Below are 57,188 nucleotides of genomic sequence, written 5' to 3'. Positions count from 1 at the left end.
GAGTTGATCGACGAGTTCGACGGCAAGAAGGTCATCGAGCGTGGCTCCGGTGACGTCAAGTATCACCAGGGCTTCAGCTCCAACGTCATGACCCCGGGTGGCGAGGTGCACCTGGCGCTATCGTTCAACCCCTCCCACCTGGAGATCGTCTCCCCGGTGGTCGAGGGCTCGGTGCGTGCCCGCCAGGACCGTCGCGACGATGACGATGGCAGCAAGGTGCTGCCGATCAACGTGCACGGCGATGCCGCCTTCGCCGGCCAGGGCGTGGTCATGGAGACCTTCCAGATGTCCCAGACCCGTGCCTACAAGACCGGCGGCACGGTGCACATCGTCATCAACAACCAGGTCGGGTTCACCACCTCCAATCCGCTGGACTCCCGCTCCACCGAGTACTGCACCGACATCGCCAAGATGGTCCAGGCGCCGATCTTCCACGTCAACGGCGACGACGCCGATGCGGTGCTGCACGCCACCCAGGTGGCGTTGGACTACCGCCAGCAGTTCCACAAGGACGTGGTCATCGACCTGGTCTGCTACCGCCGGCGCGGCCACAACGAGGCCGACGAGCCCTCCGGCACCCAGCCGATGATGTACAGCAAGATCAAGCAGCACCCGTCGTCCCGGACCCTCTACGCCCAGCGTCTGGTCAAGCAGGGGGTGGTCAGCGAGGAGGCGGTCAAGGCGATGGTCGAGACCTACCGCGACGACCTGGTGGCCGGCAATCACGTGGCCAACGCCCTGGTGCAGGAGCCCAACACCGCGCTGTTCGTCGACTGGAAGCCCTACCTGGGTCATGAGTGGACCGGCGACGCCGACACCACCGTCGACATGAAGCGTCTGCAGCAGTTGGCGGCGAGGATGTGCGAGATTCCCGATGGCGTCTCCGTGCAGCGCCAGGTGGCCAAGATCTACGAGGATCGCCGCAAGATGCAGGCCGGTGGCCTGGTGCTGAACTGGGGCTTCGCCGAGACCCTGGCCTATGCCACCCTGCTCGACCAGGGGCACCCGGTGCGCATCACCGGCCAGGACGTCGGCCGCGGGACCTTCTCCCACCGCCACGCCGTGGTGCACAACCAGAAGGATGGCAGCGCCTACGTGCCGCTGCAGCACATGGCCGACGGCCAGCCGCGCTTCACCATCCACGACTCCTTCCTCTCGGAAGAGGCCGTGCTGGCGTTCGAGTACGGCTACGCCACCACCATGCCCAATGCGCTGATCGTCTGGGAGGCGCAGTTCGGTGACTTCTTCAACGGTGCCCAGGTGGTGGTGGATCAGTTCATCTCCTCCGGCGAGACCAAGTGGGGCCGGCTGTGTGGCCTGACTATGCTGCTGCCGCATGGCTACGAGGGCCAGGGACCCGAGCACTCCTCGGCCCGCCTCGAGCGCTTCCTGCAGATGTGCGCCGAGCACAACATGCAGGTCTGTGTGCCGACCACCCCGGCGCAGATCTTCCACCTGCTGCGTCGCCAGGTGATCCGCCCGCTGCGCAAGCCCCTGGTGGTGATGTCGCCCAAGAGTCTGCTGCGTCACAAGGAGGCGACCTCGGCCCTCGAGGAGCTGGCCCACGGTCGGTTCCAGATGGTGCTGCCCGACCAGGGGCGGCTCGAGGCCGGCCAGGTCGAGCGCATCGTGCTGTGTGCCGGCAAGGTCTACTACGACCTGGCCAACTGGCGCGAGGAGAACGCCCGCGACGATGTCGCCATCCTGCGCCTCGAGCAGCTCTATCCCTTCCCCAAGGAGGAGCTCTTCGAGGCGATCAAGGCCTACACCAACGTCACCGACGTCGTGTGGTGCCAGGAGGAGCCGCTCAACCAGGGGGCCTGGTACTCGAGCCAGCACCACATGCGTGCGGTGGCCGACATGCTCCGTGATGGCCTGGGGCGGGAACTGAAGTTCGCCGGACGACCGGCATCGGCGGCACCCGCGGCGGGCTACATGTCCGTGCACACCGAACAGCAGCGCCAGCTGGTGGAAGACGCCTTCAACGCCTGAAGCGACCACCGGGACGAGAGAGAACATACAAGGGATACGACATGGCTACCGAGATCAAGGCACCCACCTTTCCGGAATCCGTTGCCGAAGGCAGCGTGGCCGCCTGGCACAAGAAGCCAGGCGACAGCGTCGAGCGTGACGAATTGATCGTCGAGATCGAGACCGACAAGGTGGTGCTCGAGGTGCTGGCCCCGGAGGCCGGTACCCTCTCCGAGGTGCTGGCCGAGGAAGGCGATACCGTGGCCTCCGAGCAGGTGCTGGGGCGCATCGGCGAAGGGGCGGTCGAGGGCGCCGGCAACAAGGGCGAGAAGAAGCCCGCTGCCAAGGCCGACCAGAAGGCGCAGCAGAAGGACGACGCCAGGGCCGAGGCGCCGGCCGGAGGCGGCAAGTCCCACGAGGTGAAGGCTCCGACCTTCCCCGAATCGATCCAGGAGGGTACCGTTGCCACCTGGCACAAGCAGGTCGGCGAGGCGGTCAAGCGCGACGAGGTGCTGGCCGACATCGAGACCGACAAGGTCGTCCTCGAGGTGGTGGCGCCGGCCGACGGCGCGCTCTCCGAGATCAAGGCGGAGGAGGGCAGCCAGGTCGAATCCGAGGCGGTGCTGGCGCTGTTTGCCGAGGGTGCCGGCAGCGCCGCCACGGCGGCCGACGAGGTGCCTGCCGCTTCCGCCGACGACGGTGCCGGCGACGAGAAGGTGGGGGACAAGATCCTCGCCCCGGCCGCCCGCAAGATGGTGGCCGAGCACGGGCTCGACGTGTGCCGGATCGAGGGCACCGGCAAGGGCGGCCGCATCCTCAAGGAGGACGTCCAGAAGGCGATCAAGGACGGCACCGCCAGGAAGGCTGCCGAGCCGGCCAGCGCACCGAAGCAGGCGGCTGCCGCCGCCCCGGCGGTCGAAGGCGAGCGTCCCGAGAAGCGCGTGCCGATGAGCCGCCTGCGCCAGACCATCGCCAAGCGCCTGGTCCAGGCCCAGCAGACCGCCGCCATGCTCACCACCTACAACGAGGTGGACATGGGTGCGGTGATGGACCTGCGGGCCCAGTACAAGGACACCTTCCTCAAGGCCCACGACACCAAGCTCGGCTTCATGGGCTTCTTCGTCAAGGCGGCCAGCGAGGCGCTCAAGCGTTTCCCCGACGTCAACGCTTCCATCGACGGCACCGACATCGTCTACCACGGCTATCAGGACATCGGCGTGGCCGTCTCCACCGACCGTGGCCTGGTGGTCCCGGTGTTGCGTGACACCGACAGCATGAAGATCGCCGATGTCGAGAAGGGCATCGTCGACTTCGGCAAGCGCGCCCGAGACGGCAAGCTCGGCATCGACGAGATGCAGGGCGGCACCTTCACCATCACCAACGGCGGTATCTTCGGCTCGCTGCTCTCTACGCCGATCCTCAACCCACCGCAGACGGCGATCCTGGGCATGCACAAGATCCAGGAGCGTCCCATGGCGATCAACGGCAAGGTCGAGGTCCGCCCGATGATGTATCTGGCGTTGTCCTACGATCACCGCATGATCGACGGCAAGGACGCGGTGCGGTTCCTGGTGACCCTCAAGGAACTGCTCGAGGATCCGGCACGCCTGCTGCTGGACATCTAGGCAGCGCCCGACTCAACGGACTCAAACGCGAACCGATCAACAGGAAAACTACATGGCCGATAAATTTGATGTGATCGTCATCGGTGCGGGCCCCGGGGGCTACGTGGCCGCCATCCGCGCCGCCCAGCTGGGGCTGAAGACCGCCTGTGTCGAGAAGTGGCTGAACAAGGAAGGCAAGGTCGTCCACGGCGGTACCTGCCTGAATGTGGGCTGCATCCCGTCCAAGGCGCTGCTCGAGGCCTCCCACAAGTTCGTCGAGGCCAAGCATGACTTCGATGACATCGGGATCCAGGCCGGTGACGTCAGCATGGACGTCAAGAAGATGATGGCCCGCAAGGAAAAGATCGTGAAGAACCTGACCGGCGGCATCTCCGGTCTGTTCAAGGCCAATGGTGTCACCGCCATCGATGGCACCGGCAAGGTGACCTCCTCGAAGCAGGTCGAGGTCACCGGCCTGGATGGCAAGGCCACCACCTATGAGGCCGACAACATCGTCATCGCCGCCGGTTCGGTGCCGGTGGAGATCCCGCCGACCCCGCTGGTCGAGGGTATGGTCGTCGACTCCACCGGTGCGCTGGAGTTCGACGAGGTGCCCGAGCGGCTGGGCGTGATCGGCGCCGGCATCATCGGCCTGGAGCTGGGCAGCGTCTGGAGCCGCCTGGGCGCCGAGGTCACCATGCTGGAAGCCATGGACACCTTCCTGCCGATGGTCGATACCGCCATCGCCAAGGAGACCCAGAAGCTGCTCAAGAAGCAGGGCCTGGACATTCGTCTGGGCACCCGGGTCACCGGCTCCGAGGTCAAGGGCAAGGAAGTCGTCGTCAAGTACACCGACGCCAAGGGCGAGCAGGAAGCGACCTTCGACAAGCTGATCGTCTGCGTCGGCCGCCGCCCCTATACCCAGGGCGTGGTGGGAGACGGCGTGGGCGTCAAGCTCGACGAGCGCGGCTTCATCTTCGTCGACGACCAGTGCCGCACCAGCGTGCCGAACGTCTACGCCATCGGCGACTGCGTGCGCGGTCAGATGCTGGCCCACAAGGCGTCCGAAGAGGGCATCATGGTGGCGGACATCATCGCCGGCCACAAGGCCGAGATGAACTACGACGCCATCCCCAGCGTCATCTACACCTTCCCCGAGGTGGCCTGGGTCGGCATGACCGAGCAGGAAGCCAAGGCGGCCGGCATCGAGGTCAAGACCGGGTCCTTCCCGTTCGCCGCCAGTGGCCGCGCCATGGCCAATAATGCCACCGAGGGCCAGGCCAAGATCATCGCCGACGCCGAGACCGACCGCGTGCTGGGCATGCACATCGTCGGCCAGCACGCCGGCGAGATGATTGCCCAGGGCGTGATCGCCCTGGAATTCGGCTCCAGCGCCGAGGACCTGGCGCTGACCTGCTATGCTCACCCGACCATGTCGGAGGCGGTGCACGAGGCGGCGCTGGCCGTGGAAGGCCATGCCATCCACATGGCCAATCGCAAGAAGCGCAAGTAGGACAAGAAGCGCCGCCTGCGGGCGGCGCATCCCTTCCGACCATGTATCGGAGGGGGTCGGTGGTAGCCTGAACGCCGCGCCACCCGAGTGCCGGCGTGGTTACCGTTCGAGTCACATGCAACCAATGGCATGAATCGATGAACCTTCACGAGTATCAGGGCAAACAGCTGTTTGCCGACTATGGTCTGCCGGTGTCCAAGGGCTTCGCCGTGGACACTCCCGAGGAAGCGGCGGAAGCCTGCAAGAAGATCGGCGGCGAGATGTGGGTGGTCAAGGCCCAGGTCCACGCCGGTGGTCGCGGCAAGGCCGGCGGCGTCAAGCTGATCAAGAGCCCGGAGGAGGCCAAGGCCTTCGCCGAGCAGTGGCTGGGCAAGAACCTGGTGACCTACCAGACCGACGAGAACGGTCAGCCGGTCGCCAAGATCCTGGTCGAGAACTGCACCGACATCGCCAGCGAGCTCTATCTGGGCGCCGTGGTCGACCGCACCACCCGTCGCGTGGTCTTCATGGCCTCCACCGAGGGCGGCGTGGAGATCGAGAAGGTCGCCGAGGAGACTCCCGAGAAGATCCTCAAGGCCGAGATCGACCCGCTGGTCGGCGCCCAGCCGTACCAGGCGCGTGAACTGGCCTTCGCCCTGGGCCTGTCCGGCAACCAGGTGAAGCAGTTCACCAAGATCTTCCTGGGCCTCTCCAAGCTGTTCCATGACAAGGATCTGGCGCTGCTCGAGATCAACCCGCTGGTGATCACCGATGAAGGCAACCTGCACTGCCTCGACGCCAAGATCAATCTGGACAGCAACGCCCTCTATCGTCACCCGGACCTGCAGGCGATGCGCGACCCGTCCCAGGAAGACGAGCGCGAGGCCGAGGCAGCCGCCTGGGAACTGAACTACGTGGCGCTGGAAGGCAACATCGGCTGCATGGTCAACGGTGCCGGCCTGGCCATGGGCACCATGGACATCATCAAGCTCAACGGCGGCCAACCGGCCAACTTCCTTGACGTGGGCGGCGGTGCGACCAAGGAGCGCGTGGCGGAAGCCTTCAAGCTGATCCTCTCCGACGATTCCGTGAAGGCCGTGCTGGTCAATATCTTCGGCGGTATCGTGCGCTGCGACATGATCGCCGAGGGCATCATCGGTGCTGTCGAGCAGGTCGGCGTCAACGTGCCCGTCGTGGTGCGTCTGGAAGGCAACAACGCCGAGCTGGGGGCCGAGAAGCTGGCCTCCAGCGGACTGAACATCATCGCTGCTACCAGCCTGACCGATGCGGCTCAGCAGGTCGTCAAGGCAGCGGAGGGCAAGTAATGAGTATCCTGATCGACAAGAACACCAAGGTCATCTGCCAGGGCTTCACCGGCGGCCAGGGGACCTTCCACTCCGAGCAGGCGCTCGCCTATGGCACCCGCATGGTCGGTGGCGTGACCCCGGGCAAGGGTGGCCAGGAGCACCTGGGCCTGCCGGTGTTCAACACCGTCAAGGAGGCCGTCAAGGAGACCGGTGCCGAGGCCAGCGTCATCTACGTGCCGGCGCCGTTCTGCAAGGACTCCATCCTCGAGGCCGCCAACGCCGGCATCAAGCTGATCGTGTGCATCACCGAGGGCATTCCGACCCTGGACATGCTCGACGTCAAGGTGAAGTGCGACGAGCTGGGCGTGCGCCTGATCGGCCCCAACTGCCCCGGCGTGATCACCCCGGGCGAGTGCAAGATCGGCATCATGCCGGGCCACATCCACCAGCCGGGTCGGGTCGGCATCGTGTCGCGTTCCGGGACCCTGACCTATGAGGCGGTCAAGCAGACCACCGACCACGGCTTCGGCCAGTCCACCTGCGTGGGTATCGGCGGCGACCCGATCCCGGGCTCCAACTTCATCGACATCCTCGAACTGTTCGAGCAGGACCCGCAGACCGAGGCGATCGTGATGATCGGCGAGATCGGCGGCACCGCCGAGGAAGAGGCGGCCGCCTACATCAAGGCCAACGTCTCCAAGCCGGTGGTCTCCTACATCGCCGGCGTCACCGCGCCTCCGGGCAAGCGCATGGGTCACGCCGGGGCGATCATCTCCGGTGGCAAGGGCACCGCGGACGAGAAGTTCGCCGCCCTGGAGGACGCCGGCGTGCGCACCGTGCGTTCCCTGGCCGAGATCGGCGATGCGCTGAAGGAAGTGACCGGCTGGTAAGCCGCTCGTCTTCGCCGGCACGATGCAAGGGCACCTTCGGGTGCCCTTTCTGCTGCCTGGGGGGCCGGTTGTCACCGGGGCCGATGGAAGCCTAGGCCGGTACGTCGTCGATCACGGTGTCGCCGAGGCCCAGCAGCTGCACCCGGAGATCGCTATCGCCGGCGGTGGCCTCCAGCCGGTCGGGCAGCGCCGGGTCGTCACCGTAGGCCTTGTAGGCGAAGCGCCAGGCCTCGCCGGGCTCCAGCGCCTGCGGCGCGTCGCCGGTGACGCGGTAGTCGCCGTCGTCCCCGATGACGACGTCGCCGTTCCACAGGGTGTCGATATCGTCGGCCAGCTCGAAGCGGACCTCGGGATCGAGGATGTCGCTATCCGAGGCGTTCTCGACGAAGATCTCGGCGACATGGCCCGTCGACCAGCGGCTGGTGACATTGCCGGTGACGACAAGGTCCGTGCCGTCGTCGATCAGGCTCGGCAGGATGCCATCGCCATCGAGGATCTCCTCGGGGGCGGGCGTCGCGAGCGGCTCGCCGTCGAAGGCATTGCCCGAGGCGAGGTGCAGCGTGGTGCCGTCGGCGAAGACCGCATACTGCATGTCGACCAACGTGTCGATGCTGCCCTTGCCCTCGATGATGACGTGGTCGTCGGCGAAGGTGATGTCGTAGTGGTCGTAGTCCTGGGTATAGCGGGCGGTGTCGGTCCCGCCGCCACCGTCGAGCCGATTGTCGCCGCCGTACCATTCACCACCGGGGGCGCCCTGGAGGATGTCGTTGCCGGCCCCGCCACTCAGGGTATCGTCTCCCAGGCCACCGTAGAGGAAGACGCCATCGTCCGATCCCTGGATATCGTCGCCGCGACGCGAGCCGACGACATAGTCGAAGACCACCTCATTGGCCTCGGCATCGGTGATCGCGCCGAAGCTTTCGCCACCCTCGTTGATCCACAGCGTCGGTGACAGCTCGTCGGCCTCCGGGTCGCGAATCGATTGCGCGACCCGCACGCTGTTGTCGTGATCCAGGCCGCCGTGGAAGTTGATATCGCGGTCGGTGAAGGCCACCTCGATATCGTTGCCCACCGACGAGCGCCAGGAATCGAACAGCAGGCCATGGCGCATGCCGCTGTCCTCGAGCCCGGCGAAGGTGCCGTCGTAGCTCTCCCGCAGCTCAAAGGCATAGCCGTTACCGCCGCTGCCCTTGTTGAAGGCACCATGCGCCTGCAGGTCGTTGGCCTCGATATCGAGCGATCTGGCGAAATGGAAGGCCTTGGAGGGGCCGTCAAGGACCTGGATATCGGCGAGCCGGGCATCTACCGTGCCGTCGAGCACCACGGCCTGGTATCCCGTCAGCTCGCCACGAGTATTCTCGAAGGCACCGCTGTCGGGCGTGCCCAGCTCGAAGTCGAGACTGAAGCCCGCCAGGGTGACGCCATCGGCCGCAGCGAGACGCTCGACCTGCGTCTTTCCGCCCTCGAAATCGAAGTGCAGGCCGCGGTCGAGGGTGACCGCATCGCCGTCCACGGCCTCCACCCTGGCCATGCTGGTGCGCAGCTCGGCGTACTGCTCCTTGCGCCACGAGGTGTCGCCGATCTCGTCGAAGAGGGCCTCGTCGTTGTCCTGCCAGACCCGGACGGTATCGCCGGGCGCCAGGCCGTGATCTCCGTCGAGGGCCAGCTGGCGAGTACCCTCGGAATGGTCCTGCGACAGCTGCCCGATGTGCTCCCGTTCGCTGCCGTCGACCCGGATCGCGTGGGCATCGTTGCGCGCGAGTGCCGCGTCACTGAAGGTGAGCGTGGTCTGCCCGGAGCCCGCACCGATCAACGAGATGTCGGAGCGCGTGATGGTGATGGCGTCGTCCAGCCGGTAATGCCCGGCTTCGAGCTCCAGGGTGGCGCCGGCAGGCGCATCATCGATCATCGCCTCGAATTCGGCAGCGGTGATGCCCGTGCCAACGCGAATGATGTCGTTCTGCTCGCTCATGCAATCCTCCAGGAAATCAGCGGTCTCGGCAGCGGGACATCGTCATCGGGAGCGATGCCATTTTCGCTGCCAATCGGGGCGCGAGGCAGGATGCTACTGGCTGCAATGTGTGCAGGACAACCGGGCACCGAGGCGTTCGTGGCGATCGCCACGGGACGTGTTACCGGACGCCATGTGCCGGGCGAACGGTTCGGCAAATCACACTGCCTTGATTGCTCGATTCTTTATCGGCCAGGCATTGGTTCGCTTCCTGTTTTATCCGGGGAAGTACTAAACAAGGGTGTTACAAAAGTATGATAAAAGTAATCATCAAGTATCATCCCGGCTGGTACCCTGGCGCCCTTGCCGACCCCGATCCGATGGTGTGCCATGGCGTCAGACAACGAACCATCCGAGCTGCCGAATGCCCTGGAGGCGTGCCACTCCTCGCTGGTCGCCGTGGCCGGATTCAGTCTCTTCGTCAACCTGCTGATGCTGAGCCCGGCCCTCTACATGCTGCAGGTCTATGACCGGGTCATTCCCACGCGAAGCGGCGACACCCTGCTCATGCTGACGCTGGTCGTACTGCTGCTGTTCGCGGTACTGGGCGGGCTGGAAATGGTGCGTTCCCGCATCATGGTACGCATCGGCAACCGTCTCGATGCAAGGCTCGCACGGCCCCTCTATCGCGCCATCTTTCACCGCAGCCTTCGCACCTCCGGGCGACAGACGGCGCAACCCCTCGACGATCTTGCCACCCTGCGTCAGTTCCTCTCCGGCAGCGGGCCTTTCGCGTTCTTCGACGCCGCCTGGGTGCCGGTCTACCTCGCCGTGCTGTTCCTGTTCCACGTCTGGTTCGGTGTCTTCGCCAGCCTGGCCGGTGTCATGCTGGTGGCCCTGGCGGTCGCCAACGAGAGGGCCACCCGCCGACTGATGGCCGAGTCCGGCGGCGAGCAGGTCCGGGCACGCGAACTCGCGGATGGCAACCTGCGCAACGCCGAGGTGCTGCATGCCATGGGCATGTTGCCGGGTATCATGCAGCGCTGGGCGGACAGGCACCATGCCAGTCTGCTCAAGCAGTCGCGGGCGAGCGACCGTGCCGGGGTACTGTCCAACCTGGCCAGGACCCTGCGGCTGCTCAGCCAGTCGCTGATCCTGGGGCTGGGGGCGCTGCTGGTGCTGGAGGGCCGCATGACGCCGGGCATGATGATCGCCGGCTCGATTCTCCTGGGGCGGGCCCTGGCCCCGATCGACCAGATGATCGGCAGCTGGAAGGGCTTCGTCGGGGCGCGTGACGCCTACCGGCGCCTCGACCGCCTGTTCGCCGAGGTCCCGGCCGAGCCGCGACGGATGGCGCTGCCCGCCCCCTCGGGGACCATCGACATCGAGGAGGTGTCGGCCGGACCGCCGGGGGCGTCGTTTCCGGTGCTGCGGGGCATCAGCGTCAGGATCGAGCGCGGCGAGCAAGTGGGCATCGTCGGGCCCAGTGCGTCGGGCAAGTCGACTCTGGCCAGGGTCGTGCTGGGGATCTGGCCGGCCCAGGTGGGCACGGTGCGACTCGACGGCGCGGACGTGGCCCGCTGGAGTCGCGATGAGCTGGGGCCCCAGCTCGGGTATCTGCCACAGGATATCGAGCTGTTCGATGGCAGCATCGCCGACAATATCGCCCGTTTCGGCAGCGTCGACGCCGACCGAGTGGTCGAGGCGGCACACCGGGCCGGCGTGCATGACATGATCCTGCGGCTGCCCGAGGGCTACGATACCCGGCTCGGCCCCCGCGGGCAGGGGCTCTCCGGGGGGCAGCGACAGCGTATCGGCCTGGCGCGGGCCCTCTACGGCGATCCGGTGGTCGTGGTGCTCGACGAGCCGAACTCGAACCTCGACGACAGCGGGGAACGGGCCCTGGGCGAGACGCTGGCCCGCCTCAGGCAGGACGGGGTGACGCTGCTGGTGATCAGCCACCGCACCGGGGTGCTGCGTCGGGTCGACAAGCTGCTGGTGCTCAAGGAGGGGCGGGTCAGCCTGTTCGGGCCGCGCGACCGGGTGCTGGCCAGGCTGACCCAGCCGGGAGCTTCCCCCCAGCCGGGGCTCAGGACGGCCGCGTCGCTCGGGCCGGATGCCAGGCCGGCTCGGGACCGGGCCGAGGTGGAGTCCTGATGGTCGGTCGGCCACGACAGGCCAGTGGCGAGGCCGGGGGGCACCTGCCGGTGAGTGACCGGGCGTGCCGTCGGCTCGGGATCGCCCTGGTGCTGCTCTGTTTCGGTGGCTTCGGCGGCTGGTCGCTGGCGGCCGGCCTGGCGGTGGTGGTGGTGGCGCCGGGCAAGGTATCGGTGGCCTCGTTCAAGAAGACGATTCAGCACTACGAGGGCGGCATCGTCAGCGCCATCCATGTCGAGGATGGTGACCAGGTCGAGGCCGGCGATGTGCTGCTGGTGCTCGACGACACCCGGGCGCGCGCTCAACTGGAGATCACCCGGTCACGGTACCTGAGCGAGCGTGCCGGCGAGGTCCGATTGCTGGCCGAGCTGGCCGGCCGGGAGCGGCTGGTATTTCCCGACGAGCTGCACGACAGCGATTCCGGACGCGTCGCCGATTTCCTTGCCGTGCAGCGGGGGCTGTTCGTCGCACGGCGCCAGGCCTTGCAGGGCACGCTCGATGCCTTCGATCAGCAGGCGCGACAGCTGGGCGAACAGCGCGATGGGCTGGAAGCCCTGGTGGAGATCAACCGCCAACGGCTCGCGTCGTTGCGCGAGGAGGCCGAGGATCACCGCTCGCTGGTCGAGAAGGGCATGGGCGATGGACAGCGCCTGCGGGAACTGGAGCGGGAGATCCTGGAGTCTCGCGGCGAGATCGCCGGCCAATCGGCCCGGATCGCGGAGGTCGAGTCGCGGATCGGTGAGAATGCATTGCAGAAGCAGACACGGCTGCAGGAGTTCCACCAGGACGTCGGCGAGCAGTTGCGCCAGGCCCAGGCCGGCATCGCCGATGCCGAGCAACGCATCACGGCCCTGGACGATGAGGTCCGGCGCACCCGCGTGACGGCGCCGGTAGCGGGCACCGTGGTCGGGCTGCAGACCCGGACCCGTGGTGCGGTGATCGGTCCGGGGGAGCCGGTCATGGAGCTCGTTCCCGGCGACGGGGGCTTCGTGGTCGAAGCGCGTATCGCCGACCATGACATCAACAACGTCTACCCGGGCCTGCCGGCGGAGGTCCGTTTCACGGCCTTCGACCGGCAACGCACCGATACCGTCGAGGGCGAAGTGATACACGTCTCGGCCGACAGCTTCGAGGACGAGGCGAACGGCACGAGCTATTACCAGGCCCGCATCCGCGTCGACGAGGCGAACGGGGCGGCGGTGCCGGAGGGCCAGCGGCTGCTCGCCGGCATGCCGGCCGAGGTCATGATTCGCACCGGGGAGCGCACCTTCGCCAGCTATCTCGTCAAGCCGTTCACCGACATGCTGGCGCGCGCGATGCGGGGGAGTGAGGGCGGGCGTTGACGGTGCGAACCTTCGGTGCCGGCCCGCGCTCATCCCCGGCTGATGCAGCTGCGATCGCGACCGCCACGCTTGGCCTGCAGCAGGGCCTGATCGGCACGCTGGAGGGTCTGCTGGAGAGGATCCTCGCCGGCGCGGTGCTCGCTGAGCCCCGCGCTGGCGGTGACCGACAGGGTCATGTCGCCGACCACGATGGGAACCCTGGACAGGCGGCGGCGAAGTCGATCGACGATGGCGCGGCCTTCCGCGAGCCGGGTATTGGCCAGCAACAGCAGGAATTCCTCGCCGCCCCAGCGGGCGCAGAGGTCGTAGTCGCGCAGCTCCTGCTGGATGACATGGGCGATGGCCACCAGTACCTGGTCGCCGATCTCGTGGCCATGTCGGTCGTTGATTCGCTTGAAGTGATCGATATCGAGCATCGCCAGGGTATACCCCTGGTCATGCCGATCGGCATCCGTCGCCACCCGTTCCAGCCGTTCGCCGATCATGCGCCGGTTGGGCAGGCCGGTCAGGGGATCGTGGGTCGAGTCCTGCTTGAGGGAGAGGTTCTGCTCGCGCATCAGCTGCTGATAGCCGTCCGAGATGCGTGCCAGTTTCTCCTGATGCCTGCGGATCCTGTCATAGCGCTGCCGGGCGGATAACTGGTCCTCCTTGGCATAGCGCTGGTAACTGTCGGAGATGCTGATCATGCGCTCGAGGCGGGCCTTTTCCTCGGTGTGATGGTGATAGAGGCGGCTCAGGGCGTCATGCAAGGGATGGCCGGCATGGACCGGGTCGGCGAGCAGCGACTCGATCCACGACAGCAGCTCCGAGTCGTCGTGAGTCATGACTCTGCCCGCGTCGGCGTGATCGCGAAGGGGAAGGTGCAGTCTTCGCGAAACTCGTCGGCCAGCTCGGCGATTCGCTCGTTGCGTGAATCGTAGTGCCAGGTCACCCGGATATCGCGACCGTCGAGATGGGCCTCCTCGAGGCGATCGAAGATGTCCATCATCGCCTTGACCGAGCTGGTATTCAGATAGACCAGTGCCAGCTCCAGTGCGAGCGGACGCGACTCGCGCTCGAGAAAGCGTTCGACCCAGCCGATGACCTGGTCGAAGAGCTCATAGGAATTTTCGGGATAGGAGTCGCCCTGCATGGAGAGGAGTCCGACCTGCCAATCGCTGCGAATGGCAGGGGTGGACTGGCTGCCGGGGATGTTCAAGTCGTTGGTCATGGTACTTACTCGGCAGGGTCAGATAATGGCTGTCAGGCTAAGGAATCCGCGCCCATCGGGCAACGCCTTGAGCGAGGCCCGCATGGGTTGGCTGGACTTGCGGGCGATATCGAGCAGTCCCAGACCGGCGCCGGAGTGGGCACCCTCACCGCGGGGCTGGCGCAGTTGCCGCTTGTAGGCCTGCTTCAGCTCCTGCTTGTCGAGGGCGGCCAGCGCCTCGACGGTGGCGACCAGCCTCTCGCCGTCTTCCCGCTCGACGAGATTGCCGGCCGATACCGTGTAGTGCCCGTGTTCGTCCCTGGCTACCGCGACGGTGGCCGATGCGCTCTCCTCGTCGTACCCCTTGACGCGCGCGTAGTGGCGGATGTTCTGGGTCATCTCGATGTAGGCGGCGAAGACATCCATGGCGGCGGAAGGCGTCGCTTGCTGGGAGTTCAGGTAATTGCGCAGGGCGTTGCCGATCTCCTCGATCAGGCTGCGCGAAATGGGGCCGTTGAAGCACAGCATGATGCGTTGGCTGAGATAGCTTTCCCGCATGCTTAACAGGTCCATGGCACCTCCTCTATTGCGGTTTGCCTGGCGAGGCAGGGGGGGCGGTCGGCGGTGCCCGGTGCCCGCCACGCTCCGGTGAACCACTCTCCTCGGTGAAGCGAAAGCCCAGAACGGTGATGTCGTCGCGCTGCGGCAGGTCGCCCTGGTAGGCGAGCAGCTCGGCCTCCAGGGCGGCCATCAGCTCGCCCAGTGGAAGCGGAGCGTTGGCTTTCAGCTTCTCCTCGAAGCGGCCATTGCCGAAACCGAACCCGGCCTCACCGCCCGCCTGGTCGAGAAAACCGTCGGTACACAGGGCGTAGGTCCATCCCAGGTGTAATGGCGCGACCTGGTTGCGGTAGCTGACATGGCGTGTGTGGCCGAGCGCGCGCTTGTGCCCCGGCAATCGCTCCAGGGTGGTCCCATCGGTGGCATAGAGACCGATCTTGGCCCCGGCGAAGGTCAACTGTCGAGCCTCGAGGTCCACCCACACCAGGCCGATGTCCATGTTGGTGGCGATCGACGCGGGCAACTGGTCGGGGCGCAGCATGTCACGGCACTGGCGGTCGGTCTCGTCGAGAATGGCGGCGGGATCCTCGGCACCGGCCTGCAGGACGGCATGATCGAGGATCGCACGGGCCAGCATGGTCATCAGCGATCCCGGCACGCCGTGGCCGGCGCAGTCGACCACGCCCAGCAGATAGCCGCCGCCGTGGGCGCGGAAGACATAGAAGTCGCCACCCACGGTGTCACGGGGCTTCCACAGCACGCCATAGCGGTGCTCGAGGTGCAGTGCGAGTTGTCTGTCGGGCAGGATGGCGCGCTGGATGATGCTGGCGTACTGCAACGAGTCGTCGATCTGCTTGTGGGCCGCCGCCATCTCGGCATTCGCCTGTTCCAGGGCCTGGGTCCGTTCGCGGACCTTGCTTTCCAGCTCCTGGGTATGGCGCTGGACCTGGCCCGCCATGCGCGAGAAGGCCAGGGACAGCTCGCCGATCTCGTCGTTGCGCGAGGTCGGGAGCCGTGAGTCGTAGCGGCCGTCGGCAATCGCCTGGGCCGAGAGCTTCAGGCGATTCAACGGGGCGAGGATCAGTCTGTCGGTGGCATAGGCGAAGGCCAGCAGAAGGATGCCCAGCACCAGTGTCAGGGCGATGAACAGTGGCCACAGCCAGCGTTGCTCGAGGATCGGGGCGACACCGAGGTCGAGGGCGGTGATCAGGTGCCAGTCGATCTCGGGGATATAGCCGACCGAGAGCAGGCGTTCGCGTCCCTCGAGGGTCGCCCATAGCGTCTGCACACGCTCGGGCGACTGGCGTGAGGCCTGCATGGCGTCGGTCAAGCGTTGCCGTTGTGCATCGCTGCCCAGCAGGGAGAGCACGGTCTGCCGCTCGTCGATGTCGGCGTCGCCGGCACCGGAACTGAAGGCGATGCGTTCCAGCGAGGGGTGGGCCTGAAGGGCACCGTGGCGATCGGTGATCATCGGCGTCAGCCCCGGGGCCTCGTCACGGATGAAGTCATCGAGAAAGGCGCTGAGATCGAGCCCCGTGCCGGCGAGGCCCAGGGGGCTCCTGCCGTTGTTCACGACGACATTGAACCAGACCTTGGTGACGCCGAGCTTGTGGTCGACATTGACGTTGAGGTTGTAAGGTTCCTCGCCGCGGGTGGTTCGGAAATACCAGGCGTCGTCCGGGTCGTCGGCGTCGACACGATAGCGGGGTGTCCGTGGGTCGCTGCGTTCGTCGTCGTTGAAATAGTACGCGCCACTGGCATCGGCGATGATGAAGTAGGAGCGGTCGGCGAAGTCGCGGCGAAAGCCTTCGGCTTCCTCGAAGAAGCGTGCCCGCTTGGCCGGATCCGTTTCATCCTCGAGCCACTGGCGAGTCACGACGGAATCGGCGAGGCGCTGGGACAGGGCGAGCTCCCGCGATACCGGCGCCAGGATCTTCTGCATGTGCAGCAGGGTGTAGTTCTCGGCATAGGCATTGGCGAAGTGGCGGCGAATGTCGTCGACCGCCTGCCAGCCGATCAAAGCGGCGGGGATCAGTGAGAGTAGGCAGGCCAACAGCAAGGTCGCAGCCGACTTGCCTCTCAGCCCCCAGCGTGCGGCCATGGCGAAGCTTCCCGATATTCGGATGACCGGTGGCCTGGGCTGAGTGCCGTCACCACCAGCTGATGAGTTTTCTGGTACCAAGATGCCATAACGGCGGCGGCGTGGCGAGATGGAGGTGGATCGAGACCAAAGAAAGCCCCGGTCGCCTGGGCGGCCGGGGCCGGTTTTCTCGGTGACGCCGGAGCGGCTCAGAGCGCGGGGCGGCCCACCAGCGAGCGGGTTTCCTCGCGGGCCTCGGTCAACGCCACACGGATATGGTCGCCGAGCTTGAAACGCTCCTCACCCTCGATCTGGATGCGCCCCTCCTTGTCGTCGATCACCACCTTGTCGCGGTCGCTGTGCATCAGCGGCGCCGGGACGAAGGCGGTGGCCCCGTTCGCCGTCAGGCGCACGCGCATGCCGCCGCGGTTGATGGCGATGATCTCGGCATCGAAGGTCTCCTGGGCTTCGGCGGCCGGCGCCAGGTAACGCACATAGAGCCAGTCCTTGACGTCGCGCTCGGCCATGCGGTTGAGCCGGCGGCGCTCGGTGAGCTGCTCGGTGAGCTGCTGGCTGGCCTCGGCCGGTGCCTGCTCGCCCTTGAGCACCCGCTTGATCAAACGATGGTTGACCATGTCGCCGTACTTGCGGATCGGCGAGGTCCAGGTGGCGTAGGCGGCCAGGCCCAGGCCGAAGTGGGGGCCGGGCAGGGCGGACATGCTGGTGAAACCCTGGAAACGGCGCAGGCGAGCGTCGAGCCAGGCATCCTCGCGGCCCTCGAGCACGCGCTTGAGTTCCTTGTAGCGGGGCAGCTCGGTGAGCGCCTCGGGCTCCACCTGGATCTGCTGGGCGGCGAGGAACTCGTGGGCCGCCTCGGCCTTCTCCGGCTCGAAGGCGCGGTGGACATTGAAGATGCCGTGTCCCACGTGCTCGGCCAGCAGGTGCGCGCAGCAGGCATTGGCCGCGATCATCGACTCCTCGATCATGCGGTTGGCGATGCGCCGTTCCTCGGTGCGGATGTCCAGCACGTTGCCGGCCTCGTCGAGGTCGAAGACGTAGTCGGGGCGATCCTTGAACACCAGGGCATGCTCGGCGCGCCAGGCGGCGCGGGCCTCGGTCATCGCCGCCAGGGCCGTGAGCTGCTCGCCGATCTCGCCGGCCGGTGCCCATTCGCCCTGGCCCTCGAGCCAGTCCGAGACCCGGTCATAGGCCAGCTTGGCCTGGGAGCGGGCCGTGGCGGCGAAGAAACGGTAGTCGCCGAGGCTGCCGTCGGCACCGATCTCCAGGGTGCAGGCGAGCACCGGGCGCTCCTGGCCCTCCCACAGGGAGCAGAGGTCGTCGGCCAGGTGTTCGGGCAGCATGGTGACGTTCTGGCCCGGGAGGTAGACGGTGAAGGCCCGGGTGCGCGCCTCGAGGTCGGCGGCATGCCCCTCCTCGACATAGGCGGTGGGGTCGGCGATGGCCACCGTCAGGCGCCAGCCGCCGTTCTCGCCGGTCTCGATGCGCAGGGCATCGTCCATGTCGCGGGTCTTCTCGCCGTCGATGGTGAAGAAGGGCGCAGCGGTCAGGTCCTCACGCACGAGGCCCTCGTCGCGGAGCGGCCAGTCGTCACCGGCGTCCGGGCACTCCTGCTCCAGGGCGTGGCGGGCCAGGGTCACACGCCATGGCACGGCGGGATCGTCGGCCTTGGCCACCAACTCGTCGATCTGGGTGAAGAAGGCGCGGTCGTCGGGCTTGAGCGGATGGCGCACGAGCCTGGCCACCACCCAGTCACCGTCACCGATGCTCGTCTCGTCGAGGCTGTTCTTGATACGTGCCTTGAGGGCGTTGTTGATCGAGGGGTGGTCGGGCACCACCGCCAGGCGGCCCTCGCGCTTCTGCACTCGGGCGATGAAGCGCGAAAGGCCCGGCTCGAGCAGGGTGTCTGGCGCCACGGACTTCTTGTCGCCCTCCTCGTGGAGCACGGCCTGCACGCGGTCGCCATGCAGCACCTGCTTCATGGCAGGGGGCGGCACGAAGTAGGAGTCACCGTCGTCGGTCTCGAGGAAGCCGAAACCTCTGTCGGTGGCCTTGATCAGGCCCTCGACGCGGTGCGTGTTGTCACGGATCTGTTGCTTGAGCTGAGCAAGCACCGAGTTGTTCTGCAGCATGGATCACGATCGGGTGGCGGGAGTAAGGGAGCCACTATACGGATTCCCATCCGCGGCGCCAAACGCTGGCTGCCGCCGCCACGGCGAATCAGCCAGTTGCGCAGCCGCGGCCAGGATATCCGGGCACCGAGCGGTGGTGCCCGCCGGAGTGTCATCCCATGGCCATGGCAGTCGGTCGACCGATCGAGCGGGCAGCGATCCGGTGGTGTGCGACCATGGTCGTAGTCATGTGGTATTTAACTGGTATCTATGTGGAGCTATAGTGGTATTACATTGGTAAAGCCAGGAGAGAGCCATGGATGCCCGTTTCCAGCAGTTGCGTCTCGACCCCCGCGGGGCAACGCCACTCTATCAACAGCTGGCTAGCCAGCTGGAGCAGGCCATCGAGACCGGTGCCTGGGAGGCCGGCGAGGCGCTGCCCTCGGAACGCAACCTGGCCGAGTCGCTGGCGGTCTCGCGGATCACCGCGCGCAAGGCGCTGGATCGCCTGGCGGAGCTGGGGTTGATCCGCCGCAGTCACGGCTCCGGCACCTTCATCGCCCCGCGGCTCAACCAGTCCCTGACCCGGCTGGTGAGCTTCACCGAGATGCTCACCCAGCGCGGTTTCACCCCCGGCTCCCACTGGCTCTCGCGCCGTCTCTCGGCGCCCGGCGCCGAGGAGAGCATGCGCCTGGGGCTGGGCGCCGACGCCCGGGTGGCCCGGCTCAAGCGGCTACGCCTGGCCGACGACGTGGTCATGGCGGTGGAGGAGAGCTGTCTGCCGGCGGCGGTGCTGCCGGACCCGATGGCGGTGGAGACCTCCCTCTATGCGGTGCTGGAGGCGGCGGGCAAGCCGGTGGCCCGAGCCCTGCAGCACGTCACCGCCATCAACGCCGATGTCGAATTGGCCTCGCTCGCTGAAGTGCCCGAGGGCCAGGCATTGCTCAAGGTGACGCGGCTCGGTTATCTCGCCGACGGCACCGCGGCGGAACTGACCGTCACTTACTGCCGCACCGACTACTACGACTTCATGGTCGAGCTGACCCGCTAGGAGACCCCATGCAATTCGGCAATATCCTCACCCCCGAGGGCTGGCGTCTGGGCGAGCTCCACTGGGACGCGGGGCGCATCACCCGCATCTGCGGCGAGCCCGTGGACCCCGACACCAACGACCATCCGCGGCTCTTGCCCGGCTTTATCGACCTGCATGTGCATGGTGGCGGTGGCGCCGACACCATGGAGGGGGGCGAGGCGCTGGCCACCCTGGCACGCACCCATGCGCGCTTCGGCACCACCCGCTTGCTGGCCACCACCATGACCGCCCCGGACGCCGAGATTCGCCGGGTGCTGGTCGAGATCGCCGCCTATATGGCCGATCCCGATCCCCGGGCTGCGGGGGTGCTGGGGGTGCACCTGGAGGGGCCCTATATCAACCCCGGCAAGCTCGGCGCCCAGCCGGCCTATGCCCGCAACGGCCTGATCGAGGAGGTGGACGCGCTCGGCGCCCTGGCGCCGATTCGCCTGGTGACCCTGGCCCCGGAGCTCTCCGGCCACCACGCGCTGATTCGCCATCTCAGCGAGCGCGGCGTGCGGGTCCAGCTGGGCCATACCCTGGGCAGCTACGAGGAGGGGGTCGAGGCCCTGGCCCACGGCGCCTGCGGCTTTACTCACCTGTTCAATGCCATGACCGGCCTGCACCACCGCAAGCCGGGCATGGTGGGGGCGGCCCTGGCCCATGCCGACTATGCCGAACTGATCCCCGACCTGCTGCATGTGCATCCCGGCGCCATCCGTACCGCCCTGCGCTGCATCCCCCACCTCTACGCGGTCACCGACTCCACCGCCGCCGCCGGCATGCCCGATGGCGACTACCACCTGGGCGAGCAGACCGTGACCAAGTGCCTGGGCGGCGTGCGCCTGGCCGACGGCACCCTGGCCGGCAGCACCCTGACCATGGATCAGGCGCTGCGCAACTTCGTCGGCCTGGGGCTCTCCCTGGCCGAGGCCTCGGATCGCCTGTCGCGCTTCCCCGCCGACTTCCTCGGCCTCGGCGAGATCGGTCGCCTGGCGGAGGGCGCCCTGGCCGATCTGGTCGTCCTCGATCCCCAACTCCAACTCCAGGCGGTCTTCGTCGAGGGCCGTGATGTCTGTGGCAACGTCCAAGGAGCCCCCGCATGTCCCTGATGCTCGAAGAAGCCCGTAACGCCCCGGAGCGCCTCCGCGGCCAGCTGCAACGCAACCAGGCCCTGCTCGCCGAGCTGGGCGAGCGCCTGCGCACCGCGGAGCCCGCCGCGGCGGTCACCGTGGCGCGGGGCAGTTCCGATCACGCCGCCGGCTACTTCGCCTACCAGTGCATGAAGCGCCGCGGCATCCCGGTGGCCTCGCTGCCGCCCTCCCTGACCACCCTGGCCCAGGCCCCCTGGCGCCTGACCGGCCAGCTGGCCCTGGCGGTCTCCCAGTCGGGGCAGAGCCCCGACCTGGTGGCCACCCAGCAGGCGCTGGCCGCCGCCGGCGCCCGCACCCTGGCCCTGGTCAATACCCCCCAGTCGCCCCTGGGCGCGGCCAGCGATACCGAGATTCCCCTCTATGCGGGGGAAGAGAAGAGCGTGGCCGCCACCAAGAGCTACCTGGCCACCCTCTCCGCCATGGCCCAGCTGATCGGCCACTGGCAGGAGGATCGTGGCCTGCTCGGCGCCCTGGATGGCCTGCCCGAGCGCCTGACCCGCGCCCTGGCGATGGACTGGTCACCCGCCATCGAGGCCCTGGCGGGCGCCGACAAGCTGATGGTGATCGGCCGCGGCGCCGGCCTCGCCGTGGCCCAGGAGGCGGCGCTCAAGTTCAAGGAGACCTGCGCCATCCAGGCCGAGCCCTTCAGCGGCGCCGAGGTGCGTCACGGCCCCATGGCGCTGATCGGCCCCGACTACCCGGTGCTGGTGTTCGCCCCGCCGGGGCCGGAACAGGCCGGGCTGCTGGAGCTGGCCGAATGGCTCGAGGGCGTCGGTGCCCGGGTCCTGCTGGCCGCCGACGAGGGCGTGGCGACGCGCCAATTGACCCTGGTGGATGCCGGCCACGAGGCCCTGCAGCCGCTGTCGGTGATCCAGAGCTTCTACGTCATGGTGGCCGGCCTGGCGGCGGCCCGGGGCAGCGACCCGGACCGGCCCCGACACCTCAACAAGGTCACCTGCACCCTGTAACGCCTAACAACAACTCTGGGAGTCCTCCCATGTCCGATGCCAGTCAATCCCTGACCCTGCTGGCCCCCGTGGCCGGGGTGGTGGTGCCCCTCGCCGCGGTGCCCGACCCGGTCTTCGCCGGCCTGGCCCTGGGCGAGGGCATCGCCCTCGATCCCCTGGGCGAGTGCCTGCATGCCCCCTGCGACGGCGAGGTGGTGCAGTGCGCCCGTACCCACCACGCCCTGACCCTGAGAACCGCCGCCGGGGTGGAGCTGCTGCTCCACCTGGGCCTGGATACCGTGGAGCTCCAGGGGCAGGGCATCGAGCCCCTGGTCGGCGTGGGCGACCGGGTGCGCGCCGGCGATCCGCTGTGCCGCTTCGATGCCGATGCCCTGGCCCGGGGGGCCAGCGCCCTGATCACCCCCTTGGTGATCACCGAGGCCGCCGGCTGGCGGCTGCTGCCGCCGGAGCGCGGCGAGGGCGAGCGGGTCGCCCTGGGCGAGCCGCTGCTGGTGCTGAGCCCCGCCGGGGTCGAGGCGGCCGAGGAATGCGCCACCGGTCCCCTGGCCGAAGGGCGCCTTGACTCAGCCGAGCGGCGCCTGACCCTGGCCCTGGGCGCCGGCCTGCACGCCCGCCCCGCGGCGCGGCTGCGGGCCATCGCCCGGGAGCATGGCGTTGCCCTGAGTGTGCATCTCGATCACGGGACCGGGGCAGGGGAGCGCGACGCGGACAGCGGCGAAAGCCCCAGCGCCAGCGCCGAAAGTCTAAGCGCCCTGATGAACCTGGGCCTCACCGAGGGCGCGGCCCTGCGGCTGAGCGCCCGGGGCGAGGCCGCCGAGGCGGCCCTGGACGCCGCCGAGGCGCTGCTGACCACCCCCGAGGCCGAGGCGCATGCCGCCCCCCAGCCGGCCACGCTGCCTGGCGAGGCGCTGGGGGAGGGCGAGCTGGCCGGCCTGGTGGCCAGCCCCGGCCTGGCCCTGGGGCCGCTGGTCGCCTATCGGCCGCCGCTGCCCGCCGTGCCCCATGACGGCGGGGGCGAGGCCGTGGAGGCGCCGCGCCTGACCCAGGCCCTGGCCCGAGTCGGCGAGGCCCTGAGCGAGGCCGAGGCGCAGGCGAGGCGTCAGGGACAGGACACCGAGGCGGAGATCTTCGCCGCCCATGGCGCCTGGCTGGCGGACCCGGACCTGGTGGCGGTGGCCCATGAGCGTATCCGCGCCGGGCGCGGCGCCGGCCAGGCCTGGCGGGAGGCCCTGGACGCCGAGGCCGAGCGCCTCGCCGCCACCGGCAATGCCCTGCTGGCCGCCCGGGTCGCCGATCTGCGCGACCTGCAGCGTCGGGTGATGGCGGAGCTCAGCGACGCGGTGGAGCCCGCGCTGCCCGACGTCCCCGAGGGTGCCCTGCTGGTGGCCGAGGAGCTGACCCCTTCGGAGTTGGTGGCGGTGGCCGCCCAAGGCCCCGTCGGGCTCTGCCTGGCCGGCGGTGGCACCACCTCCCATGTGGCCATCCTGGCCCGGGCCCGGGGCATCCCCTGCCTGGTGGCCATGGGGCCGGCCCTGCTGGCGGCCCTCGATGAGGCCCCGAGCGAGGCGGCCATCCTGGATGCCGAGCGCGGCCGCCTGGTGCCGGCGCCGAGCGCGGCCCGGGTCGCCGAGGTGGCGGCGCGGATCGCGGCCCGCCGCCGCGAGGCCGAGGCGGCGCGGGCGGCAGCCTTCGAGCCGGCCATCACCCGGGACGGCCGCGCGGTGGAGGTATGCGCCAATATCGGCGGCGCCGAGGAGGCGCGCCAGGCCGCGGCGGCCGGCGCCGATGGCGTGGGTCTGCTGCGCAGCGAATTCCTCTTCCTGGAGCGCGATAGCGCCCCCGACGAGGCCTCCCAGCGCGACGAATACCAGGCCGCCCTGGCGGCCCTGGGCGGCAAGCCGGTGATCATTCGTACCCTGGATATCGGCGCCGACAAGCAGCTCCCCTACCTGCACCTGCCGACGGTGCCCAACCCGGCGCTGGGCATGCGCGGCGCCCGCCTCTGGGCGAGTCATCCCGAGTTGCTGGAGACCCAGCTGCGGGCGCTGCTCGGCGTCACGCCCCTGGAGACGCTGCATATCATGCTGCCCATGGTCAGCGAGGCCGGCGAGCTGCGCCAGGTGCGCCGGCGCCTGGAGGCCATCGCCTCCGAGATGGGACTCGAGGCGCGGCCGCGCCTGGGCGCCATGATCGAGGTGCCCAGCGCCGCCCTGTGCGCCGCTAGCCTCGCCGCCGAGGCGGATTTCCTCTCCATCGGTACCAACGACCTGACCCAGTACACCCTGGCCATGGATCGCGAGGACCCGGCCCTGACCGCCCGGGCCGATGTGCTGCACCCGGCGGTGCTGCGGCTGATCCAGGCCACGGTGGACGGCGCCAAGGGGTGCTGCCCGGTGGGGGTGTGCGGGGCCGCCGCCGGCGACGATCTGGCCGCGCCCCTGCTGGTGGCGCTGGGCGTCGACGAGCTCTCCGTGGAGCCGGCCCGGGTGCCCGCGGTGAAGGCCATCCTGCGGCGCCTGGACGCCGCCGCCCTGGCCGCCGAACTTCCCGAGCTGCTGGCCCTGGACGATGCCGCCGTGGTGCGCGAGCGCCTCGGAGCGTGGCTGGCCCGGGCCGACGAGACCCCCGACACAACAACGACAACGACCCTCGAGAGGTGCTGAGATGTCTTCCATGACCCTGGGATCCCGCCTGATGGGCGGGCTACAGCGGCTCGGTCGCTCCCTGATGCTGCCCATCGCGGTGCTGCCCATCGCCGGCCTGCTGCTGCGCCTGGGCCAGCCCGACCTGCTGGATATCGCCTTCATCGCCGGCGCCGGCGAGGCGATCTTCGCCAACCTGGCGCTGATCTTCGCCATCGGCCTGGCGGTGGGCTTCGCCGATGACAGCAACGGTGCCGCCGGCCTGGCCGGGGTGATCGGCTATCTGGTGCTGGACGCCGTGCTCACCGCCCTCAACCCCGAGATCGATATGGGGGTGCTGGCGGGTATCATCATCGGCAGCGTGGCGGGCCTGCTCTATAACCGCTATCACGCGATCCGGCTTCCCGAGTACCTGGCCTTCTTCGGCGGGCGGCGCTTCGTGCCCATCGCCACGGGCCTGGCCGCCGTGGCCCTGGGGGTCGCCTTCGGGGTGATCTGGCCGCCCATCCAGCACGGCATCGATGCCCTCGGCCAGTGGCTGATCGAGGCCGGCGAGCTGGGACTCTTCGTCTACGGGGTGCTCAATCGCCTGCTGATCGTCACCGGCCTGCACCATGTGCTCAACAGCCTGGTGTGGTTCGTCTTCGGCAGCTTCGAGGCGGCCTCCGGGGTGGTGGCCAGCGGCGACCTCAACCGCTTCTTCGCCGGCGACCCCGCCGCGGGGCGTTTCATGGCGGGCTTCTTCCCGGTGATGATGTTCGGCCTCCCGGCGGCGGCGCTGGCCATGTACCACGCCGCGCCCCAGGGTCGGCGTGCCCAGGTGGGCGGGCTGCTGCTGTCCCTGGCACTGACCGCCTTCCTGACCGGGGTCACCGAGCCCATCGAGTTCACCTTCATGTTCCTGGCGCCGCTGCTCTATGGCCTGCATGCCGTGCTGACCGGTGTCTCCATGGCGTTGCTGCACTGGCTCGACGTCAAGCTCGGCTTTACCTTCTCCGCCGGGGCCTTCGACTTCGCCCTCTCCTACGGGCTCTCCACCAACGGCTGGCTGATGCTGCCGGTGGGCCTGGCCTACTGCGTCCTCTACTACACGGTGTTCCGCTGGGCCATCCTGCGCTTCGACCTGCCCACCCCGGGCCGTGAGCCGGAGACCGCGGGGCCCGTCGTGACCCATGCCGCCACCGGCGAGCGCGGCCCGGCCTTCGTCGCCGCCCTGGGCGGGGCGGGCAACCTGGCCAGCGTCGGCGCCTGCACCACCCGGCTGCGCCTGGTGCTGGAGAACCCCGAGGGTATCGACGAGGCGGCCCTCAAGGCGCTGGGTTCCCGCGGCATTCTGCGCCTGCAGGGCGGCGGCGTGCAGGTGATCCTGGGCCCGATCGCCGATGGCGTGGCCGACGAGATTCGTCAGGCGCTGAGCCAGGGCGATCGGGGGCCCATCGCCGCCTCATTCCACGATCCGGTGGCCGACGAGATTCGTGCCGCCATGGCGGCCCGGGGCTCGGTGCCCGCCGCCGCGCCCTCGGAGACGCCGGCTCTCGAGGCAGGGGAGGCGACCCAGGCCATCGATGCCGAGGCCCGCGGCGCCTGGCACCAGGCCCTGGGCGGTGTGGCCAATGTCCGCGAGGCCGCCGCGGTGGCCGCTACCCGGCTGCGCCTGGAACTCCATGACGTTGGCGCCCTGGACGAGAGGGCCCTGCAGCGGCTCGGCGCCCAGGGGGTGCAGCGTCTGGAGAGCGGGGTGGTGCATGTGTTGCTGGGCCGCCGGGCCGGGGCGGTGGCCCAGGGACTGGCCGGGAGCTGACGCCCTTGACATGGATGAGGGGCGCCGGAGACAGGTTGAAGAGGAGGTCCTACGCCATGGATGGCGTCGGTAGCGCCCAGGGTTTACAGCGCCTCCTCGTAGACCTGTCCCTGGAACAGCCCCGAATCCAGGAGGTCTGGCGCTGGGATGAAAGGGAGTGAATCGGTTAATCTGGGCGTTCAAGAACCGGGAGCCCGCCATGACCCCACGCCTGATCGTCTCCGATCTCGACGGCACCCTGCTCGGTGCCGACCACGATCTCCACTCGCACACCATCGAGACGCTACGGTCGCTGGCGAGCCGGGGACACCACCTGGCCTTCGCCTCCGGCCGTCACCACCGCGACATGCTCGCCTTCCGCGAGCGGCTCGGGGTGCCGGTCCATGTGATCAGCACCAACGGGGCCTACCTGCACGGCCCCGACGATCGGATGCTCGCCGCCCGTCACCTCGAGGCCGAGTTGGCCCGCGAACTCATCGCCCTGGAGCGCCATCACAGCGTGCGCCTCAACCTCTACCGCGACGAGGAGTGGCTGATCGATGCCCCGGACCCGCGCCTGCTGGCGCTGCACGCCCATACCGGCTTCGGCTACCGGGTCGCCGGACCCGACGAGCTCCACGGCCGGGGGGTAGGCAAGGTGCTCTATATCGGTGAACCGCGGCGCCTGGCCGGGCTCGAGGCCGTGGTCCGCGAGCGCCACGGCGAGCGGCTGCACGTCACCTATTCGACCGCCAACTCGCTGGAGATCATGGCCGGCGGGGTCAACAAGGGCACGGCACTCGCGTCGCTGCTCGACTCCCTCGGGCTCGGCCCCGAGGCCTGCCTCGCCTTCGGCGACAACCTCAACGACACCGAGATGCTCCGGCTTGCCGGCGAGGCCCATGTGATGGCCAACGCCCACCCCGACCTGCCCGGCCTTGTGCCTCGGGCCCGCCCCATCGGTCACCACGACGAGGCTGCCGTGGCCGAGCTGCTGCGTGAGCGCTTCGGCCTGTAGCGGAGGCCAGGGGCCTACCACCTTGGTCGCAAGGGCCTTGCCGTCGTCCCCGCCCTTGCCCATCATCGGGTTCCCATAACGACAACACGTCACGGGCGGTGCCGGCATCGCCCTTGCCTCCAGGCCGTAATGACGACGACTCCTGCCACCCTGATCGTGGTCGACGACGACCCCGAGATCCGCGAGCTGCTGGCCGACTATCTGGGCCGTCACGGCTATCGTGCCCTGGTCGCCGAGGATGCCGAGGCGCTGCACCGCCTGCTGGCCCGGGAGACCCCCGACCTGCTGATCGTCGACATCATGCTGCCCGGCGACGACGGCTTCACCATCTGTCGCGAGGTGCGCCGGACGAGCGAGGTGCCGATCATCATGCTCACCGCCAGCGCCGACGAGACCGATCGCATCCTCGGCCTGGAGCTGGGCGCCGACGACTATCTGGGCAAGCCCTTCAATCCCCGCGAGCTGCTGGCGCGCATCAAGGCGGTACTGCGCCGGACCCGCACGCCGAGCAGCGAACCCGAGCACGCCCGGCTGGTGGCCTTCGGCAACTGGCGGCTCGACCGGGTGACCCGCGAGCTGATCGACAGCCAGGGCGAACGCAGCCCGCTGTCGGGTGCCGACTTCCAGCTGCTGCAGGTGTTCCTCGAGCACCCCGAGCAGGTGCTGTCCCGTGACGGCCTGTACGAGCTGAGCCGTGGCCGGCCGGCCCCGCCGCTGGACCGCTCCATCGACGTGCATGTCTGCCGGCTGCGCCAGCGGCTCGGCGAGGATGCCCAGCACTCCCAACTGATCCGCACCGTGCGCGGGGCCGGCTACGTGCTGGCCACCCGGGTGGATGTGCTGCCGTGAATCGGGACGGGCCCTGGCGGCGCCTGCGCCGACGGCTGGCCCTCGCCTTGCCGCGTACGCTGCGCGGGCGCTTCGTGCTGATCATGGTCGTCGGGGTGCTGGGCGCCCAGCTCGCCAGCTACGCCATCTGGACGACCCAGGCGCGCTCCAGCCAGCTCGAGCAGCTCGACGAGCTGTCGCGCAACGTGGCCTTCAGCGTCGCCTCCACGGTGCGCTTCTTCCGTTCGCTCCCCGTCGAGTACCGCCATATCGTCCTCGACCAGCTGCGCGACATGGGGGGCACGCGGTTCTTCGTCAGCGTCAACGATCATCGCATTCCGATCCTCGATATCGGCGACGGTCCCGCCAAGTCGCTGGTGGTCGACAATTTCCAGCGGGTGCTGGCCTCGGAGCTGGGCATCCGCGACCCCCTGGTGGAGTTCTCGCGCCCCGAGGAGCTGCGCCTGCTCAACAATGAGGTGCTGCTGCACGACCTGCCGCGCCGCTGGGGCCAGCACAGCCTGCTGATGGAGCCGCTGTCGCCACCGGTCCTGGTGGTGCAGATGGAGCTGGAGCCGGAGACCTGGCTGTATGTGGCGACGCTGCTGCCCGTCCAGGACCTGTTCACCGCACACGGCTGGCTGTCCGAGGAGCGCCTGCTGGCGGCACTGCTGGTGCTGCTGACGGTGATCGGCCTGTCGCTGGCGGGCATCCGCAGCGCCACCCTGCCGCTGGGGCGCCTGTCGCGGGCGGCGCATCTGCTGGGCAACGACCTCGACGCAGCGCCGCTGCGGGAGAGCGGGCCGCGGGAAGTGGCGGCCACGGCCGCGGCCTTCAATCGCATGCAGCGCCGTATCTGCCAGCAGGTGGAGGAGCGGGAGCGGCTGTTCTCGGCGATCTCCCACGACCTGAAGACGCCGATCACCCGCCTGCGACTGCGCGCCGAGATGCTCGACGACCCGCTCCAGCGCGAGCGCTTCTGCGCCTCGCTTGACGAGCTCGACCTGCTGGTCAAGGGGGCGCTGGCTTCGGTGAAGGGGCTGGATCTGCACGAGGAGGTCGAGCCGGTCGCGCTGAGGCCGCTGCTCGACGGCCTGGCCACCGAACTGCGCTTGCAGGGGGGCGTAGTGGTGGTGACGGGGGAGGCGGCGCCGCTGCCGGCCAAGCCGCTGGCGCTCAAGCGCTGCCTGGCCAACCTGCTCGAGAACGCCGTTTTCTATGGCCAGCGTGCCGAGGTGTGCCTGAGCGATGAGCCCGAGCGGGTGACGCTCAGGATCCACGACGAGGGGCCGGGCATCCCCGAGTCTCAGCGAGAGCGGGTCTTCGGTCCCTTCGTGCGCCTGGAGCCCTCGCGCAACCGGCATACCGGGGGCAGCGGCCTGGGGCTCGGCATCGCCCGGCATATCGCGCGTGCCCATGGCGGCGAGCTCACCCTGGCGAACCGTCCCGAGGGCGGTCTGGAGGTAAGGCTTGAACTCCCGCGCCAGTGAAGCGGGTGTGCAACACTTTGCAGCATTTGGAAATGAGAGGCGTCGTCGAGGATCGGGTAGGCTGATTCCACACTCAGCTACCACGCGGACGCGTTCCATGAACGTCTACGATATCGCCGCTCTCGAGTCCCATATCCGCAAGACCATGGCCTTCTATCACCCGCGGGCCATCGACCCACAGGGCGGGTTCTTCCATTACCTGCGCGACGATGGCGAGGTCTACGATCGCGACCATCGGCATCTGGTCTCCAGCGCCCGCTACGTCTTCACCTATGCCCGCTATGGTGCCTATTTCCAGGCGCCGGACTATCTGGCCTGGGCCCGTCACGGCCTGCGCTACCTGGAAGAGCGGCATTTCCAGCCCGACTACCAGGGCTATGCCTGGACGCTGCGCGACGGCCGGGTCGAGGACGACACCAACCACTGCTACGGCCTGGCCTTCGTGTTGCTGGCCTACGCCACGGCGCTCAAGGCGGGCATCGAGGAGGCCCGCGAGGGCCTCTATCGCGTGCATGACCTGCAGCCCCGGCGCTTCTGGGAGCCCCGCTGGCGGCGTTATGCCGACGAGGCGGATCGTCGCTGGTGCGTGTCGGACTACCGCGGCCAGAACGCCAACATGCACAGCTGCGAGGCGTTGATCGCGGCCTTTGACGCCACCGGCGATGCCCAGTTCCTGGAGCGTGCCGGCCAGGTGGCGAGTGCCATCTGCCTGGGGCCGGCGGAGCAGGGCCATGGCTGGATCTGGGAGCACTACGACCGTGAGTGGCGCCCGGACCTGGAGTACCATCGTGACGATCCGCGCCACCTGTTCCGTCCCTGGGGCTACCAGGTGGGTCATCAGACCGAATGGGCCAAGCTGCTGCTGATGCTGGAGCGGCGCCGGCCCGAGGATTGGCTGTTGCCCAGGGCCAGGGCGCTGTTCCTGAGCAGTGTCGAGGCCGGCTGGGACCCCGAGCACGGCGGGCTGGTCTATGGTCTCGACCTCGACGGTGCCATCTTCGACGGCGACAAGTACTTCTGGGTACAGGCCGAGAGCCTGGCGTGTGCGGCGATGCTCGGTAGCCGCACCGGCGAGCGGTGTTTCTGGGACTGGTACGAGCGGCTGTGGGCGTTCAGCGAGCGGCACATGATCGACCATGAGCACGGTGCCTGGTACCGCATCCTGAGCCCCGACAACCGCCGCTACTCCGACGAGAAGAGCCCCGCCGGCAAGGTCGACTACCACACCATGGGGGCCTGTTACGACGCCATCGAGGCCCTGCGCCGCGGCAATGTTTCACCCTCGTAAGAAACCGGCAACACTATCCAGCACTAGGTAACCCCCTCCTGCTCCCCGAATGCGCTAGCGTGTCAGGAGCCGTCATCGAGAACGGCCCACGACAATCAATAATACGATGTGGAGACACGAGCCATGCGCGCATTCACGCAATCCCTGATCTTCAGGCAGCCCCTGCTCGGCCTGGCCATCGCCGGTGCCCTGGGCGCGGCACAGGCCCAGGCCGGCGAGGTCGAGGTCCTGCACTGGTGGACCTCCGGCGGCGAGGCGCGGGCCGCCAACGTGCTCAAGGAGCTGATGGAGGCCGAGGGCCACGACTGGCAGGATTTCGCCGTGGCCGGTGGCGGTGGCGAGACGGCGATGACCGTCCTCAAGTCGCGCGCCATGTCGGGCAACCCCCCCTCCGCGGCACAGATCAAGGGGCCGGAGATCCAGGAGTGGGGCGAGCTCGGCCTGCTCGGCGATCTCGACACCGTGGCCGAGGCCGAGAACTGGAACGGCCTGCTGCCGGAGACGGTCGCCGAGATCATGCGCCACGATGGTCAGTACGTGGCCGTGCCGGTCAACGTCCATCGGGTCAACTGGCTGTGGGCCAACCCGGCAGTGCTCGACGCGGCCGGCGTGGCATTGCCTACCACCCTCGACGAGTTGTTCGCCGCGGGTGAGGCGATCCGTGACGCCGGTTACGTGCCGCTGGCCCATGGCGGCCAGGCCTGGCAGGACGCCACGGTGTTCGAGACCGTGCTGCTCGCCACCGGCGGCAGCGAGTTCTACCGCCGGGCACTGGTCGACCTCGAGCCCGAGGCGCTGGGCGGCGACGAGATGATCGCGTCGCTCGAGACCTTCAAGCGGCTGCGCGACCTGATGGACGACGACATGTCCGGGCGCGACTGGAACATCGCCACCTCCATGGTGATCAACGGTGATGCCGCCATGCAGCTGATGGGTGACTGGGCCAAGGGCGAGTTTACCGCCGCCGGCCTCACCGCGGGCGAGGACTACCTGTGTGCCGCGGCGCCGGGCACCGGGGAGGCCTTCACCTTCAACATCGACAGCCTGGCGATGTTCCGGGTCACCGACGAGGCCGAGCACGAGGCTCAGCAGGCGCTGGCGCGGCTGGTGCTCGAACCCACCTTCCAGGAGGCCTTCAACCTGGCCAAGGGATCGATACCCGCTCGCCCCGATCTCGACATGAGCGGCTTCGACCAGTGTGCGCAGCAGTCGCTGGCCGATTTCCAGCACACCGCGGAAACGGGCGGCCTGGTGCCCAGCATGGCCCACGGCATGGCGGTGCGAGCCGACGTCCAGGGGGCGATCTTCGATGTCGTCACCAACTACTTCAATTCGCGTGACATGCCGGCCGAGGAGGCCGCCCGGCGGATGGTGAACGCGGCCCAGGCTGCCATCTGAAACCGGTCGCCGGTGGTGCCCACGGGGGCCGCCGGCGCTGTCATGCGAGGAATTCCCCCATGTCGATCGATTCCACTACGGCACGCCCGAGGCATGCCACGACCCGGCACACCCCGCGCGTGCGCCTGCAGACCTGGCTGCCGCGCCTGGTACTGTCGCCCTCCATCGCCGTCTCGCTGTTCTTCGTCTACGGCTTCATGCTGTGGACCTTCGTCCTGTCGTTGACCAATTCGCGCATGCTGCCGAGCTACGACTTCGTCGGCTTTGCCCAGTATGCGCGGCTGATGGCCAACGATCGCTGGTGGGTGGCCTCGACCAACCTGGTGGTGTTCGGCGCCCTGTTCGTCGGCATCTGCCTGGTGGTGGGGGCGCTGCTGGCCATCCTGCTCGATCAGCGCATCCGCCAGGAAGGGGCGCTGCGCACCCTCTATCTCTACCCCATGGCGCTGTCGTTCATCGTCACCGGGGTGGTATGGAAGTGGCTACTCAATCCGGGGCTCGGTATCCAGGCCATGGTGCGCTCCTGGGGCTTCGAGACTTTCACCTTCGACTGGCTGGTGAACCCCGACATGGCGGTCTACACCCTGGTGATCGCCGCCGTGTGGCAGGCCTCGGGCTTCGTCATGGCGCTGTTCCTGGCCGGGCTGCGCGGCATCGACGACAGCATCATCAAGGCCGCCCAGCTCGACGGCGCCAGCCTGCCGCGCATCTACCTGCGGGTGGTGATTCCCTGCCTGCGCCCGGTGGTCTTCAGCGCGGTGATGATCCTGGCCCATATCGCCATCAAGAGCTTCGACCTGGTGGTGGCGCTCACCGGCGGGGGGCCCGGCTATGCCTCGGACCTGCCGGCCACCTTCATGTACGCCCATGCCTTCACCCGGGCGCAGATCGGCCTGGGGTCGGCCAGCGCCATGCTGATGCTGGGCGGCGTGCTGGCGATCCTGATCCCCTACCTCTACTCGGAACTGAGGAGCCGCAAGCATGGATAACGTGATTCGTCGCCGCACGCCTGCGGCCCGGCTGGGGCGCCTGACGCTCTATGCCGTGTTGATCCTGGCCGCGCTCTTCTACCTGCTGCCGCTCGCCGTCATGCTGATCACCTCGGTGAAGCCGCTCGGCGAGATCAGTGCCGGCACCCTGCTGGCGCTGCCCCGGGAGCCCACCCTGGAACCCTGGGCCAAGGCCTGGGGCGAGGCCTGCACCGGCATGCGCTGCGAGGGGGTGGGCGGCTACTTCTTCAACTCCATCGCCATCGTGGTGCCGGCGGTGGCCATTTCCACCGTGGTCGGTGCCCTCAACGGCTACGCCCTGACCAAGTGGCGCTTCACGGGCTCCGAGCTCGTCTTCGCGCTGATGCTGTTCGGCTGCTTCATCCCCTTCCAGGTGGTGCTGCTGCCCATGGCCCAGACGCTGGGCTGGCTGGGGCTGTCGAGCTCGCGAGCGGGGCTGATCCTGGTGCATGTGGTGTTCGGTATCGCCTTCACCACCCTGTTCTTCCGCAACTTCTACGTGGCGGTGCCCAGCGAGCTGGTGTCGGCGGCCAAGCTCGACGGGGCGGGATTCTTCCGCATCTTCTGGCGCATCCTGCTGCCGGTGTCGGCGCCGATCATCGTGGTCTCGGTGATCTGGCAGTTCACCCAGATCTGGAACGACTTCCTGTTCGGGGTGGCCTTCTCGGCCCACGACACCCAGCCGGTAACGGTGGCGCTCAACAATCTGGTCAATACCTCCACCGGTGTTCGCGAATACAACGTCGACATGGCCGCCGCCATGATCGCCGCGCTACCGACCCTGGTGGTCTACGTGCTGGCCGGCAAATATTTCGTGCGGGGGCTCACCGCCGGTTCCGTCAAGGGTTGAGGAGGACATCATGTCTGCATTGGAAATTCGTAATGTCTGCAAGGATTTCGGTAGCGAACGTGTGCTCAAGGACGTCAGCCTGGCGATCGAGTCCGGCGAGTTCCTGATCCTGGTGGGGCCCTCGGGGTGCGGCAAGTCGACCCTGATGAATGCCATCGCCGGGCTCGAGCCGGTGACCGACGGGGAGATCCTGATCGCCGGCGAGGCGGTCACCTGGAAGACCCCGGCGGAGCGCGACATCGCCATGGTGTTCCAGTCCTATGCGCTCTACCCGAGCATGACGGTGCGCGGCAACATCAGCTTCGGCCTGGAGATGCGCAAGGTGCCCCGGGCCGAGCGCGAGGCCGCCGTCGAGCGGGTCGCCGACCTGCTGCAGATCTCCCATCTGCTGGAGCGCAAGCCGGCGCAGCTCTCCGGCGGCCAGCGCCAGCGGGTGGCCATGGGGCGCGCCCTGGCCCGGGAGCCGAAGATCTACCTGTTCGACGAGCCGCTCTCCAACCTGGACGCCAAGCTGCGCGTCGACATGCGCACCGAGATCAAGAAGCTGCACCAGCGGCTCGGTACCACCATCGTCTACGTGACCCACGACCAGATCGAGGCGATGACCCTGGCCGACAGCATCGCGGTGATGCGCGACGGCCGCATCCTGCAGCTGGGCACGCCGGACGAGGTCTACAACGATCCGGTGGATATCTTCGTCGCCGGTTTCATGGGCTCGCCGTCGATGAACTTCATCGCCGCCACCCTGGAGGGCGGGGTGGGCGACTACCGCCTGCGCATCGCCACGCCGGGCGAGGAGGACCTGGTGCTGCCCTGGCCGGTATCCCGGGAGACCCCGGACCTGGCCCGGCGAGTGGGGAAGCAGGTGGTACTGGGGCTGCGCCCGGAGCACTTCAGCGAGGAGGATGAGCGGCTCGGCGAGCATGACCGCGACACCCCGGTCTCGGCCCGCATCGGCGTGGTCGAACCCACCGGGGCCGATATCCTGCTGCGATTGCCGCTGGGCGAGGGCGAGGTGACGGCTCGGGTCGGGCCCAAGTGCCGGGTGGCCGCCGGTGAACGCCTGGCGCTGCGGGTCGACATGGGCCGCGCGGTGCTCTTCGACTCCGAATCCGAGCGCCGCCTGGCGTGAACCTCAGCGCACCGTGATCACGGTGCACTCGGCGGCGTGGGCCACCCTGTGGGAGACGCTGCCGACCACGAAGCCCTGCAGGTCGCTGAGCCCACGGCTACCCATCACGATGGCATCGACATGGTGCTTGCGGGCCTCACTGAGGATGGTACGGACCGGGTCGCCCTGGGCGAGCTGCGTCTCGACCCGGGGGGCGCCCTGCTCCCGGGCGGCCTCGGCGGCGCGGGCAATCAACTGCCGGCCGACCCGCTCTCGCTCCTCCTCGGAGGCCTCGAGGGTCACGGGACCGATGCCCCACACCAGGGGAGTCTCGTGGGAGAGCGACTCGGGTATATGCAAGAGGTGCAGGGTGCTGCCCTCATGGACCAGTCGGCAGGCCACGGCGAGGGCCTTCCTGGCGTGTTCGGAGCCGTCGACGGGCATCAGGATGGAGTCGAACATGGCGCTTGCCTTGAGCATTCATGGTGATACTCCGAGCCTAGCACCCTGTCGGACTTGGTGCCGATCTCCTGCTGCGGGCCGACATGGGTCGGGCGGCGCTCTTCGCCAGCGAGACGGAACGCCGCCTGGCGTGAGTCTCAGCGCACCGTGATCACGGTGCACTCGGCGGTGTGGCTGACCTTGTGGGAGACGCTGCCGACCACGAAGCCCTGCAGGTCGCTGAGGCCCCGGCTGCCCATCACGATGGCGTCGACGCCGCGCTTCCTGGCCTCGCTGAGGATGGTGCGGGCCGGGTCGCCCTGGCCGAGCACCGTCTCGACGTTGGTCGCCCCCTGCTCGCGGGCAGACTCGGCGGCACGATCGAGCACCTGCTTGCCGGCCGCCTCGCGCTCTTCCCGGGACGCCTCGATGGCGATGGCGCCGATGCCCCACACCAGGGTGGTCTCGTGGGAGAGCTCTTCGGGGATATGCAGGAGGTGCAGGGAAGCCCCCTCCTGACGGGCCAGCTGACAGGCCACGGAGAGGGCCTTCCTGGCGTGCTCGGAGCCGTCGATGGGGACCAGGATGGAGCTGAACATGGGCGGGGTTTCCTTTTCGTTGCCAGCGGAGAATACCCCGAGCCTAGCCGTTCCTGCCGGGGCTGTCATGATCCCGGTCAAGGGTGGCGCCGTTTCTCCTCGTCGGCCTTGGTCTCCAGGTGGCGCAGCTGCTGCCAGAGTTCGCTGCGCAGGTCGCTCACCCGGGGCGCCTCGTCATCGGCGAAGGCCAGCGGCCGGGCCAGCCGCTGGGTGCGCAGCCCCAGCCGGGCGCTGAGCAGTCCCACCCCGAGCCCCTGGCCGGCGCGCGTCGAGAGCCGGCCGGCGAGGTTCAGCGACAGGATCTCCATGCCCGCCTCGCTGGCCATCTCGGTGGCGCCGGCGAAGGCCATGTTGTAGAGCACGCTCCTGAGCAGGCGCAGCCGGCTGGCGTAGCCCAGCTCCAGGCCATAGAGCCGGCAGAGCCGGTCGATCAACGCCAGGTTGCGCCACGCCACCAGGGCCATGTCGACCAGGGTCAGGGGGCTCACCGCGACCATGACTGCCGTCTCCCCAGACATCCTCGAGATCAGCCGGCGTGCCTCCCGGTCCCGCGGCGCCAGCAGGTGATGGCCGAGCAGCAGCTGGGTGTCGTGGCCGTCGTGGTGGGGCTGGTGGGCGGCGACGAAGGCCTGCCAGTGGGGATGATCGTCGTCGAGGCCGAGGCTGCGCCGGAGCCGCTCGGCGAGTGCCATGGCCTGGCCGGGGGTGGCCCCGGGCAGGGCGGAGAGCTCGCGGCGCAGGGCGTCATGGCGCTTCAAGTGTCGCAGTCGCCACAGCTCGCGGAGCAGCGCCGAGCCGCCGAGCCCCAGGGCCAGCAGCAGCAGCAGGCTCCAGGCACCGGCCAGCCAGTCACCGCCGAGGCCGGCGGCATAGAGGGTTCGGCCGGCCTCCGCGGCGCCGAGGCCCAGGGCGCCGGCGAGCAGGGCGAGCAGCCCGCGGCGTCGCTTGCGCGGCGGGGCGAGGCTCGCCTCCAGCACCCGTTCGGTGGGGCCGGCCGCGGGCTCGTCCAGCGGCTCGCTGGGCAGGTCGGCGGCGAACTGCTCGCCGGGGCGCGGATCCCGCGGGGCGGCCTCCCGGTCGGGGGGGGGATCGTCGAGGGTGAAGTGCTGCTTCGGGCGCGGATCCGGGTCGCGGGGGTCGCTCATTGCAGCTTGTCTCCGATCAGCCAGTCCAGGGCGGCGTCCATGCGGATATGGGGCAGGGCGCCGCTCTCTCGGGGCGCCGGACGGAAGGCGGGGAAGTCGAAGCCCTGGCGGGCCCAGAAGCCGGCATCCGGCAGCCGATCCGGCACCTCGCCGGGAAACAGCAGCTGTTCCTCGCCGGTCAGGTCGGTGCCGCGCAGGGCCGGCGAGCGTCGCCCCTGATGACTCACCTCGCGGCTCTCGGTGGCGCGGATCGCCGCCAGCGACAGGGCGCGGACCGGTACGTCGGCGAAGCGCAGGTCCTTGAGCGGCTCGGCCAGCAGCGCCTCGAGCAGGGCGACCAGGCGCGGGTGCTGCTCGGGGGTGACATGGTCGGCCTTGGTGGCGGCAATGGCCAGGCGGTCGATGCGCGGGGCGAACAGCCGCGACAGCAGGCTGCGCTTGCCGTAGTCGAAGCTCTGCATCAGGTTGGCCAGGGCGCGGCTGAGGTCCTGGAAACGTTCCGGGCCGGCGTTCAGGGCGCCGAGCAGGTCCACCAGCACGATCTGGCGGTCGAAGCGACGGAAGTGGTCGCGGTAGAAGGGGCGCACGATGTGGCGCTGGTAATGGCGGAAGCGCTTGGCCAGGGTGGCGTAGTTGCTCTCCGGCGGTAGCGTCTCCAGCGTGCCGGGGGCGATCCCTGCTATGTCGGGGAGGGGAAAGAACTGCAGCACCGGGGCGCCGGCCAGGTCTCCCGGTAACAGGAAGCGTCCCGGCTGCAGGTCGGCGAAGCCGGCCTCGCGCGCGGCCCGCAGGCCCTCGGCGTAGCGTTCGGCGATCTCGGCGAGCTGGGCCTCGTCGGCCTCGGCGGCGGGGTCGAGTCCCTCCACGGCCGCCTGCCAGGCGCGGAAGTGGGCGGCACGCTGGCTGCCCTGCAGCGACTGCTGGCCGTGGCACCAGCTGGGGTAGTCGTGCTCCAGCAGCGGCAGGTCGAGCAGCCATTCCCCGGGATAGTCGAACAGGTCCAGGGATAGCTGGCGGGCCTCGCCGCCCAGCCAGCCGCGCCTGGCCGGGCGGTAGCGGATCGTCAGGCGCAGTTCGCTGATGCCGCGGGTCGGCTCCGGCCAGTGCGGCGGGGTGGCGTCCAGGGCGGCCATGGCCTGGTCGTAGGGGAAGCGCGGCACGCCCAGGTTCTGCTGGTTGACCCGGCGGGCGCCGAGCAGGCGCCCCTCCCGGGCCGCCGGCAGCAGGTCGAGCCGCGCCTCCAGCCCGGCGTGGCGCAACTGGTTGACCAGCGAGGTGAGAAAGGCGGTCTTGCCCGAGCGCGACAGGCCGGTGACCGCCAGGCGAAGCTGGCGGTCGCGGCCGCGCTCGAGCAGGTCATGGAACTCGCGAGCCAGGGGCTGGCGCATCGGAGACGATTCCCTTCGCAGCAATTTCAGCCGCTAATGTGCGGGCGTTGGCCGCGTCTGGCAAGCCGCTGCCAGATCAACAGGGCGATGGGCAGCAGCGCCAGCGGCACCAGCAGGGCATTGAGCAGCGACCAGCCGAGCAGGGTCACCAGGGGGCCGGCGAGCAGGGCGGTGAGGGCCACGGTGGAGAAGACCAGGAACTCGTTGGTAGCCTGGGTGCGGGCCTTCTCGACCGGGCGATAGGTCTCGGTAAGCAGGCCGGTGGCCGGCAGGAAGGTGAAGTTCCAGCCCAGCCCGAGCAGGATCAGGGCGGCGTGGAAGCCGGTCACGCCGGCCTCGACCTGGGCCACCAGGCCACACGCCGCCAGCAGCAGACAGCCGGTGGCGATCATTCGCTGGGGCCCGAAGCGGGCCGTGAGATGGCCAGTCACGAAGGAGGGCAGGAACATCGCCAGCACGTGCCACTGGATGGTGGTGGCGACGTGGTCGAAGTGGAAGCCCCTGCCGGCCATGGCCAGGGGGGTGGCGGTCATCGCCAGGTTCATGACGCCGTAGCCGATCAGGGCCGAGACCACGGCGACGAGAAACAGCGGCTGGCGCACGATCTCGCCGAGGGGGCGCGGTTGTCCCTCGCCGTGGGTGACCTCGGGCGGTGGCAGGCGGGTCACCAGCAGGATGACCAGGGCGACCAGGTAGAGCACGCCGAGCCCCAGGAAGCTGCCGAGGAAGGGCGTCTCGGCCAGTTCGCGGCTGACCCGGGCCAGCCAGGGGCCGAAGAAGGCGGCCAGCACGCCGCCGCCCATCACCAGGCCGATGGCGCGGTCACGCAGTGCCAGGGGCGCGGCCTCCACGGCGGCGAAGCGGTAGAGCTGCCCGAAGCCGATACCGATGCCGATCAGCCAGGTACCGAGCATGAACCACCCGAAGTGTTCGCCGACCAGCGCCTGGGCGGCGACCGCCACGCCGCCGAGCCCCATCAGGTTGCCGAGCATGAAGCCGCGCCTGCGACCCAGTCGGGCCATGATCAGCGAGGCGGGAATGGTTGCGCACATCAGGCCCAGCCACTGGGTGGCCACCGGGGCGGTCGACCAGGCGGGATCGGGGGCGAGGCGCGCACCGATCAGCGGCGAGACGGCGATCAACAGGATATTGCCGCTGATCAGCAGCGCCTGGCAGAGGGAGAGCAGGGAGACGCTGATGGGCATGGGGGCTCCTGGACATCCTGGGCGTGTGAGCGGGCTCTGGTGGCGTTCATGCTAGTCTGATGGTACCAGGCGCGGCAGAGCGCTCGCAGCACGCCCGAGCGGGGCAACAACCGAGAATGACGGGGAGAGTGACATGGACGACAGGCTACCGGGGGCGGAGGCAGTGATCGACTTCTGGTTCCATGAGCTCGAGCCGGCCCAGTGGTTTCGCCGGGATCCAGCCCTGGATGCGACAATCAGCGAACGCTTCGGGCCACTGCTCGAGGCCGCCGGCCGCGGCGAGCTGTGGCAGTGGCGACTCTCGGCGCGCGGCCGGCTGGCCGAGGTGATCGTGCTCGATCAGTTCTCGCGCAACATCCACCGCGACACGCCGCTCGCCTTCGCCCGTGATCCCGTGGCCCTGGTGCTCGCCCAGGAGGCGGTGGCCAACCGCATCGATCGCCACCTCGAGGTGCCCTGGCGGGCCTTCCTCTACATGCCGTTCATGCACAGCGAGTCGCTGCCGATCCATGACGAGGCGCTGGGCCTGTTCGACCAGCCGGGGCTCGAGGAGAACCTGCGCCACGAGCGCCACCATCGCGAGATCATCGAGCGCTTCGGTCGCTATCCCCACCGCAATGCCATCCTCGGTCGCGAGTCGACCCCCGAGGAGCTGGCGTTCCTCGAGCAGCCGGGGGCCTCCTTGTGAGTCGGGGAGCCTTTCTTCCGGCCCCGGGCTGGGGCACCATCGGAACCCCTGACCATAGATAGGCAAAGGAGAGCGCGACATGGGACTGATCGCCTGGCTGATCATCGGTGGCCTGGCCGGCTGGATCGCCGGTCACATCATGCGCGGGGGCGGCTTCGGTATCCTCGGCAACATCGGCGTCGGGGTCGTCGGCGCGGTGATCGGCGGTTTCCTGTTCAGCCTGCTCGGGTTGCAGGCCGGTGGCTTCATCGGCTCGCTGGTTACCGCTATCGTCGGTGCCGTGGTGCTGCTGTGGGTAATCGCGAAGATTCGACAGGCCTGACCCCGACTCCCCATCAGCGGGAACCACACCGCCCGGCCGGAGGTGCGGCCGGGCGGTGTCTTCGTCATGGTTGGCGCCTCGCCGGTGTGGGCAGAAGCCGCCGATAGCGATCCAGCAGCCGGTCCAGCTCGGTGCCGTCGAGGGCGGCCGGTGGGCGGGTGCCGGGCACCCGGAGCTCGAGCAGCAGCAGGCCGTCTCCTTCGGCAACCGGCGCCCCGTGGGCCAGGGTATGAGCGAGGCGATGGACGATATCGGGGGCGAGGCTGTCGACCCGCCGCCAGGTCAGCCGCAGGGCCTGCTGGTCGAGCAGGTACCGGAAGCGGGCCGCGTCGGTGAGCACCGAGGCGGCACCGTGCACCAGGCCCTGGGAAAGGCTTTCGAGGGTGCGGTAGGCCGGGGCGCCGGCGGCGCGGCAGGCGTGGGCCCCCTCGACGAAGCAGCGCTCCCGCTCGTCGGGATCGGTGGGCCACCGGCCGCCGCGCAGCCGTTCGCGGGTGGCCGGGTAGGCCAGGGTGATGGCGAATCCGGGCGTGTCATCGGCTAGCGAGACGGCGGTGGCCGTGATCACCCCATGGCGCAGTTCGCCGCACAGCCAGCGGTAGTCGCAGGCCCGTTGAATGGCGGCACGGGTGTCCTCCAGGGTGTGGTGCGCGCTCTGCAGCGAGCGGAGCAGGGCAAGGGTGCGAAACATCGAGGCGTCCTGTCGACGGCCGAGGTGAGCGAGCCTCGGTCCTGCATCGGGATAGTGGGTCAAGGCCCCGTGCGGGTCAACGTCCGCTGGACGGCGAAAACCGCCCGGCTGTTGCCAGCCGGGCGGTTCGGTGTCATGCGCTGTCGGTGTAGAGGCGACCCGATCAGGCGGTGGCGGCGCGCTTGCTGCTGACCAGCTCCTTGAGGGACTCCTCGATGATGCCCAGTCCCTCTTCCAGCACCTCGTCCTCGATGGTGACCGGCATCAGGAAGCGGATGGTGTTGCCGTACAGGCCGCAGGAGAGCAGGATCAGCCCCTTCTCGCGGGCCTTCTTGCACAGCGCCGCGGCCAGGTCGGCATCCGGGGTGTGGTTGGCCTTGTCGGAGACCAGGTCGATGGCGGCCATGGCGCCCATGTTGCGACCGTTGTCGACACAGTCGTAGGCCTGCTGCCACTGGGTGAAGCGCTTGGCGAGCTTGTCGCCCAGGGCCTGGCTCTTCTCCAGGATGCCCTCCTCCTCGAACACCTCCAGTACCGCCAGGGTCGCGGCGCAGGAGACCGGGCTGCCGGTGTAGGTGCCGCCCAGGGAGTTGGGGCCGGAGGCGTCCATGTGCTTGTCGGTACCGACCACCGCCGAGATCGGCATGCCGTCGGCCATGCTCTTGGCCATGGCGATGATGTCCGGCTCGACGCCGCTGTGCTCGATGGCAAACAGCTTGCCGGTGCGCCCGAAGCCGCTCTGGACCTCGTCGACGATCATCAGCATGCCGTGCTCGTCGCAGATCTCGCGGATCGCCTTGAGGAAGCTCGCCGGCGCCGGGTAGAAGCCGCCCTCGCCGAGCACCGGTTCCAGCACGATGGCCGCGGTGTCCCTCGGGTTGGCGTCGGTCTTGAGCGCCATCTTCAGGCCGCGTAGTGCCTCGTCCTCGCTGACGCCGTGATAGGGCACCGGGTAGGGGGCCCGGAAGACGTTGCCCGGCATGCTGCCGAAGTCGGTGGCGTAGGGCGCGACCTTGCCGTTCATCGCCATGGTCATGAAGGTACGGCCGTGGTAGCCGCCGTCGAAGCAGATGACATTGTTCTTGCCAGTGGCCGCGCGGGCGACCTTGACGGCATTCTCCAGCGCCTCGGCGCCGGAGTTGGCCAGCATCACCTTGGCGTGACCGCGCACCGGGGTGACCTGGCTGAGCTTCTCGGCGACCTTCACGTAGCCCTCGTAGGGCATCACCGTCTGGCAGGTGTGCATCACCTTGTCCAGCTGCGCCTTGACCGCGGCGACCACCTTCGGGTGGCGATGGCCTATATTGAGCACGCCGATGCCACCGGCGAAGTCGATGATGCGATTGCCGTCGGCGTCCCAGACCAGTGCATTCTCGGCGCGGTCGGCAAACTGGGTGGCCGGACTCGCGGCACCGCTGGCCACGTAGCGCTGCTTGAGTTCGTTGAGCTCTGCGTTGTTCATGATGCCTCCTTGGATAAAGAGATTGGCGACCGATCAGAGTCCGCCGACACAGACGTATTTTAGTTCAGTGTACTCATCCAGGCCGTGGCGCGACCCTTCGCGTCCCAGCCCTGACTCCTTGACGCCGCCGAAGGGGGCCAGCTCGGTGGAGAGGATCCCCTCGTTGATCGCCACCATGCCATATTCCAGGCCCTCCATGACATGCCAGATACGCCGGTAGTCGCGGGCATAGAAATAGGCCGCCAGGCCGAATTCGGTGGCGTTGGCCATGGCGATCGCCTCGTCGACGGTGTCGAAGCGGAACACCGGCGCGAGTGGCCCGAAGGTCTCCTCCGTGGCCACGCGCATCGCGTCGGTGACGTCGGCGATCACGGTGGGCTCGAAGAAGGTGCCGCCCAGCGCGTGGGGCGCGCCGCCGCAGACCAGGCGGGCGCCCTTGGCCAGGGCGTCGGCGATGTGTGACTGCACCTTGTCCACGGCGGCCGGGTTGATCAGGGGCCCCTGCATCACGCCGTCGTCGAGGCCGTTGCCGACCTTCAGCTCGACGACGCGGGCGGCGAGCATCTCCACGAAGGCGTCGTACACGCCGGCCTGGACCAGCAGACGGTTGGTACACACGCAGGTCTGACCGGAGTTGCGGTACTTCGAGGCCACCGCGCCTTCCACCGCGGCATCCAGGTCGGCGTCGTCGAAGACGATGAAGGGGGCATTGCCGCCGAGCTCCATGGAGGCCTTCTTGACCGTGCCGGCACACTGGGCGAGCAGCGTCTTGCCCACCGGGGTGGAGCCGGTGAAGGAGATCTTGCGTACCCGTGGGTCGGTGGTCAGGGCCTTGCCGATCTCCGCCGGGTGCCTGGCGGTCACCACGTTGAGCACGCCGGCGGGAAAGCCCGCCTCCTCGGCGAGCTTCGCCAGGGCGAGCGCGGTGAGCGGGGTCGCCTCGGCGGGCTTGATCACCACCGGGCAGCCGGCGGCGAGAGCCGGGGCGCACTTGCGCGTGATCATCGCCAACGGGAAGTTCCAGGGGGTGATGGCGGCGACCACCCCGATCGGCTCGCGAAAGACCAGGATGCGCTTGTCCACGCCGTGGCTGGGCAGGGTCTCGCCGGCCACGCGTTTGGCCTCCTCGGCGTAGTACTCGACGAAGGCGGCACCGTAGGCCACCTCACCGCGGGATTCCGCCAGCGGCTTCCCCTGTTCCAGCGTCATCAACCGCGCCAGTGCCTCCTGATTGGCCATGATGCGTTCATACCAGCCGCGCAGCAGGGCGGCACGCTCCTTGGCGGCCCGGCGACGCCAGGCCGGCCAGGCGGCGTCGGCGGCGGCGATCGCCTCGCGCGCGGCGTCGCCGTCGAGATCCGGCACCTCGGCCAGCCGTTCGCCGTTGGCGGGGTTGGTGACGGCGAAGTGGCGTGGGCCATCACGCCAGTGTCCGGCGATGTAGGCCTTGTCGACGATCAGTTCGGTCATGCTCGCCTCCTGTGGGGCGGTGGTCATCATGTTGGACGAGTGTGCATTATTTAAAACGCTTCGCCAAGCCTGTCGATCTCCATCTCCAACGGCTGGGCCATCGCCGACGAAAGGCACGATTTCCTGATGCCGGGCCATCGGCGTGGGCGTGGCTTTCCGCTACACTGGTGCGCCGAATTCCCGGCACGCCCGAGCGTGCCGTCCGTCTTTCCTGGATGTCGAGGTGAGCCTTGGTCGATACCCTGAATGCCTGGTGGGCCCAGCAGCTGGTGCTGTGTGACTGGGCCTTCGATCCGGACCCGCTGTCGGTGGATGCCGCTGCCGCGGTATCGCGCCTGGCACTCCTGGGAGTGTCCGATCGCGGCGAGCTCGGCTGGCGCCTGGTAGAGACGCTGGGGGCCGGCGGCGCGGTCGCCGACCCGGCCCGGATGCTCGCCGGCCTCGAGCTGGTGGCCCTGGCCGGCGGTGCCGGCTGGCTCTCCGAGCGTCGCGCGCGGGACTGGGCCCAGCGGCTCGCCGAGGAGATCAGTGCCCACTACGCCAGCCTCGATGCCTGGCTCGAGGCGCTGCGCCATGCGCGCAGTGCGGAAGGGTGGGTGCGTGGCGATGACGGTTTCTGCGATGCCTGCGACGCCCTGGCGGTGCTCGAGCACGAGGGCGACGGCATCACCTGGGAGCGGCTCGGCGAATGGCTGGCCATCCATGACCGCCACCTGGGGTTGTGGCCCGAGGCGTCGAATGAGCAGGTCTGGCGCCTGCGGGCCGGCTTCTCGCCGGTGGTCGAACTGCCGGCGGGGCCGGAGGACTGGACGGGGCTCGAAGCCTGGCTGACGGAGGTCTGGCAGATCCAGGAGCGCGATGACCTGCTTCGCGCCCTGTTGTGGCTGTCCAGCCAGGGGGATCGACAGGGTTGGGACCTGGACGCCGTCCGCCTGCTGGAACTGGATGGTGCTGCCCGGCATGACTGGCTGGAGCGGCTGGACGGTGGCGAACGCGCCTACGGGCGGGTGCTGCTGGACTTCGTCGGCCGTGGCGAGCCCCTGGAGTGGGCCGCCTGGGACTGGCTGCGGCTGGTCGACCTGGCCTGGGCCGGTGCCTGCCTGGGCTGGCTCGACGAGCGCGAGGCACGCGATTTCGCCCTGCACGGCGCCGACCTGGTGCTGCACCGCTACAGCGACTGGGCGGCCCTGGCCCGAGCCTATCAGCGCGGGCGCAGCCTGTTCGAGGGACGTGACCTGCTGCCCACCCTCGAGGCCGACTGGAAGCTGTTGCTGCAGTCGCCGGTGAGCCCCTGGCGCCCGGCGTTGCAGGGGCTGATCGAGCCGTCGTTGCTCGAGGCGTCACGTAGTGCCCTGCGCGGCTGGCGCCGCGAGCCACGCCACTGGGTGCTGGCACTCGCCTCGGTGCGCGAGCCCGAGCTCGCCGTGCGCCAGGGGCCGGTGGCGCCGGTGGTGTCGGCGCGGCGTGACGAGGCCCGCCAGTACCTGCGAGACACCATCGACCTGCATGCCGACGAGGGCGTGGAGGCCCTCTCGCGCTACTGGCTGCCGGCCCAGGCCCACCATCTCAATCAGCTGGCCGCCGACGCCGCCCACGGGGCCCTGCCAGGTGCCGAGACCCTCTTCGGCCACCCGACGGCGGACGATCTCGCCCTGCGCGATGGCCTGCGCACGGCCAGCCGGCACTCGGCCACCATCCACATGGCCGAGAAGTACGCCTTCTATCTGCAGATGGCCATGGACAGCGAGGCCTTCGACGCCGCCGGGCTCGACGCACTGGCGGAAGCGCTGCGCGGCTCGCTGTGCCGCTTCTATCCCGATGCGCGCCGCCTGCTGGAAGCCTGGGCGAGCTGGGAGTCGCTGCTGCCGGAGGAGGGGCAGCCGCCGCTGACCGGCGAGATCCGCTGGCACCTGGAGGACCCCGGCAGTCTGTTCCACTGGCTCGACTGGTGCCCCGGGGAGTGGCAGGAGCCGGGCCGGCGGCCGAGCCTGCCGCATTTCACCGCCATGGCGCTGGTCGGGCCACTCAACAGCGCAGCCTGGAGCCTGCCGCAGCCGGAGAGCGAGCGCGAGTGCGCCGCGATCCGCGACTGGGTCGATGGCCACTACGGTCTGCACTCGGCCGCCGAACTCGCCGAATTCCTCGACTTCCTGCTCGAGGCCGGCGACCGCCAGGAGTATCAGATCAACTACGCTCCCTATACCCTCAACGACGCCCGCCTGGGATCGGAGATCGCCACCCTGGAAACCGGCGAGTGCAGCGAGGAGGAGGCCAGCCACCTGCTGCGGCTCCGACGGGTGCGCGACAACGAGGACGGTTGCAACGACACCGACATGGCGGCCTGGGATATCGCCCAGACGGTCGACCTGGCCATCGCCGGGCGCCAGCTGGGCTGGCTCGAGGAGGCGGCCTTCGTCGCCGTCCTGGAGCGCAGCCATGGCCTGGCCGCGGCGCACTACGCCGGCTGGGAGGAGTATGCCAGGGGGCTCTACGCCGGATTCTCCTTCTTCATGGGCGAGACGCCGGAACGCGAGAGTTTCCTGGCCGGTTTCCGCCAGGCGCTGGTGGCCTGGCTCTCCGGGGCGCCGCCGTTGGCCGGCCCCTGGGCGAGCCTCGATTTCCCCGGTGCTCGGCCTCGCCATTGGGCACCGCTGCATATCGACACCCTGCCGGGAGATACGCGTACGCTCCACTGAGCGTCACCCAGCCTGGGACTCGCCATGCGTCGGAAGGTGCATCTGGGGCTCGCCATACGCTGGAAGACTGGTTTATAGTCAACGGGTTTGATGAGATGGCTCCCACCACCGGGGGGCCTGAAACCACTCAGCGAGCCGCAGACAGGCCGCTCTGGCAGTGATACCGACGATCGCGTCAGGCGTCACTCCCACAGCGTCGACCCGAAGGCCCGAAGCGCAGCGTGCGAACAGCTGCCCGGGAGGGGTGCGGCTCAGGGAATGAGGTCGTCGCAGGATGGTCGTCACGCGATCGTGTCGTAGCCTGTTGGTCATTGTGTCGCTAACCCTGCTGGCCGGCTGTGCCACCTCTCAGCGGGACACGGCGCCCCGGGCGCCCGACGATTATTTCGCTCGCCAGCTGCCGGGCCTGCCCGGGAGCTGGGATCCGCTGATGTCCCCGGTGGACAATCCTATCCGCCAGGTGCGCAGCCTGCATAACCCGCCACCGGCCCTGGTGCGCCAGGCGCTGCTGGCCCAGCACGAGCGCTGGGTGGGTACCCCCTACCGTCTCGGCGGGAGCAGCGAGCGAGGCATCGATTGCTCGGCGCTGGTCCAGCACGTCTTCCAGGATACCTTTCGCCTGGAACTGCCCCGTTCCACCGGCCAGCAGGTGCACGAGGGCATGCCCGTCGCGCGCGACGAACTGCAGGCAGGCGACCTGGTCTTCTTCCGCCCACCGGGGGCCTACGATCACGTCGGCATCTACGTCGGCGACGGTTACTTCCTGCACGCCTCCACCTCCCGGGGCGTGAAGCTCTCCAAGCTCGAGAGCGACTACTGGCGGCGCCATTACTGGCAGGCCCGGCGCGCCCTGGAGCCGACGCAGCTGGCGCAACGGGTGGCCGCCTCCGGCGAGGGGTGAGCCCCGCTCACAGGGCCTCGCGGTGCTCCATCGCAAAGTCGACGAAGGCCTGTTCGGCACGCGACAGGTAGGCGCCCCGGGCCCAGGCCAGAGACAGCTCCAGCTAGTTATTCTGTTTGTCTTATCATTGAGTACGAACGATCATGCCTGGCCAAGCCGGAGGGCAACATGATCGCAGTGCATTCCCGCGCCTGGTGGCGCGCTACCCTGGCCCTGTGCCTGGGTTCCTTCCTCGTCTTCATCAATCTCTACGCGCCCCAGCCGCTGCTGCCGGAGCTGCGAGCGACCTATGGGGTCTCCACCCTGATGGCGGGGTTGGTGATGTCGGTGTCGACCCTGGCGCTGGCAGCCTCGCTGCTGGTCTTCGGCCCGTTGTCGGATGCCATCGGCCGTGCCGGCATCATGCGCCTGACGCTGCTGGCGGCGGGGGGGCTCTCGCTAGGGTTGGCCCTGGCGCCCAGCTTCGAGAGCCTGCTGCTGCTGCGGACCCTGCAGGGTTTCGTGCTGGGGGGGCTGCCGGCGGTGGCCATCGCCTGGATGGGCGACGAGTTCGAGCGCCCGGCGCTGCTCTCGGCGGTGGGCCTCTACATCGGCGGCAACACCCTGGGGGGCATCAGCGGCCGGGTCATTGGTGGGGCCGTGGCCGAGGCGGGCGGTGCCTCGGCCAGCTTTCTGGTGGTGGGTGCCATGACGCTGGCTGGGGTGGTGCTGTTCTGGAAGCTGCTGCCGCCCGCCCGGGCCTTCACTCCGCGCCCCTTCGAGCTGCGCGGCGCCCTGGCCGACCTGACAGGCCACCTGCGCAACCCGTTGCTGCTGTCGGCCTACCTGCTCGGCGGGCTCAACTTCCTGATCTTCATCAACCAGTACAGCTACATCACCTTCCGTCTGGCGGAGGCGCCCTTCGGCCTGGGGGCGAGCCTGCTGGGGCTGATCTTCCTCACCTACCTGGGCGGTACCCTGGGCTCGACGCTCTCCGGCCGGCTGGCCCGCTCGCTGTCGCAGCCGGCCTGCATGATGATCGGCATCCTGGTCCTGATGGGCGGCACCCTGGTGACCCTGGTCGACTCGCTCACGCCGATCCTCCTCGGTCTGACGATCAATGCCTTCGGCTTCTTCCTGGCCCACTCCATGGCCTCGAGCTGGGTGGGGCGTCACGCCGAGCGGGCCCGGGGCAGCGCCTCGGCGCTCTACCTGGTGTTCTACTACGGCGGGGCGAGCCTCGGCGGCCTGTGGCTGGAGCCCTTCTGGCGGTTCGCGGCCTGGGAGGGCGTGGTCCTCGGTTCCTGGCTGGTGCTGGCGGTGACGCTGGGCATTGCGGCCCGGCTGTGGCGCCGCGAGCGCTCAGCGAGCCACCGACGGATCACCACCTAAGCCGCCGGCCTCGTCACCCCAGATCTCGTTGAGGCGCTCCTCGCGGCGACAGGCGGCCTTGTAGAAGCGGTAGCGCACCGGGTTCTTGCGATAGTAGTCCTGATGATACTCTTCGGCCGGGTAGAAGGCCTCGAAGTCGTTGATCTCGGTGGCAATCTCGCGGCCGAAACGTTCGGCCAGGGCCTCCCGGCTGGCATCGGCGAGGGCGCGCTCGTCGTCGTTCATGGGGAAGATCGCGCTGCGATAGGAGTCACCGGCGTCGCAGAACTGGCGATCCACGGCGAAGGGGTCGATGTTGCGCCAGAAGACGTGCAGCAGCGTCTCGTAGTCGACGACCTCGGGGTCGTACTCGACCTTCACGACCTCGGTGTGGCCGGTGCCGCCGGCGACCACCTGGTCGTAGCTGGGATGCTCCACATGGCCGCCGCTGAAGCCCGAGGTAGTGGCGATCACGCCGTCGACCGGGTCGAAGGCCTCCTCGACGCACCAGAAGCAGCCGCCGGCGAAGACGGCACTGGCGGTCTGCTCCTCGGCGAGGGCCGCTCCTGCCACGCCGAGCGGCAGGGGAAGGGCGAACAGGGCGAGCCAACGAGAGGCGAGGGGGGCGGGCAGCGGCATCGGAGGTGGCTCCATGATCCAGGGGTGTTAGATTGGAGGTTGTTGCATGGCATGGGTTCCGTACAACCCCTGTTGCGTCCTGCCCCGCTGTAAGGTGCCGTGGCGGGCGACGACACAAGGACGAATCCGTCCGCCGCCCACCAGGGTGGCCACCACCAGGAGCCTTCCCTTGACCCGACGTCGTCTGATACTCGCGGCCCTGATCGCCCTGATCGTTGCAGCCTACTTCCTCAGCGGGGCCGACGAGGCCCTGACCCTACAGAACCTGCAGGCCGAGCAGTCCCGCTTCCGCGCCTGGCTGGCGGCGGAACCCCTGACCGTCGCCGGGGGGTTCTTCCTGATCTACGTGGTGATGGCCGCCGTCTCGCTGCCGGGCGCGGCCCTGCTGACGGTGCTGGGCGGCGCACTCTTCGGCTTCGGCTGGGGGCTCGCGATCATCTCCTTCGCCAGCACCCTGGGGGCGACCCTGGCGGCGCTGATCGCCCGCACCCTGGCACGGGCGCCGCTGGAGCGACGCTTCGCCCCCCAACTCGAGCGCATCAATGCCGGCATCGAGCGCGAGGGGGCCTTCTACCTCTTCACCCTGCGCCTGATCCCGCTGTTCCCCTTCTTCGTGATCAACCTGGTGCTGGGCCTGACCCGGATGCGCCTGTGGACCTTCTACTGGGTCAGCCAGGTCGGGATGCTGCCCGGCACGGCGGTGTACGTGAATGCGGGCCGCGAGCTCGGCAACCTCGAGTCGCTCTCGGGCATCCTGTCACCGGGGTTGATCGGCTCCTTCGCCCTGATCGGGCTCTTCCCCTGGCTGGCCCGCGGCCTGGTGGGGCTGGCCAAGCGGCGGCGACTGGCCCGACGCTACGACCGGCCGGCCCGTTTCGACCAGGACATCGTGGTGATCGGCGGGGGGGCCGCGGGGCTGGTGGCCAGCTACATCGCCGCGGCGGTCAAGGCGCGGGTGGCGCTGGTGGAGCGCGACCGCTTGGGCGGCGACTGCCTCAATACCGGCTGTGTGCCCTCCAAGGCGCTGATTCGCGCGGCACGGCTCGTCAGCGAGGTGCGTGGGGCCGCCCGCTACGGGATCAGCGTCGGCGAGCCCGAGGTGGACTTCGCCGCGGTGATGGGACACGTGCACCGCGCGATCCGCGAGGTCGAGCCCCACGACAGCCGCAGCCGATACGAGGGACTCGGCGTCGAGGTCATCGCCGGTGACGCCTTCCTCGAGGATCCCTGGCGAGTACGCGTCGGCGATCGGGTGCTGACCACCCGCCACGTGATCATCGCCAGCGGGGCGCGGCCGCGGATCCCCGACCTGCCGGGACTCGACGACATCGAGGTGCTGACCTCGGACAACCTCTGGCAACTCGAGACCCTGCCCGGCCGCCTGGTGGTGCTGGGGGGCGGCCCCATCGGCTGCGAACTGGGGCAGAGCTTCGCCCGGCTGGGCAGCCGGGTCGAGCTGGTGGAGATGGGTAACCAGTTGCTGCCCCGCGAGGACCGGGACGTGGCGGCCGAGGTCGAGAAGCGACTGGCCGGGGAGGGCGTCGGACTGCACCTCACCACCCGGGCCCGGCGCGTGGTGGCGGTGGACGGCGGCCATGCCCTGGAGGTGGAGCGGCGCGGGGGGGGCGGCGAACCGCCGCTCGAGCGGCTGCCCTTCACGCACCTGCTGGTTGCCGTGGGACGCCAGGCCAATGTCGAGGGGATGGGGCTCGAGGCGCTCGGCGTGGCGACCCGCCAGGACGGTACCCTGGCCGTGGACGAGAGCCTGCAGAGCGTGCTGCCCAATGTCTGGGCCTGTGGCGACGTGGCCGGTCCCTTCCAGCTCACCCATGCCAGCGCCCACCAGGCGTGGCACGCCACCGTCAATGCCCTGTTCGGTGAGCTCAAGCGCTTCCGGGTCAGCTACCGGGCGCTGCCGGCGGTTACCTTCACCGACCCGGAAGTGGCGCGGGTCGGGCTCAACGAGCGCGAGGCCAGGGACAGGGACGTGGACGTCGAGGTCACGCGCTACGCGCTGAGTGAGCTGGACCGCGCCATCGCCGAGGGCGAGACGGACGGCTTCGTCAAGGTGCTGACGGTGCCCGGCAAGGATCGGATCCTGGGCGCGACCATCGTCGGCGTGGGGGCGGGAGAGATGCTCGCCGAGTTCACCCTGGCCATGACCCGCGGCATCGGGCTCAACAAGCTGCTGGGGACCATTCACTCCTATCCGACCCGCAGCGAGGCGGTCAAGGCCACGGCCGGGGCGTGGAAGAATGCCCACAAGCCGGAGCGGCTGCTGGGCGGGCTCGCACGCTACTTCGCCTGGCGGCGAGGGGCGCGGCGCAGCGAATCGATGGAGTCGACGAGGAGACAGGATGCTTGACCGCTGGACCCTGCCATTGACCCAGCCGCCGCTGACTGAAACGGACGAAGAGGCCCGGAAACGACGAAGGGGCAGCCGGTGGCTACCCCTTCGTGATCGAACTCGGCACGGCTCTCAGTGTTCGACGCCGCCGGCGCCATGCACGTGACCGTGCTCGATCTCTTCCTGGCTGGCCTCGCGAACCTCGGCGATCTCGACATCGAAGTTCAGGGTCTGGCCGGCCAGCGGATGATTGCCGTCGACGGTGACGGTATCGCCTTCCACCTTGGTCACGGTGACCATCAGCGGGCCGCCCTGGGTCTGGGCCTGGAACTGCATGCCCGGCTCGACGTTGTCGACGCCCTGGAAGGCGTCACGCGGCACTTCCTGCACCAGCTGCGGCTGCTGCTCGCCGTAACCCTCGGCGGGTTCTACGGTGGCGGTGAGCTTGTCGCCGGTGGAGCGGCCTTCAAGCTCCTTCTCGAGGCCGGGAATGATGTTGCCGGCGCCGTGGAGGTAGGTCAGTGGCTCGCGGCCTTCCGAACTGTCCAGCACTTCACCTGCGTCATTGGTCAGGGTGTAGTGGAACGCGACAACGGAATTCTGCGCAATCTGCATTGAATAACCTTTCGGTGAGTGCATGTGAAAACCATGGTAACGCGACGAGCGGGGAGCTGTCAGGGGGATGGGCGAATTTCAGGATGGAAACGTCGATCCTGAGACACATTCACGCCTATCGGCCCGGCTGACTTTTGGACAGTTGCGTGCCTCTGCGGGCGGGGATACCCTTGCGTGATGACTTTATACCCACTGCACACACCACCTTTCGGAGAGTGTCCATGACCATTGTCGTGATCTGGTTGATCGCCTTCGCCGCGATCCTGTTCTTCTGCTATCGTCGCTGGGAGTCCAGTGTCAGCTCCGGTCTCGACAAGCTGCTTCCAGCGGTGATGAAGACCCACGGTGACAATCGCCTGGTGTGGAGCCTGGCCCTGGCGGTGCTGGGGGCCACGACCTTGGTACGCCCGGTGGACATGCTGCTGACCGTGATCGTCATCGGGCTGCTGGTGTTGATCGGCCGGAAGCTGGCCGGCTGGGCCATGAACAAGGTCGATATGTAGACGCCCGGCGCCCGAATCACGCCAATGCCGAGGGCCCGCGGATCGCTCCGCGGGCCCTCGGTCCGTTCGGTCGATCGGCCGGAGAGCTCGATCAGTAGGGAGCCACGGTCAGGTTGGCGCCACTGCCGATCAGGCGCACGCGCTGGCCGGTCTGGAACTGGCGGTCCGCCTTCTGCACCACGACGATGTTCTGGCCGTCGTCGCGGCGGATCTCCATCTCCCAGGCGCGGACCCGGTTGGTGGCGTCCTCGATGCGCGAGCCGGCCACGCCACCGCCGATGGCCCCGGCCGCAGTGGCCAGTCGGCGCCCGGAGCCGCCGCCCACCTGGTTGCCCAGCAAGCCGCCGATCACGGCACCGCCGGCGGTGCCGAGCAGGTTACCGGTGGGGCTGTCGGCCTGGATCTGTACCTGGCGCAGGGCGGTGATGGTGCCGAAGGTGACCTGCTGGCCGGTCTGGGCCTGACTGCCGCGGTAGACATCACCGCCATAGGGGGCGGTGTTGGCACACCCCGCCAGGGTCAGGATACCGAGCGCGAGAACGGGAAGAAGACGTTTCATGTAGGACCTCCTGGGGCATTCACTCGGGGCTCTCTTCGAGACAGCCCGCTGACATCCTGTCGGAATCGAAAGGGTTATAGAACGCTGTTTGCTAATGAGTCTACCCAGCTTTGGCCAGTTTGACCAGTCACCCGGGAGCGAGTGCCCCAGTGTAGCGTGTGAGATGAGTAAATAGTGTGAAAACCGTCTCGACATAAAAAAGGGGAGGCCTTTGCCTCCCCAAGGGTTCCAGTCGTTCTACCGCGATCGTGTCGGCTCAGCCGAACTGATTCATGGTGTTGTCCTTGCCGCCGGCCTTGAGCGCCGCCTCGCCGTGGAAGAACTCCTTGTGGTCGTCACCGATGTTGGAGCCGGCCATGTCCTGGTGCTTGACGGTGGCGATGCCTTCGCGGATCTCGCGGCGCTGGACGCCCGCCACGTAGGCCAGCATGCCCTCGTCGCCGAAGTAGCCCTTGGCCAGGTTGTCGGTGGACAGGGCCGCGGTGTGGTAAGTCGGCAGGGTGATCAGGTGATGGAAGATGCCGGCCTCGCGAGAAGCGTCACGCTGGAAGTTGCGGGTCCACTCGTCGGCCTGGGCCGCCAGCTCGGTGTCGTCGTACTTCGCGTTCATCAGCTCGGCGCGATTGTAGGCCGAGACATCCTTGCCTTCCTGCTCCCAGGCGTCGAACACCTGCTGGCGGAAATTCAGGGTCCAGTTGAAGGACGGCGAGTTGTTGTAGACCAGCTTGGCGTTCGGCACCACTTCGCGGATGCGGTTGACCATGCCGGCAATCTGGCCGACGTGGGGCTTCTCGGTCTCGATCCACAGCAGGTCGGCACCGTTCTGCAGGCTGGTGATGCAATCCAGTACCACCCGGTCCTCACCGGTGCCCGGCTTGAACTCGTACAGGCCCGAGGCCAGGCGCTTGACCTTGACCAGCTTGCCGTCCTGCTTGATGACCACGTCGCCGTTGTCGATGTCGGAAGCACTGGTGATCTCGTCGCCGTCCAGGTAGCTGTTGTACTGGTCGCCCAGGTCACCCGGCTCCTTGGTGACGGCGATCTTCTGGGTCAGGCCGGCACCCAGGGAATCGGTACGGGCGACGATCACGCCATCCTCCACGCCGAGCTCGAGGAAGGCATAGCGCACGGCATTGAGCTTGGCGATGAAGTCCTCGTGGGGCACGGTGACCTTGCCGGCCTGGTGACCGCACTGCTTCTCGTCGGAGACCTGATTCTCGATCTGGATGCAGCAGGCGCCCGCCTCGATCATCTTCTTGGCCAGCAGGTAGGTGGCCTCGGCGTTGCCGAAACCGGCGTCGATGTCGGCGATGATCGGCACGATGTGGGTCTCGAAGTTGTCGATCTTCGCGATCAGCTCGTCGGCCCGGGCCTTGTCACCGGCAGTCTTGGCCGCTTCCAGGTCGCGGAACAGATGGTTGAGCTCCCAGGCGTCGGCCTGGCGCAGGAAGGTGTAGAGCTCCTCGATCAGGGCCGGCACCGAGGTCTTCTCGTGCATGGACTGATCGGGCAGCGGGCCGAACTCGGAGCGCAGGGCGGCGACCATCCAGCCGGAGAGGTAGAGGTAGCGCCCCTTGGTGTGGCCGAAGTGCTTCTTGATGGAGATCAGTTTCTGCTGCCCGATGAAGCCGTGCCAGCACCCGAGCGACTGGGTGTACTGGGCGCTGTCGGCGTCGTAGGCAGCCATGTCCTCGCGCATGATCTTTGCGGTGTAGCGGGCGATGTCGAGACCGGTCTGGAAACGGTTCTGAACCCGCATGCGGGCGGCATGCTCGGGGTTGATGTTGTCCCACTTGCCGCGCTGGGCTTCACGCAGTTGCGCCAGCGCCTGGAGTTCGTCGTTGAATGCTGCCATGGGAGCCATCCTTCACGTCAGGAGTGGAGTCTCGTGATCGCGACGCGGGTGCCCGGCCGGGGCCGGCGGCGTCGCGGCCGCTGGAATCGCCTGCTGCATCATTCGGCAATGCCTTATGTTGCACCTGCGAAGTCTTGTCAGGTTCGGCCAGTTGCCACGGGCTGTCTCTACGGCCTTGGTCGAACCCGGGCGAGGGGTGGATCGTCGGGTCGCTGGCAACACGAGCCGGTCGCTGAACGATCGTTTTATCCTCGCCATGGCCTCCACTATGGCGCCTTGTGACGGGCTGCCACAATTGACCCTTGGGGGTAGGGGGCGTTGTAGTTCGACTACAGGAACGCCGTGCACGGGCGCTTTCCTGTAGTGAAGTTTCCGTGGGGGGCGAAGGGGCGGTGGCTCAATCCCGTAAGGCAAGTCGCATGTTGCGGTGCGGAATGCCAGCCTCGAGGAACTCGTCACCAAAGGCCTGGAAACCGAGATTTTCGTAGAAGGCCAGGGCATGGGTCTGGGCGGCCAGCTCCACGGCCGGGTGCCCGTGGCGGCGGGCCGCCTCGATGGCGGCCCGCACCAGGGTCGCGCCGATGCCGAGCCCGCGGGCCTCGGCGAGCACGGCGACCCGGCCGATATGGGCGTCGGGCAGCAGCCGTGCGGTGCCCAGCGGGCGGCCGTCGGCGATGGCCAGAAAGTGCCGGCAATCGGGGTCGCAGCCGTCCCACTCCTCTTCGAGGGGGACCCGCTGCTCCTCGATAAAGACGACACGACGGATCTCGCCGGCGGCCTCGCCGAGCGCTTCCCAGCTTCCCTCACGGATCTCCAGCGCTTTCGTCATCGCTCACCTCTCGCCTTTCTGCTACTCGGGGCTGATCCAGCGGCAGGCCCCGGAGCGCCGGACCGTCGAGGAGGCGCTGTAAATAAATAAGGTAATCCCCCGGCTTTGCCGGGGGACTACCCGAGGTTTGACCGTGTGCTGCGGTCAAAGGGAACCTCCAGTCTCCGCCAAGAGATAGGATGTTCCCAATGAGAGAGTACCAG

46 protein-coding genes (1 of these 46 running past the window's edge) are annotated in these 57,188 nt (G+C 68.6%); 27 read left to right on the top strand and 19 right to left on the bottom strand.

Features of this window, described 5'->3' with window-relative positions:
* From AC5W54_RS18895 to sucD, 5 genes are all read left to right on the top strand, one after another.
* Positions 1–1,992, top strand: the 3' portion of a protein-coding gene (locus tag AC5W54_RS18895) for a 2-oxoglutarate dehydrogenase E1 component (protein WP_495963648.1). 843 nt of this gene lie to the left of the window's left edge; only the last 1,992 of its 2,835 coding nucleotides appear in the window; the start codon falls outside the window, past its left edge; its stop codon occupies positions 1,990–1,992.
* Between the two features lie 41 nt (positions 1,993–2,033).
* On the top strand, positions 2,034–3,596 hold the full coding sequence (gene odhB / locus AC5W54_RS18890; RefSeq protein ID WP_495963647.1) for a 2-oxoglutarate dehydrogenase complex dihydrolipoyllysine-residue succinyltransferase: 1,563 nt from the start codon (positions 2,034–2,036) through the stop codon (positions 3,594–3,596).
* A 52-nt stretch (positions 3,597–3,648) separates the two neighbouring features.
* Positions 3,649–5,088 carry a dihydrolipoyl dehydrogenase gene (gene lpdA / locus AC5W54_RS18885; protein ID WP_495963646.1) on the top strand — a complete coding sequence of 480 codons (1,440 nt, stop codon included), beginning with the start codon at positions 3,649–3,651 and terminating at the stop codon, positions 5,086–5,088.
* A gap of 137 nt (positions 5,089–5,225) precedes the next feature.
* Positions 5,226–6,392, top strand: a complete 1,167-nt coding sequence (gene sucC, locus AC5W54_RS18880) for an ADP-forming succinate--CoA ligase subunit beta (RefSeq protein ID WP_495963645.1) — start codon at positions 5,226–5,228, stop codon at positions 6,390–6,392.
* Positions 6,392–7,264 (top strand): succinate--CoA ligase subunit alpha, encoded by an 873-nt coding sequence (gene sucD / locus AC5W54_RS18875; protein ID WP_495963644.1) that lies wholly within the window; start codon positions 6,392–6,394, stop codon positions 7,262–7,264. Before sucC ends, sucD begins: the two co-directional genes overlap by 1 nt.
* A 91-nt stretch (positions 7,265–7,355) precedes the next feature.
* On the opposite strand, the gene AC5W54_RS18870 is transcribed toward sucD, so the two are convergent.
* Positions 7,356–9,236 (bottom strand): alginate biosynthesis protein, encoded by a 1,881-nt coding sequence (locus tag AC5W54_RS18870; protein ID WP_495963643.1) that lies wholly within the window; start codon positions 9,234–9,236, stop codon positions 7,356–7,358.
* Between the two features lie 369 nt (positions 9,237–9,605).
* Here AC5W54_RS18870 and AC5W54_RS18865 point away from each other — a divergent pair, with 369 nt between their 5' ends.
* The gene (locus AC5W54_RS18865) at positions 9,606–11,372 is read left to right on the top strand and encodes a type I secretion system permease/ATPase (RefSeq protein ID WP_495963642.1); all 1,767 of its coding nucleotides are present in this window, start codon (positions 9,606–9,608) and stop codon (positions 11,370–11,372) included.
* Positions 11,372–12,715 carry an HlyD family type I secretion periplasmic adaptor subunit gene (locus AC5W54_RS18860; RefSeq protein ID WP_495963641.1) on the top strand — a complete coding sequence of 448 codons (1,344 nt, stop codon included), beginning with the start codon at positions 11,372–11,374 and terminating at the stop codon, positions 12,713–12,715. Before AC5W54_RS18865 ends, AC5W54_RS18860 begins: the two co-directional genes overlap by 1 nt.
* Positions 12,716–12,744: 29 nt before the next feature.
* On the opposite strand, the gene siaD is transcribed toward AC5W54_RS18860, so the two are convergent.
* The 5 genes from siaD to AC5W54_RS18835 form a co-directional block, all read right to left on the bottom strand.
* Complete coding sequence (gene siaD / locus AC5W54_RS18855; RefSeq protein WP_495963640.1) at positions 12,745–13,539, bottom strand: biofilm regulation diguanylate cyclase SiaD; 795 nt, start codon at positions 13,537–13,539, stop codon at positions 12,745–12,747.
* The gene (gene siaC, locus AC5W54_RS18850) at positions 13,536–13,925 is read right to left on the bottom strand and encodes a biofilm regulation phosphoprotein SiaC (protein WP_495963639.1); all 390 of its coding nucleotides are present in this window, start codon (positions 13,923–13,925) and stop codon (positions 13,536–13,538) included. Before siaC ends, siaD begins: the two co-directional genes overlap by 4 nt.
* An 18-nt stretch (positions 13,926–13,943) precedes the next feature.
* Positions 13,944–14,477, bottom strand: coding sequence for a biofilm regulation protein kinase SiaB (gene siaB / locus AC5W54_RS18845; protein WP_495963638.1), 534 nt, complete (start codon positions 14,475–14,477; stop codon positions 13,944–13,946).
* Positions 14,478–14,487: 10 nt separating this feature from the next.
* On the bottom strand, positions 14,488–16,563 hold the full coding sequence (gene siaA, locus AC5W54_RS18840; protein WP_495963637.1) for a biofilm regulation protein phosphatase SiaA: 2,076 nt from the start codon (positions 16,561–16,563) through the stop codon (positions 14,488–14,490).
* A gap of 188 nt (positions 16,564–16,751) precedes the next feature.
* Positions 16,752–18,692 carry an exoribonuclease II gene (locus AC5W54_RS18835; RefSeq protein WP_495963636.1) on the bottom strand — a complete coding sequence of 647 codons (1,941 nt, stop codon included), beginning with the start codon at positions 18,690–18,692 and terminating at the stop codon, positions 16,752–16,754.
* A 295-nt stretch (positions 18,693–18,987) separates the two neighbouring features.
* Between AC5W54_RS18835 and AC5W54_RS18830 the strand changes: the two genes are divergently transcribed.
* The 13 genes from AC5W54_RS18830 to AC5W54_RS18770 all read left to right on the top strand — a co-directional run bounded on the left by AC5W54_RS18830 (position 18,988) and on the right by AC5W54_RS18770 (position 35,301).
* Entirely contained in the window at positions 18,988–19,722 is a 735-nt protein-coding gene (locus AC5W54_RS18830) for a GntR family transcriptional regulator (protein ID WP_495963635.1), read from the top strand.
* Positions 19,723–19,730: 8 nt separating this feature from the next.
* Positions 19,731–20,855 carry an N-acetylglucosamine-6-phosphate deacetylase gene (nagA, locus tag AC5W54_RS18825; RefSeq protein ID WP_495963634.1) on the top strand — a complete coding sequence of 375 codons (1,125 nt, stop codon included), beginning with the start codon at positions 19,731–19,733 and terminating at the stop codon, positions 20,853–20,855.
* Positions 20,846–21,865, top strand: coding sequence for an SIS domain-containing protein (locus AC5W54_RS18820; RefSeq protein WP_495963633.1), 1,020 nt, complete (start codon positions 20,846–20,848; stop codon positions 21,863–21,865). The genes nagA and AC5W54_RS18820 overlap by 10 nt, the downstream gene beginning before the upstream one ends.
* Before the next feature lie 29 nt (positions 21,866–21,894).
* Positions 21,895–24,528: a phosphoenolpyruvate--protein phosphotransferase gene (gene ptsP, locus AC5W54_RS18815; protein WP_495963632.1), complete on the top strand. Its 2,634-nt coding sequence runs from the start codon at positions 21,895–21,897 to the stop codon at positions 24,526–24,528.
* Between the two features lie 10 nt (positions 24,529–24,538).
* Complete coding sequence (gene nagE / locus AC5W54_RS18810; RefSeq protein ID WP_495963631.1) at positions 24,539–26,308, top strand: N-acetylglucosamine-specific PTS transporter subunit IIBC; 1,770 nt, start codon at positions 24,539–24,541, stop codon at positions 26,306–26,308.
* Between the two features lie 199 nt (positions 26,309–26,507).
* Positions 26,508–27,305 (top strand): Cof-type HAD-IIB family hydrolase, encoded by a 798-nt coding sequence (locus tag AC5W54_RS18805; protein WP_495963630.1) that lies wholly within the window; start codon positions 26,508–26,510, stop codon positions 27,303–27,305.
* Between the two features lie 129 nt (positions 27,306–27,434).
* Positions 27,435–28,154: a response regulator gene (locus tag AC5W54_RS18800; RefSeq protein WP_495963629.1), complete on the top strand. Its 720-nt coding sequence runs from the start codon at positions 27,435–27,437 to the stop codon at positions 28,152–28,154.
* Between the two features lie 83 nt (positions 28,155–28,237).
* A complete protein-coding gene (locus AC5W54_RS18795) occupies positions 28,238–29,623 on the top strand; it encodes an ATP-binding protein (protein WP_495963655.1) in 1,386 nt (461 codons plus the stop codon).
* Positions 29,624–29,720: 97 nt separating this feature from the next.
* The gene (locus AC5W54_RS18790; protein ID WP_495963628.1) at positions 29,721–30,911 is read left to right on the top strand and encodes an AGE family epimerase/isomerase; all 1,191 of its coding nucleotides are present in this window, start codon (positions 29,721–29,723) and stop codon (positions 30,909–30,911) included.
* A 123-nt stretch (positions 30,912–31,034) separates the two neighbouring features.
* Positions 31,035–32,309 carry an ABC transporter substrate-binding protein gene (locus AC5W54_RS18785; protein WP_495963627.1) on the top strand — a complete coding sequence of 425 codons (1,275 nt, stop codon included), beginning with the start codon at positions 31,035–31,037 and terminating at the stop codon, positions 32,307–32,309.
* Between the two features lie 59 nt (positions 32,310–32,368).
* Entirely contained in the window at positions 32,369–33,298 is a 930-nt protein-coding gene (locus tag AC5W54_RS18780; RefSeq protein WP_495963626.1) for a carbohydrate ABC transporter permease, read from the top strand.
* Entirely contained in the window at positions 33,291–34,169 is an 879-nt protein-coding gene (locus tag AC5W54_RS18775) for a carbohydrate ABC transporter permease (protein WP_495963625.1), read from the top strand. Before AC5W54_RS18780 ends, AC5W54_RS18775 begins: the two co-directional genes overlap by 8 nt.
* 10 nt (positions 34,170–34,179) lie before the next feature.
* Positions 34,180–35,301, top strand: a complete 1,122-nt coding sequence (locus AC5W54_RS18770; RefSeq protein ID WP_495963624.1) for an ABC transporter ATP-binding protein — start codon at positions 34,180–34,182, stop codon at positions 35,299–35,301.
* 3 nt (positions 35,302–35,304) lie between these two features.
* Here the strand turns inward: AC5W54_RS18770 and AC5W54_RS18765 are convergent, their stop codons facing one another.
* The 5 genes from AC5W54_RS18765 to AC5W54_RS18745 form a co-directional block, all read right to left on the bottom strand.
* Positions 35,305–35,760, bottom strand: a complete 456-nt coding sequence (locus tag AC5W54_RS18765; RefSeq protein WP_495963623.1) for a universal stress protein — start codon at positions 35,758–35,760, stop codon at positions 35,305–35,307.
* Between the two features lie 119 nt (positions 35,761–35,879).
* Positions 35,880–36,320, bottom strand: coding sequence for a universal stress protein (locus tag AC5W54_RS18760; protein ID WP_495963622.1), 441 nt, complete (start codon positions 36,318–36,320; stop codon positions 35,880–35,882).
* A 77-nt stretch (positions 36,321–36,397) separates the two neighbouring features.
* Positions 36,398–37,465: a TIGR01620 family protein gene (locus AC5W54_RS18755; protein WP_495963621.1), complete on the bottom strand. Its 1,068-nt coding sequence runs from the start codon at positions 37,463–37,465 to the stop codon at positions 36,398–36,400.
* Positions 37,462–38,853 carry a YcjX family GTP-binding protein gene (locus AC5W54_RS18750; RefSeq protein ID WP_495963620.1) on the bottom strand — a complete coding sequence of 464 codons (1,392 nt, stop codon included), beginning with the start codon at positions 38,851–38,853 and terminating at the stop codon, positions 37,462–37,464. Before AC5W54_RS18750 ends, AC5W54_RS18755 begins: the two co-directional genes overlap by 4 nt.
* 26 nt (positions 38,854–38,879) lie before the next feature.
* Positions 38,880–40,058, bottom strand: coding sequence for an MFS transporter (locus AC5W54_RS18745; RefSeq protein ID WP_495963619.1), 1,179 nt, complete (start codon positions 40,056–40,058; stop codon positions 38,880–38,882).
* A gap of 133 nt (positions 40,059–40,191) precedes the next feature.
* Between AC5W54_RS18745 and AC5W54_RS18740 the strand changes: the two genes are divergently transcribed.
* Together AC5W54_RS18740 and AC5W54_RS18735 are read left to right on the top strand one after the other, a co-directional pair.
* Positions 40,192–40,746 carry a DUF924 family protein gene (locus tag AC5W54_RS18740; RefSeq protein WP_495963618.1) on the top strand — a complete coding sequence of 185 codons (555 nt, stop codon included), beginning with the start codon at positions 40,192–40,194 and terminating at the stop codon, positions 40,744–40,746.
* A 79-nt stretch (positions 40,747–40,825) separates the two neighbouring features.
* A complete protein-coding gene (locus AC5W54_RS18735; protein WP_110283627.1) occupies positions 40,826–41,068 on the top strand; it encodes a GlsB/YeaQ/YmgE family stress response membrane protein in 243 nt (80 codons plus the stop codon).
* Between the two features lie 64 nt (positions 41,069–41,132).
* On the opposite strand, the gene AC5W54_RS18730 is transcribed toward AC5W54_RS18735, so the two are convergent.
* From AC5W54_RS18730 to AC5W54_RS18720, 3 genes are all read right to left on the bottom strand, one after another.
* Positions 41,133–41,759, bottom strand: coding sequence for a hypothetical protein (locus AC5W54_RS18730; protein ID WP_495963617.1), 627 nt, complete (start codon positions 41,757–41,759; stop codon positions 41,133–41,135).
* A gap of 163 nt (positions 41,760–41,922) precedes the next feature.
* The gene (gene gabT / locus AC5W54_RS18725; RefSeq protein WP_495963616.1) at positions 41,923–43,221 is read right to left on the bottom strand and encodes a 4-aminobutyrate--2-oxoglutarate transaminase; all 1,299 of its coding nucleotides are present in this window, start codon (positions 43,219–43,221) and stop codon (positions 41,923–41,925) included.
* Positions 43,222–43,254: 33 nt separating this feature from the next.
* Positions 43,255–44,691 (bottom strand): NAD-dependent succinate-semialdehyde dehydrogenase, encoded by a 1,437-nt coding sequence (locus AC5W54_RS18720; RefSeq protein ID WP_495963615.1) that lies wholly within the window; start codon positions 44,689–44,691, stop codon positions 43,255–43,257.
* A 230-nt stretch (positions 44,692–44,921) separates the two neighbouring features.
* Between AC5W54_RS18720 and AC5W54_RS18715 the strand changes: the two genes are divergently transcribed.
* The 3 genes from AC5W54_RS18715 to AC5W54_RS18705 all read left to right on the top strand — a co-directional run bounded on the left by AC5W54_RS18715 (position 44,922) and on the right by AC5W54_RS18705 (position 49,659).
* A complete protein-coding gene (locus AC5W54_RS18715) occupies positions 44,922–47,387 on the top strand; it encodes a DUF1266 domain-containing protein (RefSeq protein WP_495963614.1) in 2,466 nt (821 codons plus the stop codon).
* 313 nt (positions 47,388–47,700) lie between these two features.
* Positions 47,701–48,288 (top strand): C40 family peptidase, encoded by a 588-nt coding sequence (locus tag AC5W54_RS18710; RefSeq protein WP_495963613.1) that lies wholly within the window; start codon positions 47,701–47,703, stop codon positions 48,286–48,288.
* A 168-nt stretch (positions 48,289–48,456) separates the two neighbouring features.
* Positions 48,457–49,659, top strand: a complete 1,203-nt coding sequence (locus AC5W54_RS18705) for an MFS transporter (protein ID WP_495963612.1) — start codon at positions 48,457–48,459, stop codon at positions 49,657–49,659.
* Here the strand turns inward: AC5W54_RS18705 and msrA are convergent.
* Positions 49,630–50,277, bottom strand: coding sequence for a peptide-methionine (S)-S-oxide reductase MsrA (gene msrA / locus AC5W54_RS18700; protein WP_495963611.1), 648 nt, complete (start codon positions 50,275–50,277; stop codon positions 49,630–49,632). The genes AC5W54_RS18705 and msrA overlap by 30 nt on opposite strands.
* Positions 50,278–50,446: 169 nt before the next feature.
* Here msrA and AC5W54_RS18695 point away from each other — a divergent pair, with 169 nt between their 5' ends.
* The gene (locus AC5W54_RS18695) at positions 50,447–52,642 is read left to right on the top strand and encodes a dihydrolipoyl dehydrogenase family protein (protein ID WP_495963610.1); all 2,196 of its coding nucleotides are present in this window, start codon (positions 50,447–50,449) and stop codon (positions 52,640–52,642) included.
* 114 nt (positions 52,643–52,756) lie between these two features.
* Here AC5W54_RS18695 and AC5W54_RS18690 read toward each other — a convergent pair whose 3' ends face one another.
* Positions 52,757–53,239, bottom strand: coding sequence for an FKBP-type peptidyl-prolyl cis-trans isomerase (locus AC5W54_RS18690; protein ID WP_495963609.1), 483 nt, complete (start codon positions 53,237–53,239; stop codon positions 52,757–52,759).
* Positions 53,240–53,460: 221 nt separating this feature from the next.
* Here AC5W54_RS18690 and AC5W54_RS18685 point away from each other — a divergent pair, with 221 nt between their 5' ends.
* Positions 53,461–53,742 (top strand): hypothetical protein, encoded by a 282-nt coding sequence (locus tag AC5W54_RS18685; RefSeq protein ID WP_495963608.1) that lies wholly within the window; start codon positions 53,461–53,463, stop codon positions 53,740–53,742.
* A 91-nt stretch (positions 53,743–53,833) separates the two neighbouring features.
* Here AC5W54_RS18685 and AC5W54_RS18680 read toward each other — a convergent pair whose 3' ends face one another.
* The 3 genes from AC5W54_RS18680 to AC5W54_RS18670 form a co-directional block, all read right to left on the bottom strand.
* On the bottom strand, positions 53,834–54,301 hold the full coding sequence (locus AC5W54_RS18680) for an outer membrane lipoprotein (RefSeq protein ID WP_495963607.1): 468 nt from the start codon (positions 54,299–54,301) through the stop codon (positions 53,834–53,836).
* Between the two features lie 256 nt (positions 54,302–54,557).
* The gene (locus tag AC5W54_RS18675) at positions 54,558–56,156 is read right to left on the bottom strand and encodes an isocitrate lyase (RefSeq protein ID WP_495963606.1); all 1,599 of its coding nucleotides are present in this window, start codon (positions 56,154–56,156) and stop codon (positions 54,558–54,560) included.
* Positions 56,157–56,553: 397 nt separating this feature from the next.
* Positions 56,554–56,985, bottom strand: a complete 432-nt coding sequence (locus AC5W54_RS18670) for a GNAT family N-acetyltransferase (RefSeq protein WP_495963605.1) — start codon at positions 56,983–56,985, stop codon at positions 56,554–56,556.
* Positions 56,986–57,188 lie beyond the last annotated feature (203 nt).

This window comes from Halomonas sp. LMYGS-3 (assembly GCF_059509875.1).
Note: the sequence above shows the minus strand (reverse complement) of the source record. Positions and strands in the feature narration are given on the sequence as shown.

Excerpts from the sequence above, each read along its gene's own strand:
- odhB (WP_495963647.1), top strand. The coding sequence starts at position 2,034 with ATGGCTACCGAGATCAAGGCACCCACCTTTCCGGAATCCGTTGCCGAA.
- lpdA (WP_495963646.1), top strand. The coding sequence starts at position 3,649 with ATGGCCGATAAATTTGATGTGATCGTCATCGGTGCGGGCCCCGGGGGC.
- sucC (WP_495963645.1), top strand. The coding sequence starts at position 5,226 with ATGAACCTTCACGAGTATCAGGGCAAACAGCTGTTTGCCGACTATGGT.
- sucD (WP_495963644.1), top strand. The coding sequence starts at position 6,392 with ATGAGTATCCTGATCGACAAGAACACCAAGGTCATCTGCCAGGGCTTC.
- AC5W54_RS18870 (WP_495963643.1), bottom strand. The coding sequence starts at position 9,236 with ATGAGCGAGCAGAACGACATCATTCGCGTTGGCACGGGCATCACCGCT.
- AC5W54_RS18865 (WP_495963642.1), top strand. The coding sequence starts at position 9,606 with ATGGCGTCAGACAACGAACCATCCGAGCTGCCGAATGCCCTGGAGGCG.
- AC5W54_RS18860 (WP_495963641.1), top strand. The coding sequence starts at position 11,372 with ATGGTCGGTCGGCCACGACAGGCCAGTGGCGAGGCCGGGGGGCACCTG.
- siaD (WP_495963640.1), bottom strand. The coding sequence starts at position 13,539 with ATGACTCACGACGACTCGGAGCTGCTGTCGTGGATCGAGTCGCTGCTC.
- siaC (WP_495963639.1), bottom strand. The coding sequence starts at position 13,925 with ATGACCAACGACTTGAACATCCCCGGCAGCCAGTCCACCCCTGCCATT.
- siaB (WP_495963638.1), bottom strand. The coding sequence starts at position 14,477 with ATGGACCTGTTAAGCATGCGGGAAAGCTATCTCAGCCAACGCATCATG.
- siaA (WP_495963637.1), bottom strand. The coding sequence starts at position 16,563 with ATGGCCGCACGCTGGGGGCTGAGAGGCAAGTCGGCTGCGACCTTGCTG.
- AC5W54_RS18835 (WP_495963636.1), bottom strand. The coding sequence starts at position 18,692 with ATGCTGCAGAACAACTCGGTGCTTGCTCAGCTCAAGCAACAGATCCGT.
- AC5W54_RS18830 (WP_495963635.1), top strand. The coding sequence starts at position 18,988 with ATGGATGCCCGTTTCCAGCAGTTGCGTCTCGACCCCCGCGGGGCAACG.
- nagA (WP_495963634.1), top strand. The coding sequence starts at position 19,731 with ATGCAATTCGGCAATATCCTCACCCCCGAGGGCTGGCGTCTGGGCGAG.
- AC5W54_RS18820 (WP_495963633.1), top strand. The coding sequence starts at position 20,846 with ATGTCCCTGATGCTCGAAGAAGCCCGTAACGCCCCGGAGCGCCTCCGC.
- ptsP (WP_495963632.1), top strand. The coding sequence starts at position 21,895 with ATGTCCGATGCCAGTCAATCCCTGACCCTGCTGGCCCCCGTGGCCGGG.
- nagE (WP_495963631.1), top strand. The coding sequence starts at position 24,539 with ATGACCCTGGGATCCCGCCTGATGGGCGGGCTACAGCGGCTCGGTCGC.
- AC5W54_RS18805 (WP_495963630.1), top strand. The coding sequence starts at position 26,508 with ATGACCCCACGCCTGATCGTCTCCGATCTCGACGGCACCCTGCTCGGT.
- AC5W54_RS18800 (WP_495963629.1), top strand. The coding sequence starts at position 27,435 with ATGACGACGACTCCTGCCACCCTGATCGTGGTCGACGACGACCCCGAG.
- AC5W54_RS18795 (WP_495963655.1), top strand. The coding sequence starts at position 28,238 with ATGGTCGTCGGGGTGCTGGGCGCCCAGCTCGCCAGCTACGCCATCTGG.
- AC5W54_RS18790 (WP_495963628.1), top strand. The coding sequence starts at position 29,721 with ATGAACGTCTACGATATCGCCGCTCTCGAGTCCCATATCCGCAAGACC.
- AC5W54_RS18785 (WP_495963627.1), top strand. The coding sequence starts at position 31,035 with ATGCGCGCATTCACGCAATCCCTGATCTTCAGGCAGCCCCTGCTCGGC.
- AC5W54_RS18780 (WP_495963626.1), top strand. The coding sequence starts at position 32,369 with ATGTCGATCGATTCCACTACGGCACGCCCGAGGCATGCCACGACCCGG.
- AC5W54_RS18775 (WP_495963625.1), top strand. The coding sequence starts at position 33,291 with ATGGATAACGTGATTCGTCGCCGCACGCCTGCGGCCCGGCTGGGGCGC.
- AC5W54_RS18770 (WP_495963624.1), top strand. The coding sequence starts at position 34,180 with ATGTCTGCATTGGAAATTCGTAATGTCTGCAAGGATTTCGGTAGCGAA.
- AC5W54_RS18765 (WP_495963623.1), bottom strand. The coding sequence starts at position 35,760 with ATGCTCAAGGCAAGCGCCATGTTCGACTCCATCCTGATGCCCGTCGAC.
- AC5W54_RS18760 (WP_495963622.1), bottom strand. The coding sequence starts at position 36,320 with ATGTTCAGCTCCATCCTGGTCCCCATCGACGGCTCCGAGCACGCCAGG.
- AC5W54_RS18755 (WP_495963621.1), bottom strand. The coding sequence starts at position 37,465 with ATGAGCGACCCCCGCGACCCGGATCCGCGCCCGAAGCAGCACTTCACC.
- AC5W54_RS18750 (WP_495963620.1), bottom strand. The coding sequence starts at position 38,853 with ATGCGCCAGCCCCTGGCTCGCGAGTTCCATGACCTGCTCGAGCGCGGC.
- AC5W54_RS18745 (WP_495963619.1), bottom strand. The coding sequence starts at position 40,058 with ATGCCCATCAGCGTCTCCCTGCTCTCCCTCTGCCAGGCGCTGCTGATC.
- AC5W54_RS18740 (WP_495963618.1), top strand. The coding sequence starts at position 40,192 with ATGGACGACAGGCTACCGGGGGCGGAGGCAGTGATCGACTTCTGGTTC.
- AC5W54_RS18735 (WP_110283627.1), top strand. The coding sequence starts at position 40,826 with ATGGGACTGATCGCCTGGCTGATCATCGGTGGCCTGGCCGGCTGGATC.
- AC5W54_RS18730 (WP_495963617.1), bottom strand. The coding sequence starts at position 41,759 with ATGTTTCGCACCCTTGCCCTGCTCCGCTCGCTGCAGAGCGCGCACCAC.
- gabT (WP_495963616.1), bottom strand. The coding sequence starts at position 43,221 with ATGAACAACGCAGAGCTCAACGAACTCAAGCAGCGCTACGTGGCCAGC.
- AC5W54_RS18720 (WP_495963615.1), bottom strand. The coding sequence starts at position 44,691 with ATGACCGAACTGATCGTCGACAAGGCCTACATCGCCGGACACTGGCGT.
- AC5W54_RS18705 (WP_495963612.1), top strand. The coding sequence starts at position 48,457 with ATGATCGCAGTGCATTCCCGCGCCTGGTGGCGCGCTACCCTGGCCCTG.
- msrA (WP_495963611.1), bottom strand. The coding sequence starts at position 50,277 with ATGCCGCTGCCCGCCCCCCTCGCCTCTCGTTGGCTCGCCCTGTTCGCC.
- AC5W54_RS18690 (WP_495963609.1), bottom strand. The coding sequence starts at position 53,239 with ATGCAGATTGCGCAGAATTCCGTTGTCGCGTTCCACTACACCCTGACC.
- AC5W54_RS18685 (WP_495963608.1), top strand. The coding sequence starts at position 53,461 with ATGACCATTGTCGTGATCTGGTTGATCGCCTTCGCCGCGATCCTGTTC.
- AC5W54_RS18680 (WP_495963607.1), bottom strand. The coding sequence starts at position 54,301 with ATGAAACGTCTTCTTCCCGTTCTCGCGCTCGGTATCCTGACCCTGGCG.
- AC5W54_RS18675 (WP_495963606.1), bottom strand. The coding sequence starts at position 56,156 with ATGGCAGCATTCAACGACGAACTCCAGGCGCTGGCGCAACTGCGTGAA.
- AC5W54_RS18670 (WP_495963605.1), bottom strand. The coding sequence starts at position 56,985 with ATGACGAAAGCGCTGGAGATCCGTGAGGGAAGCTGGGAAGCGCTCGGC.